The sequence below is a fragment of the Curtobacterium subtropicum genome (assembly GCF_030362975.1).
Lineage (GTDB): Bacteria > Actinomycetota > Actinomycetes > Actinomycetales > Microbacteriaceae > Curtobacterium > Curtobacterium subtropicum.
Genome location: NZ_JAUCMM010000004.1, coordinates 171,498 through 226,992, shown reverse-complemented (window position 1 = coordinate 226,992; position 55,495 = coordinate 171,498). Strand labels below are relative to the sequence as shown.

Here is a 55,495-nt window from a genome sequence, read left to right as displayed (position 1 = left end):
CGTGTCGCGCCATGTCGGCGGCAGGCACGATGATGCCCATCCAGAGCGAGAGGGGAGCGAGCAGCACGGCGACGGTCGCCAGGACTGCGGGCGGTTCGTGGTCGCGAGCGCCTGCTGCCATGAGTCCGAACCTACCGACGTGGCGTGGGTCGTGCGCGCCGACGCGCACCGCCGGGTTGCGCGCTGCCCTGCGACGCGCCGGACGGCTGGCGGACGAGCGAGCACGATGGAGGCATGCGTTCCTTCGTCCGTGTCCTCCTCGGTGCCGCGCTCGTCTTCGCGGGCACCAGCCACCTCACCTTCGCCCGTCGTGACTTCCGTGCCCAGGTCCCGGACTTCGTGCCGCTCGACACGGACACGACGGTGCTGGCCTCGGGCGTGGCGGAGATCGGGCTCGGGAGCGCGCTCCTGTTCACGCCGCGTCGCCGCCGGAAGACCGTCGGCACGATCGCGGCGCTGTTCTTCACGGTGATCTTCCCGGGGAACCTGTCGCAGTGGGTGAACCGCCGTGACGCGTTCGGGCTCGACACGGACGAGAAGCGCGTCGCCCGCCTGTTCGGGCAGCCGCTGCTCATCTGGGCGGCGCTCTGGTCGACGCGCGGGTCCGGGTCCCGCTGATGTCCGGCCCGGCTGCGTCGCAGGACCCGGACGTGACGTCCGGGTCCGTCGGCGTGGCCGGGCCGTCTGCTGCGGCGGCTGTGTCTGCTGGTTCGTCTGGTTCGTCTGGTTCTGCGCCGTCTGCTTGTGCTGCTCCGTCTGCGTCGGCTGCTCCGTCTGCGTCGCCGTCATCGTCCGGCCGGGAGGCGCGGCTCGCCGCTCGCGCACCCCGTCACGTCGTCGACGTGGTCGCCACGGTGCTGCTGCTCGTCCTGCTCGCGGTCGAGTCGGTGGCCGCCGGTGGCGGCATCGTGTTCCTGTCGCTGGCGTTCCACTCGTGCGCGGCCCCGGGCAACACCTGTGACGCCGGCCTCGGCACCGGGGTCGTGACCGTCGGGCCGGTCCTCGTCGCCCTGGTGCTCGTCGGCACGGTCGTCGGGTGCGTGCTGCGGCTCGTCCGTCGACGCCTCGCGTGGCCCCTGGCACTCGTCGGGGTCGCGGCGCAGGTCGTCGTGTTCTTCGCCGCGTTGCTGCTCGTCGACGCTGCGGTCCAGCACGGGTTCTGACCGTCCTCCTGCACAGGGAGTCGTCGCCGCGAGCGCGTCCACAGATCATCCATCGGCGCTGCTGCCGAGCGGGGTGGTCCCGCAGGCTCGGAGCATGTCAGGAACCGATGTGCTCGACCAGCTGTTCACCACGTCCGCCCGGACCGACGCCGACGTCGTCGCGCTCGTCTCCGGGGTCGTCGGACGCCCGATCCGGAGGCAGTGCTGGGTGCTCTTCCTCGACGAACGGGCCGTCCCGGTGCCGTTCCTGCTCCCCGTGTCCGACCTGCCGCTGCAGCCGGACGAGCACGTCGAGGACTTCGCCACGCTCGTCGCCGAGGTCTGCGTCGACAACGCCGCGGCCGAGGTCGTGCTGGCGTGGGAACGGCCGGGCGAGACGCAGCTGTTCCCGGTCGACTGGGAGTGGATCGACGCCTGCGCGTGCGCCTTCGCGGAGCGGGCGGTGCGCCTGCGGGGACAGGTCGTGGTGAACGCCACGGGAGCGTCGATGGTCGAGCTCCACGACGCCGAGGAACTCGGGCCGGTGCTGCGGTGACCTCAGCCCTGCGGAGCGGTGTCGGGCACGGTCTGCCCGGTCAGTCCCTCGACGACGGCCTTCGCCTCCGGCCAGTACTTCGCGTAGTGGTCGGGGTCCGCGTTGATCTGCACCGCGTGCGCCATCTGCGTCGGGGTCATGGTCTTCCACCCCGGCGTCTTCACGAGCTTCGTGTAGAACATCGTCGCAGCGGTGTACGGATCCATCCGCTGCTCGTACGTGCCCCACGCGCCGTTGTCGCGCTGCTGGAACAGTCCGCGGCTGTCCGGTCCGACGGCGTCCCCGTGGTCGAGGTTCACCAGGCTCGACTCACCGATCGCGGTCATCACGCCGACGGCCTGCGTGTGCGGGCCGATGCCGAGCGCCTGTGCGGCCTCGATGACGTAGGCGGCGTTCACCAGGCGGTCCTGGCAGAAGCCGGCGACGGGGCCCGCGGGCACCACGATCCCGCCGATCGTTCGCGAGGCGACCTCGGGGCACGCCGGTTCGGCGGAGACGGACTTCGCGGCGCCGGTCAGCGAGTGCACCGCGATGACGACGACCACGACGACCCCGATGACGGCTGCGACCACGCCTGCCCCGAACACCGAGGCGATGGTGATGCCGGCGCGGCGCATGTCGGGGTCCTTCCGGGCGGGTGGTCCGTCCGGAGTGCCGGACGGGCGGGTGCAGGGCACGACGAGCGTACGGTCACCGGCTGGGAACCGCAGCCGCCCGATCGGGGGTGTCGCCGCCGGCGGCCGCTGCCCGCCTGCATCCGGCTGCCCGCACGTCGGCCAGCACGTCAGCCGGTCAGTCGCGCTTCCGCCCGTCGCGGAAGGCCATCGACAGCGAGATCAGGACGATCGTCCCGATGGAGATCGCGAAGATGATCTCGCTCGCGTCTATCAGCCGTCCCGCCGGTCGTGCTGGCCGTCGATGCGCTCGGCGCCGTCCACGCCGTCGACGCGCTCGGTGTGGTCCCCGTCCTCGTGGTGCCGGTGTCCGGTCCCCGGTCGGATGACCGCGGTCGGCTCGGTGACGAGTCCGGTCGGCGCCTTCTCGGTCTGCTTGCGCCCGTGCGTGAACCAGGTGAGGAGCCAGAGCAGGACGCCGAGGCCGAGCAGCGCGCCGGCGATCTGGTACTGCTGCGGGTCACGACCGGACGAGAACGGCAGCACCAGCCACAGACAGGTCACGACACCGATCACCGGGATCACGACGCCGGCCCGGAAGTGCTCGTGCCCGACGTGATCGCGACGGAGCACGAGCACCGACAGGTTCACGACCGCGAAGACCGAGAGCAGGAGCAGCGACGTCGTCCCGCCGAGGACCACGACGATGGGGGAGTCCGGGTCGAGCGAGACCCACCCGATGAGCAGGAGCGAGATGAGCGTGGTGAAGACGATCGCGGTCGAGGGGGTGCGACGGGCCGGCGAGACCCGCGACAGGAACCCGGGCAGCACGCCCTGCTTGCTCATGCCGTACAGCAGTCGGGACGCCATCATCATGTTGATCAGCGCGGTGTTGGCGACCGCGAACATCGAGATGAACGGCAGCAGGTCGGCGATGGGGAAGTCCGGTGCCGCGGTCTGCACGACCGTGACGAGCGGGGTCTCGTTGCCGGCGAGCTCGCCGATCGGCACGACGGCGACGGCGCAGATCGACACGAGCACGTAGATGACGGCCGTGATGCCGAGGCCGGTGAGCATCACCTTCGGGAAGATCCTCGACGGGTCCTTGGTCTCCTCGGCCATGTTCACCGAGTCCTCGAAGCCGACCATCGCGAAGAACGCCAGCGAGGTCGCGGTGGACACCGACAGCAGCAGGGTCTTGTCCTCGGGGGTGTCGAACATCACCACGCGCGAGAAGTCCGCGTTGCCGCCGGCGATCGCCCAGAACCCGATGAGGATCACCATCACGAGACCGGACAGCTCCACCAGGGTGAGCACGACGTTCGTCTTGACGCTCTCGCTGACACCGCGGAAGTTGACCGCCATCACCGCGAGCATGAAGCCCATCGCGATGAGCATCACGACGCCGTTCGGCAGCTCGAGACCGAAGCCCGCGCCGAGGTTCGCCGCGAAGGCCCGCGACGCCGTGCTCGCCGACGTGATGCCCGAGCACATCACGATGAACGTGACGATGAAGGTGACGAAGTGGATGCCGAACGCCTTGTGGACGTAGAGGGCGGCGCCCGCGGTCTGCGGGTACTTCGTCACGAGCTCCAGGTACGAGAACGCGGTGAGCAGGGCGACCGCGAACGCGATGAGGAAGGGGAGCCACGCGGCACCGCCGACCTCTGCGGCGACCTGACCGGTCAACGCGTAGACACCCGTGCCGAGGATGTCGCCGACGATGAAGAGCAGCAGCAGCTTGGGGCCGATGACGCGCTTGAGCGTGGGTTGCTCCTGCTGCGTCACGTCCGACTTGGTGGTGGTCATACGTCAGCCTTTCCCGAGGGATGGCACTCTGTCTACTCTCACAGGAAGATCGCCGCTGCCTGCAACACGCCCGTTGCCTGGATCACGCGGCCGCTCTCGGGTGCCGATCGCTACGCTCCGGGACATGTACGACGATGCCGACACCACCGAAGAACCCGTCGAGTTCGCCGACTTCAACGCCAAGCTGCTCGTGCTGGACGTCCTGTGCTACGACCTCGACGTGCTCGAGCCCTACGACGGTGACGCGGACGAGGACGCCGGCGAGGACCTCGACGTCGAGGGGCAGGACGACCGTGCCCGCGAGTACTACGACGACCTCGACCTGCTGCCGTCCCACCTGGCGCTGGTGACGGAACTCACCGTCGACTCCGACCTCGAGGTTCTGCAGGACGTCCACCCCGGCTGGGACGGTTCCGACGACCGGTACGACCCGCAGAACTGGGACGACGTGCTCGACCTCCCGGCGCTGACGACCGTGTACGCCGCCGCGCCGCTGCCCGCGCACGTGACCGAGCGCCTCGCTGCGAAGGGTGTCGAGGTCCGCTCCGCCTGACGCCGGCGCGCCCGGACGGGGGCGACTGCGGTGCCCGCCGCGTGGGCTCGGACGACATCGCCGACGTCGTACGACAGCGAGATCGTCGCCTGAGCCGTGTGCTGCCCGCCGCGTGGGCTCGGACGACATCGCCGACGTCGTACGACAGCGAGATCGTCGCCTGATTCGCACGATGCCTGCAGCGCCCGCACCGTCGACCCGGCCGCCCCGCACTATCGCTGCAGCGCCCGCACCTGCTCCGTGAACTGCGCGGCGCCGCCCTGCGCCGGGTGCCGCACCGCCACGGCGTCGATCCCCGCCAGCGCGAGCGCACCCTGCGCCTTGCGCCCGACGGCGACGACCCGCACCGGGTGTCCGGTACCGCGAGCCGTACGCAGCGCCTCGAGCAGCGCGAGCGCGACCGGGGCACCCGAGCGCACCTCGGCCGGCCGCGGCGTCCGGTTCGTCAGCCGGTCCCCGGCGACGAACGGGTGGTGCGGGAAGATCGCCCACGCCAGGGGGAGCGGCCCGGACCAGTCCTCCAGCGCCGCGTGCACGACCCGCGACGAGGCCTCCCACGGCGCGGTCGGCTCCGGCGGCACGAGCACGTCGAACCCGAGCGTGCCGAGCTCCCGCATGCTCGTGAACGGGATGCCCGTGTTCGTCATGCCGCGCCAGCCCGGGGCCTCGGCGACGAGCACGGTGTCGGCCGAGGCGCCGACGTGGGAGAGGTAGGCGGACAGGTTCGCCCGGCGGAGTCGTCCCTCGGCGGTGTCGGTCGCGTAGAGCGCCTCGGCGTCGTCGGCCACCGGGACGGCGTCGAGCGCGGCCCAGAAGGGGTCGAGGCCGAACGCCGTCACGAGCGTCCGAGCACCCGGCGGTAGACGTCCTCGAGTCCTGCGGCCGAACGCTCCCAGCTCAGTCGCTCGGCGTGCTCACGGCCCGCGGCGGCGAGCCCGGCGGCGTAGGAGTCGTCGGTCAGGATCCGCTCGATCTCGGCGGCCCAGTCGCCCGGGTCCCGCGACTCGAGCACGACCCCGGTCTCCCCGTCGACCACGGCCTCGCGCAGTCCACCGGCAGCCGCGGCCACGACGGGCACCCCGGACGCGGAGCCCTCGAGCGCCACGAGTCCGTACGTCTCCGAGTGCGACGGCACGAGCACCGCCGCTGCGCCACGGAACAGGAAGGCCAGGTCGGCACGCGACTGCGGACCGACGAACGTCACGCGGTCGGCGATGCCGTGCGCGGCGGCGAGCCGACGCAGTTCGTCCACGTAGTCGCCTGCCTCGCTCGAGGCGTCGCCCGCGATGACGAGGGTGGGGCGGGCCTCCCGGCCGATGCCCGCGACCGCCTCGATCGCCAGGTCGAGCCCCTTGAGTGGCTGCACACGTGCTGCCGCGACGACGTAGGGCGTCTCGGCGCGGCGCGCACCCGCGCCGGCGGGGCGGAAGACGGACCCGTCGACGCCCGGCGGCACGATCCAGGTGCGCGACGCGTCCCCGCCCAGGCGGGTGCGGACGGTCGCCGCCTCGGCCGACGACACCACGACCACGGCGTCGGACTCGCGCGCCAGCATGCGCTCACCCGCGGGACGGCCGGCGGACTCGGGGCGCTCGCCCTCGGACAGCGGTGTGTCCGACTCGGCGGCGATGGAGTGGAAGGACTGCACGTGCGGGATGCCCCGCTCGCGGGCCACGGGCAGCGCGGCGACGCCCGAGAACCAGTGGTGCGAGTGCAGCACGTCGTACGGGCCGAGCTCCTCGAGACCCGCCCGGAACGGCTCGATGAACGCGTCGTGCTCGCCCTTCGGCACCGGCTCCGCGGGACCGGCGGACAGGAACCGCAGGCACACGCCCGGCACGAGCGACACGCTGTCGGGCTGGGTCGGCGACGAGCGCCGCGTGATGATCTCGACCTGGTGGCCGCGGTCGGCCAGGGCCTCGGCCTGGTGCCGGACGACGACGTTCATGCCGCCGACCTCGCCGGATCCGGGCTCGTCGCCGGGGGAGGTGTGCAGCGACACCAGCCCGATGCGCAGGGGTTCGGTCGTGGTGCTCACGGCGTCGAGCCTAGCCGCGCGGCCGCCGCTGGGACCCACGGGCGGGCGCCACCACGGCGGGGTGGCGGCCCGCCTCGTCCGGCGGGTCGGACGGGAGGCCCGGATCGCCTCCCAGCACCTGCACCCGTCCGTCGCCGTGCCGCTCCCAGAACGCGGCGGTCCACGCACAGAGGGCGCCGTCGAGCAGGTCCTCCCGGTGCTTGTGCGTCGGTCCGTGCAGCACCGAGGGGTCGGCGAGCCCGGCCGTCAGCGGGTGCGCGTCGAGCAGCAGCGGCGGGTCGAGCGGGGTCGTGCGCAGTCGGTGCACCAGGTCGTCGAAGGCCTCGGCGCGCCGCTGCCGGGCGACCGCGGCGGGGAGCTTCAGGTCGAGGCGCTTGTACCGCGGACGTTCCTCGTCGTAGCCGAGCTCCTCGATGCCCACGAGCGTGGTGTACGGGTAGCACTCGAACGCCGCCGGTCCGGTGCGCTCCCGCATCGCCGCCGTCGAGGACACGTACCCGACGCCGAGCTCGGTCAGCCGGTCGAGCAGCCGGGCGCCGGCGCTCGCCGCGGAGGCCAGGTTCGTCGGGTTCGCCGCGACCTTCCACCGGCCGTAGCGCTGTCCGACCTGCCGTTCGGCCTCGCGGATGCCGGTGGGGTTCGTCACCACGAGGGAGGCGTCGACCGCGATCAGGGTCCGGGGACCGAGGTGTGCGGTGATCCAGTCCGTCACGGCGTCGACCCCGCGGGCCCACCCGGCGTCGGTGATGGTGCCGTCGTCGTCCATCGCGACGAGTCCGGTCTCGTTGGCGGGCTTCCGGTCGCTGCCGAGCCCCCACGCCAGGTCCACACCGAGGTACGCCGTCACCCCTCCATCGTGCCCGGAGTCGCCCGGTCGACGCTCCACCACCTCCGCAACCGCCGCCGAGCGGTCCTCCGCCGACGCCGAACGGCAGCCCGCCGACGCCGAACGGGCAGGAAACGCCGGCCGTGGGACGCCGAGCGGGTGCATTCCGTCGGTCGGGGGCGTCGAGCGTGACAGATCTGGCCCGCTCGGCGGAACGGGGGACGGCGGGACGGCGGGACAGGAGCGCCGTGTCCGAGCAACGCGGCGCCCCGTTGTGGGGGTCGCGACCGATCGTGAGAGGTCGTCATTCTCTTGGTCGGAACGCCGGAAGGGGCAGACGACATGCGGTGGGCAGCGCTCAGGACGAAGACGAAGGCGACGATCGTGGTCGCCGTGGCAGCCGTGGTCTGGCTCGGGGGAGTCGGAACCGCCGGCGCGGTCGTCGGATCGGTTGCTGCGAGCGTCGGGGACACCCGTCCAGCCGCGGTCGTGACCACCGCGGACTCGTCCGCCGCGCCGAAGTCCTCCCGCACGGCGACGCCGACCCCCACCCCGACGCCGGTCGTCGCGGTGACCGAGGTCACGTCCGACGCAGCGATACCGTTCGACCGGAGGACCGTCGACGACCCCGCGCTGCCGAAGGGACAGACGAAGGTCACGACCGCCGGGGTCGACGGTGTCGAGACGACCACCTGGCGCGTGACGACGACCGACGGCATCGAGACCGACCGCAACGAGGTGGGCAAGGAGATCACGAGGCTGCCCGTCACCGAGGTGACCGCGATCGGGTCGTACGTCGCGCCGGCTCCGGCTCCCGTGGCTCCCGTGGCACCGGCACCCGCACAGCAGGCACCTGCCGCGCCGGCACCTGCCGCTGGCGTCATCACGCCGGGTGCGTTCTGCACCGACGCCCAGAACGGCGCTGTTGCGCAGTCCTCGACCGGGAAGTCGTACCGGTGCGGTGGCAAGGGACCCGACGCGAACGGGCACCTGCACTGGAACACGATGTGACCTGTCGGCGGTGGGGCCGTGTACGGTCCGCTGCATGGCGAGCGAGGCGACGACGCTGACGGTCCCGGGTCCGGACGGCGACCGGGAGGTCCGGATCAGCAGCCCGTCGCGCGTGCTCTTCCCGGACCCCGGCATCACGAAGCTCGACCTCGCCGAGTACCTGGTCGCCGTGGGGGAGCCCTTCGTCCGGGCGAACGGCGACCGCCCGGTCTCGCTGCAGCGGTTCGGCTCGGGCATCGACGGCGAGTCGTTCTTCTCGAAGAACCCGCCGAAGGGTGCTCCCGGGTACGTGCGTGACGTCACGGTGACCTACCCGAGCGGCCGGTCGCACCCGCAACTCGTGATCGACGAGCCGGCGGTCGCGGTGTGGGCGGCACAGATGAACACCGTCGTGTTCCATCCGTGGGCGTCCCGCGCCGAGGACAGCGACCACCCGGACCAGCTCCGCATCGACCTCGACCCGCAGCCGGGTACGGACTTCCACGACACCGTGCCGGTCGCACACGAACTCCGGACGGTGCTCGCCGAGGTCGGGCTCACGGCCTGGATCAAGACGAGCGGCAACCGCGGCCTGCACGTGTTCGCCCCGATCCGCCCCGAGCACGAGTTCCTCGACGTCCGCCACGCGGTGATCGCGGCGGCGCGGGAACTCGAGCGGCGGATGCCCGACCGGGTCACGACGGCGTGGTGGAAGGAGGAGCGCGGGCAGCGCGTGTTCGTCGACTTCAACCAGGCGAACCGCGACCGCACGATGGCCGGCGCCTACAGTCCACGGGCCCTCGCCCACGCGAGTGTGTCGACGCCGATCACCTGGGACGAGCTCGACGGCGCGGACCCGACGACGTTCACGGTGCGGACGGTGCCCGAGCGCCTGTCGACGGTCGGCGATCCGTGGGAGACCATGCACGAGGAGCCGGGCGACCTCGCCCCGCTGCTCGCGTGGTGGGACCGTGACCTGGCGGACGGACTGGGTGAGCTGCCGTTCCCGCCGGACTTCCCGAAGATGCCCGGTGAGCCGCCGCGCGTGCAGCCGTCACGAGCGAAGAAGTCGTGACGGCCGGGCCGTTCAGGCCGCGGCGACGTCCTCGGCGCGCTGCTCTGGCTTCGCGACCCGGCTGGTGTGCATCGGCAGCGTGACGCTCGCCGTGTGCAGACGTGTCAGGCGGGACCAGGTGCCGCGGTTGGCGTCGCTGATGCCGTCGATGATCATGTCCCGCTCCCGTCTCCCGCGCCCCCGGATCACTGTCCGGAAGTCACTAGTTAGCCTAACTACTGCGAGCATATTGGCGAGCGGCAGCTGGTGCAAGCGCTAGGACAAGACGTCGCGGAGGTCGTACGCAGAAGGGACATCGAGCTGTTCGAACCCGCACGACCGGGCGTCCCTGTCCGGCCGCAACCGCTCGAACTGCACCGTGTGCCGGAACCGGTCGCCCTCCATCTGGTCGTACCGCACCTCGAGCACGCGCGACGGTTCGAGCTGGACGAACGAGGTGTCGCGACCCGACGAGAACCGCGACCGTTCCCCGTCACCGGTGACGGGCCTCCCGTCCGCATCGCGGAGCACGACGGGCTCGAGTTCCTCGACCAACTGCTGGCGACGACGGTCGGTGAAGGCGGAGACGCCGCCGACCTGCCGGATCTCGCCGTCCGCGTCGTACAGCCCGACGAGCAGTGAGCCGACCCCGCTGCCGCTCTTGTGCACGCGGTACCCGATCGCGACGACGTCGGCGGTCCGGTGGTGCTTCACCTTGAGCATGGTGCGCTTGTTCGGTTCGTACGCCTTCGCCCGCGGCTTCGCGACGACCCCGTCGAGCCCGGCGCCCTCGAACGTGGTGAGCCACTCGCGGGCGAGGTCGACGTCGAGCGTGGTCCGGGTGACGTACAGCGGGTCGGTCATGCCGTCCGCGAGGGCCTCGAGCCGCTCACGCCGCTCGTCGAACGGCAGGTCGAGGAGCTCCGCGCCGTCGGCGACCAGCAGGTCGAACGCGACGAACTGCGCCGGGGTCTCGACGCTGAGCTTCCGGATCCGCGACTCGGCCGGGTGGATGCGCTGCGACAGGGCCTCCCAGTCGAGGTGCTCGGCGCCCGGCTCGCCGCTCCGCAGGACCACCTCGCCGTCGAGCACGACCGGGTGGTCGCGCCCGCCGAACTGCGCGCGGAACGCTTCGACGAGCTCCGGGAAGTACCGGGTCAGTGGCTTCGACCCGCGGCTGCCGATGGTGACGTCGTCGCCGTCGACCGTGACGATCCCGCGGAAGCCGTCCCACTTCGGTTCGTACCGCAGGCCGCCGCGGACGCTGTCGGGGTCGGGCACGGTGGCGACGGCCTTGGCGAGCATCGGTGCGATCTCCATGCGGCCTGTCTACTCGCGGGTGCTCCGGTGGACGGCCGGGAGGCTCGGCTCGGCTCCGGCGGTCCCGCAGCGCACACGGATCCCGGCCTGGAGGCTCGGCTCACCCTGGTCGCGCGGCGTCGTCACTAGGGTGGTCGCGTGACGACCGTGCCCCCGCCGGCAGCGCCGGCACCGGAACCGATCAGCCCCGTGCAGGCCGCCGCGCTCCGCGCCGGCGTGCTGCCGCCCGTCGAGCAGGTCCGGCCCGGTGTGTGGACCATCGCGGTGCCGTTCCGCGGGGGCGTTCCGGACGCGACCCTGTCCTACGTGCTCGAGGGGACGGACGGCTCGCTCACGGTGGTCGACCCCGGCTGGGCCGACGACGACGACCTCGGGGTGCTCCGGGCAGGGCTCGCGGCGATCGGGCGGTCCGTCGACCAGGTCGGGCTCGTCGTCGTGACGCACCTGCACGCCGACCACCTCGGCGCTGCCGCCGCACTCCGGCGTGCCAGTGGAGCCCGGGTCGCGATGCACCGGCTGGAGGTCGACGCCCTGCGTCGGGAGCGCGAGGACGCCGCGGCGAACGACGCCGACATCGCCCGGTGGGGGCTGCCCGACGCGCTGGTCGCCGGCGTCGTCGCGGCCTGGGGGAGCGGACGCCGGATCGGGCTCGGGCAGACGGCGGAGCCGTTCGCGGACCTGCTCGTGGAGGACGGCGACGTGCTGCCGGTCGCGGGGCGCGCGGTCCGGGCGCTCTGGACGCCGGGCCACACCGCCGGGCACCTGTGCCTCGTCGACGAGGGCGACGGGTTGCTCTTCACCGGCGACCACGTCCTGCCGCGGATCAACCCGGGGATCGGCCTGGGCGGGCGGACGGCGACGAACCCGCTGGGCGACCACCTGGCCTCCCTCGCGCGGCTCGACGGGTTCGGGGACCTCGAGGTCTGCCCGGGGCACGAGTACCGCTTCCGGGACGTCGTGACGCGTGCGTGGACGCTGGCACAGCACCGCGAGGAGCGCTCCCGGCACGTCGCCGAAGCGCTCGACGCGCTGACGTCGCCGACGCTGTTCGAGGTCGCGTCGCGCGTGCCGTTCAGCGGTGGGATCGACGCGATGACGGGGTTCCTGCTCGCGAGCGCGCTGACGCAGACCGCCTTCCACGCCGACCTGCTCGGCCGATCGGACGAGATCCGTCCCGCCTGAGTGTCGGCGACGACCGGCGGTGCCGGACGCCCGGCGGCGCCAGACGACCGGCAGCGTCAGACCACCGTCGCTGCCAGCCGTTCGAGCGTCGTGCGGGCGTCGGCGAACTCGGCCGCCGCGTGCTCGGCGAGCGGCGCGAGGTCCGGGATCCGGTCGGCGAGCGTGGCGCTGACGGTCACCGGGTACAGCTTCATGCCGAGCGCGGTCCCGAGGATGAGGTGCAGCACCGGCGAGCCGTGGTCCCAGGTCTCGGTCGGCGAGCCCGCGTCGTAGGTCGCCCCACGGCTGACCACGGTCACCACGGGGCGACCCGCGAGCGGCTGCACGTCGCCCGCCAGGACACCGGGCACGTGGACGCGGTCGATCCACGCCTTGAGGGTCGACGGCACCGTGTAGTTGTACAGCGGCGCGCCCACCACGACGGCGTCGGCGGCGAGGAGCTCGTCGATGACCTCCTGCCGGAGCGCCTCGGCCTCGGGTGCGACGGTCTCCTCGGCGGTGCGGTCGGCCGCTGCCCAGTGCAGCGCTGACGACTCCAGGTGCGGTAGCTGGTCGATGTGCAGGTCCCGCCGCACCACCGTGTACTCGGGACCGCGGGCGCGCCAGGCGTCCGCGAACGCGGCGGTCAGGGCGCGCGAACGCGAGTGGGCGAGGTCGGCCGACGAGTCGATGTGCAGCAGGGAGGGCATGCGGCCCACGCTACCGATGCCGGGCCACCGCGGACGGGCAGCCGACCGGCCGTGTCCGCACGGACGCCGACGGCCCCGTCGTGTCCGGGTGGGACACGGCGGGGCCGCGGGAGGTGCCTCCCGTCCGGACCGTTCCGACGCCCCGACGAACGGGACCGGCGGTCGTGCCGGACGGCGGTGTCAGCGCTGGGCTCGACGGCGACCGATGGTGCGGGAGCCTGCCAGACCGGCACCGGCGGCGATCAGGCCGAGGGCCCAGGCGATCGGCGCGGTCTCGTCGGCACCGGTGAAGGCGAGCTGGCCCTTCGTGGCCGTCGGCACCGTCGGCGTGGTGCCGACGGTCGCGGCGGTCGGGACGACGGTCACCGGGAAGGACACCGAGAGGCCGTCCTGCGCCACCGTCAGGCGGTGGGTCGAAGCGTGCGGGAACGTGACCTTCGTCGCGTACTCGTCCTCGTCGAAGGCGATCTGGTCGCTCGCGACGTCGCTCGTCACGGTCGGCTCGGGGCGGTTGCCGTCCGCGTCGTACTGCGTCGTCGAGTTCCCGAACTCGTCGACCAGCTCCCCGCTGATCCAGAGCGAGCCGCCCTGGGCCACGATCGGGTTGCCGCCCTCCACGATCGACGGTTCCTGCGAGTCGTCCGTGGGCTGGGTGAAGCTGGTGATGCTGCCGTCCGGGTGGATGATCCAGGTCCTGACCGGGTGCGTCAGGTGGGCGTCACCGTTCTCGTCGATGGAGTCGTAGTACTCAGCCGACGAGGTGTCCGTGGCGTAGGCGAGCACACCGACGGCCGCGGCTGGGTCGACCGTGATCTCGACGTACTGGGTCGTGGTCGACGTCCCGTCCGTGGCGACGATCGTGAACTCGTACTCGCCGGCGACGATCGGCGTGCCGCTCAGGACACCGGTCGTCGCGTCGAGCTCCAGGTCGTAGGGCAGGCGGAACGCCGGGTCGTCCTCGGGGTCCGTGGGGTCGGCGGACGACGGGTCGGCGTAGCCGACGGAGTACCGCACGGCACCGCCCGGCGCCGGAACGGCGAACGAGCGCGAGAACGCCTGGCCGGCGGTGGTCGTCAGTGTCAGGGCCTGGGCGACGACGACGGTGTCCTTCGCGAACTGCTCCTGGGTGCTGCCCAGCAGCGTCAGGGTGATCGTCTTGCCGACCAGCTCCTTCGGCACGACGAAGGTGTCACTGCGCCCCACCCATTCGTCGTCGACGCTCCAGACGGCGTCGATCGGGTCGGTGAACCCGGTGGAGACGTACCCCAGCGTGCTGCCGACGGTGGGCGTGCCGACGATGGTCACCGTCGGTGCGGCCACTGCGGCGGCGGTCGAGCTGCCCGTCGGCGCGGGGGCGGTGGCGGCCGGGGACGGCGTCGATGCTGCGTGCGTCGACGCTGCGTCCGTCGACGCTGCGTCCGTCGTCGCTGGGTCTGACGACGACGGCGCTGGGGTCTCGGTGGCCGACGGCGTCTCGGCGTCGGCCGGGGACGACGGGTCTGCGGTCGGGGTCGTCCCGGCATCGGACGACTCGCTGGCCGGGGCGCTGGTCGCGGTGTCGGTCGGCGCGGCCGTCGTGGTGTCGGTCGGTGCGGCGGTCGACTGCGACGGGTCGGTCGACGAGACGGCAGCCGTCGTGTCAGCGAACGCGGCGGTCGAGGTGAAGACACCCAGACCGGTGGTCAGACCGATGAGTGCGACGGTGGTCCCCAGCGCGCAGGCGCGTCGGGTCGTGGAGGTGCTGCGGTGCACTGTTCCCCCAGGGATCAGGTCCGGTCGGGTGCCGGATCGTGAGAGTCTGCCGTGACTGTCCGGCGTTCTCGGATCGTAGGGGTTCAGCCGCGCAACGCGGACGCGTGTGGCCGGATCGTGACCTGCACCGGGGGTGTGTGCGGCTCTCCGTACGGAGGGCGCCCGCAGGAGTGCGGCGACGGCAGACGCGATCGTCGCGCCCGGTCGGAGCGCCGTGGTGTGCCGGAGGGCCGGCCGGTCGACGTGCTGCATGACTTCTCCCTGATGTGCGGTGGGGCCGTGGTGGCTCCTCACCTGGAGGTGTGCAGCACGGCGACCGATCTCACCGACGTCAGGTCACGATCCGGCAACGACGGGGGAGCACGGCGTCACGCGTGGTCGCGCTGCGCGGCGGCCGCGTCCTCGAGGGCCGCCCGGAGGGCCGTCACGGCGGGCGAGTCCGCACTCGACATCCGCTGGGCCGTGAAGATCGTGCGGCGTGCCGGGTCGGGCAGGTCGAGGAGCCGACAGGACGTCGAGCGACCCGCCCACACGAGGTCGGGCATCAGGCCGACCGCGTTCCCCGACTCGATCAGGCGGATCTGCGCCTGCAGGTCGGCGGTCTCGTAGCGGACGTCCGGTTCGAAGCCGGCGCGGCGGCAGGTCTGCTCGGCGAAGTGCCGGGACGCGGCCCCACGGGGCTCCATCACCCACGGCATGTCCGCGGCGTCGAGCAGGGCAACTCCGGGGTCGTCGTCCGTGAGCGGCACCAGGCAGACGTCGACGGGTGGGAGCGCGAGGCGGACCGAGTCGGTGGTGAGGTCGCGACGGTCGAGCCCGGGGAAGCGCGGTGCCGCGTGCGCCGGGTACTGCTCGGCGATCACCATGTCGAAGTCCCGCGCCCAGGTCTCGTTGAGCGCCGTCTCCGGCTCGCGCTGCACCATCTCGACCCGGACGTCGGGGTGCTCCAGCGCCATCGTGCGGAGTGCCGTCGGCATCAGGGCGAGGGCGGCGGACTGGAAGACGGCGACGCGCACGCGGCCCTGCACGGACGTCAGGGTCGACTCCACGCTGGCCTGCGCGCGTTCGAGCACGTCGAGCACCTCGCCCGCCGCAGCCACGAGGACCTCGGCCTGCGGGGTGAGCTGCAGCCGCCGACCGGAGCGTCGCAGGAGCTGCACGCCGGCCTCGCGCTCGAGCACCGCGAGCTGTTGCGACACCGCGGAGGGGGTGAAGTTCATCGCCGCGGCCACGGCGGCGACGGTGCCCCGGATCGAGAGTTCCCGGAGGAGCACGAGACGGCGGACGTCGAGCATGACGGAACAGTAGCTGAACTGAACGGTACGCGTCAGCAGGAGTTGCTTCCGCTTACGCTTCGGGAACTCCACACTGATCCCATGACCGACCTCCAGGCACGCGACACCGACGCCGCTCCGACCCCGCACGACGACCTGGCGGACCAGTCCGTCGCCCTCGTCCGCCAGTGGCTGGCCGAGGCCGAGACCTACCCGGTCGATGGCTCGGCGAAGCAGCTCGCCGGGGTCCTCGCCGACCCGGCGGGACTCGACTTCGCGGTCGGGTTCGTCGACGGCGTCGTCCGGCCCGAGGACCTGGGGGTCGCCGCCCGGAAGCTCCGGCAGATCGCGCCCGGCGCGCCCGGCTTCCTGCCCGCGGCGCTCCGCGGCCTCGTCCGGCTCGGCGGCGGCATGGCTCCGGTGCTGCCGGGGGTCGTCGTCCCGATCGCGCGCCGGGTGCTCCGCGAGATGGTCGGCCACCTCATCGTCGATGCGACCGACGCCAAGCTCGGCCCGGCCATCGCGAAGATCAAGCGCGACGGCGTCCGGTTGAACGTCAACCTGCTCGGGGAGGCCGTGCTCGGCGAGAAGGAGGCCTCGCGCCGGCTCGAGGGCACGCAGCGGCTCCTCGCCCGCGACGACGTCGACTACGTCTCGATCAAGGTCTCGTCGACCGTGCACCCGCACTCCCCGTGGGCCTTCGACCACGCGGTCGAGGACATCATCGCCAAGCTCCGCCCGCTCTTCCGCCTCGCTGTGCAGAGCTCGCCGCGGAAGTTCATCAACCTCGACATGGAGGAGTACAAGGACCTCGACCTGACGATCGCGGTCTTCACGAAGCTCCTCGACGAGCCGGAGTTCACCGACCTCGAAGCGGGCATCGTGCTCCAGGCGTACCTGCCCGACGCGCTCGCCGCGATGCAGCACCTGCAGGAGTGGTCGGCCGCGCGTCGTGCCCGCGGCGGTGCCGACATCAAGGTCCGGCTCGTCAAGGGCGCGAACCTGCCGATGGAGCAGGTCGAGGCCTCGGTGCACGGTTGGCCGCTCGCCACCTGGCACACGAAGCAGGACTCTGACACCAACTACAAGCGCGTGCTCGACTGGGCGCTGACGCCCGAGCGCATCGCGAACGTCCGCGTCGGCGTCGCCGGGCACAACCTGTTCGACGTCGCGCACGCCTGGCTGCTCGCCGGGGAGCGCGGCGTCCGTGACGGCATCGAGTTCGAGATGCTGCTCGGCATGGCCCAGGGGCAGGCCGAGGCGGTCCGCCGCACGGTCGGTTCGCTGCTCCTGTACACGCCGGTCGTCCACCCGGGCGAGTTCGACGTCGCGATCGCCTACCTGATCCGACGGCTCGAAGAAGGCGCGTCGCAGGAGAACTTCATGTCGGCGGTGTTCTCGCTGGCCTCGTCGCCCGAGCTCTTCGCACGCGAGGAGTCCCGCTTCCGCGACTCCCTCGCCCCGCTCACACAGCCCGGCGGTCTCGACGCCCCGGCTCCGCACCGCATCGCCGACCGGTACGCGGCGGTCGAGCGGCCCCGGCCCGGGCACTTCGAGAACACGCCGGACAGCGACCCGTCGGTCGCGGCGGTCCGCGAGTGGGGTGCCGCGATCACGTCCCGCATCGCCACGTCGACACTCGGTGAACGCGCCGTCCAGGAGGCCCGGCTCACCTCCGCCGAGCAGCTCGAGTCCGTCCTGGGTCGCGTCCGCACCGCCGGTACCGAGTGGGGCGAGTGGTCCGGCGCTGCCCGCGGCGCGGTCCTGCACGCCGTCGGCGACGCGCTCGAGGCGAACCGCGCCGCGCTCGTCGAGGTCATGGCGGCCGAGGCCGGCAAGACGATCGACCAGGCCGACGTCGAGGTCTCCGAGGCGATCGACTTCGCCCACTTCTACGGCGAGCTCGCCGCGCAGCTCGACGACGTCGACGGCGCGTCCTTCACGCCCGCCGCGCTGACCCTGGTCACGCCGCCGTGGAACTTCCCGGTCGCGATCCCGGCCGGCTCGACCCTCGCCGCGCTCGCCGCCGGGTCGGCCGTCGTGCTCAAGCCCGCGCCGCCCGCCGAGCGCTGCGGCGCCGTGCTGGCGTCGATCATCGAGACCGCGCTCGACGCCCACGGGGTCCCCGCCGACGTGCTCGCCTTCGTGCAGGTGGCCGAGGACGACCTCGGCAAGCAGCTCATCGCCGCGCCCCAGGTCGACCGGGTCATCCTCACCGGTGCGTACGAGACCGCCGAGCTGTTCCGGTCGTTCCGCCCCGACCTGCCGCTGCTCGCGGAGACCTCGGGCAAGAACGCCATCATCGTCACGCCGTCGGCCGACCTGGACCTCGCCGTGAAGGACGTCGTCGCCTCGGCGTTCGGGCACGCCGGCCAGAAGTGCTCCGCCGCCTCGCTCGTCGTGCTCGTCGGTTCCGTGGCGACCTCGCGCCGGTTCCGCTCGCAGCTCCTCGACGCCGTGTCGTCGCTCACCGTCGGGTACCCGACCGACCCGACGACGCAGATGGGCCCGGTCATCGAGCCCGCTGCGGGCAAGCTGCTCGAGGGCCTCACCACGCTCGGCGCGGGGGAGTCCTGGGCGGTCACTCCGAAGCGCCTCGACGACACCGGCAAGCTCTGGAGCCCCGGCGTCCGCGACGGCGTCCGACGTGGGTCGGCGTTCCACCGGACGGAGTACTTCGGCCCGATTGTCGGGATCATGACCGCGAAGACCCTCGACGAGGCGATCGCCATCGTGAACGAGGTCGACTACGGCCTGACCTCGGGCCTGCACTCCCTCGACGCGTCCGAGATCGGCACCTGGCTCGACCGGATCGAGGCGGGGAACCTCTACGTCAACCGTGGGATCACCGGAGCGATCGTCCGGCGGCAGCCGTTCGGCGGGTGGAAGAAGTCCGCGGTCGGGGCCGGCACCAAGGCCGGCGGGCTGAACTACCTGCTCGGACTCGGCTCGTGGTCGCCCTCGGTGGCGTCGGCCGGTGCGCCCGCGTCGGCACCGGTGCGCTCGTTCCTCCGCGCCACCGGGATCGCGTCCGAGTCGCTCGACCGGGCCACCGCGTCCGACGAGCAGGCCTGGTCGTCCCTCTTCGGCGCAGCGATCGACGTCTCGGCGCTCTCGGCCGAGCGGAACATCGCGCGCTACCTGCCGTACCCGGGTGTGCACGTCCGTCTTGCCTCGGCGGAGGAGTCCGCGGTCGCCGACCTCGTGCGCGTCGTCGCCGCAGCCGTCCGGGCCGGCACGACGATCGACGTCTCGACGGTGGGCGCGCTGCCGTCGGCGCTCGCGTCCGCGATCCGTGCGCTGCCGAACGTGCGCTCCGTCGCCGAGGGGCAGTCCGACGAGGCGTTCGCGAAGCGCGTCGAGCGTGGAGAGTCCACCCGCGTCCGGCTGATCGGCGGCGACACTGCGGCGCTGACGACCGCGATCGGTGGACGGCCGGACGTCGCCGTGTACGGAGAGCTCGTTACCGAGGCCGGCCGCATCGAGTTGCTCCCGTTCCTGCGCGAGCAGGCGGTGTCGATCACGGCACACCGCTTCGGCACGCCGAACCACCTCACCGACGCGTTGATCTGACCGGCGCAGGGCCACTCGGAGCACGCGACTGCGGCGTGCGGAGTGCGTGTTCCGGACCGTCGAGCGTGCGGGAGACACTGCCCCGTGCCCTCCGGCGGATCCGGTGCGTACCGTCGGGCTCATGTGCGAGTCCGTCCAGTGCCCGGTGTGCGGCAAGACCTCGTGGACCGGCTGCGGGGAACACGTCCGCGAGGTCTTCCGCGGTGTCCGTCGCCGGGACCGCTGCACGGGCCACGGACTCCCTCGGCACGTCTTCGACGCCGCTGGCTTCCGGTGAGCAGCGCCGGCGGCGGGATCGTCGACCCGCAGGGGTTCGCGCACGTCCGACTCACGGTGACGGACATCCGTCGGAGCAAGGCCTTCTACCAGCAGCTGTTCGGCATGCCGCCGGGAAGCGACTTCAGCGAACAGATCGACGACCCGACGATCCACGACGACCCGTGGCGGACGTACGGCGGGTGCTCGTTCACGTTCCACGGGCAGACGCTCGGGCTCCGTCCGGTGGCGCCCCCCGGTGACCGCTTCGACCCCGACCGGGTCGGTCTCGACCACCTGAGTCTGCGGGTCCGGTCCGTCGACGACCTGCACGGCGCAGTCGATCGTCTCGACGCGGCGGGCATCGTGCACGGAGCGGTCACGGACCTCGAACCGTTCGGCCTCGTCATCCTGTCGTTGCAGGACCCGGACGACATCAACCTCGAGCTCGCGGCACCGCGACCGGCAGACGCCTGATCGGACGCTCCTCGTCGGTGGTGGCCGGTAGCCGCACGCTGCCCGGGGTCGCCCAGTCTGACGGCGTTGGCTCTGGTGCATGAGCGAACAGATCGTCAAGCCCCTCGGCCTCGCCCACGTCCGGGTCACCGTCACCGACATCCACCGCAGCAAGGCCTTCTACGAGCAGCTGCTCGGCGTGGCACCGGCGATGGACTTCAGCGACCACATCGACGAGCCCGGCATCAGTGAGGACCGCGAGCGGCTGTACGGCGGCGCGATCTTCCCGGTCGGCGACCAGCTCTTCGGGCTGCGTCCGGTCGCGCCGAGCGGACAGCGCTTCGACCCGGACACCGTCGGCCTCGACCACGTGAGCTTCGTCGTGGGCTCCGTCGACGAGCTGCACGCCGCTGCCGGACGCCTCGACGCCGCCGGCATCGAGCACGGCGAGGTCACCGACCTCGGTGACGCCGGCATGGTGATCCTGTCCGTGCAGGACCCGGACGACATCAACCTGGAGCTCGCCGCGAAGAAGTGAGCTCGCGGGCTCGGATCCCGGGCGTCACGGCCGGAGGATGTACTCGAACGTCGTCCGGGCGCGCTCGGGGTCCGGCGTCTCGCCGGAGATCAGGTCCGCGTAGGTGAACGACTCCGACACCCGGACGAGCAATCGCGCGAGCTCCTCCGCGGACAGGGGCGCCGGATCGAACGCCCCCGCTTCCTGTTCGGTTGCGATCACGGCGGTCATGACCGCCACGAACCGGCGCTGCACGTCGCTGTCGGTCGTGGTGAGCAGGCGGAGTGCTCGGGTCGGTTCCCGGGTCAGGAACGCGCGGAAGTACGGCGCCCGGATGAGGTCCGCCGTGAAGTGGTCGAGCACATCGACGACCCGCCCGGCGCCGGAGGGTGCGGCCGCCCGCCCCGCGGCGTCGAGCGTCGGGACGGCGAGCGACCACAGGATCTCCGAGAGCAGCTGGTCGCGGTTGCCGACCCAGCGGAACAGCGACGTCCGGTCGACACCGAGCGACGCGGCGAGCGAGCCCATGTCGATGCGTGCCCCGTCGATGAACGCTCGCCGTGCGGAACGGAACGCGCGCTGGGAGTCGCCGTGGGCCTCCAGTCTGGCGGCCAGCGCGCTCGGGACGAGCGTCGACCCGAGCGTGCCGAGTGGTTCGTTCCTCACCGTTCCCCCTGAGTGCCGACGCCGGTCTTGCAACGTTTTCGAGAATGATGCATCGTTGGTGCCATGTCAACGTCGATCACCGACACGCCCCTGCTCGAATCCGACTTCTACCGGTTCCAGGAGGGGCTCACGCCCAGGGAGCGGGAGTCGCTCGGGCAGCTGCGCGCGTACCTCGAGGCCGAGGTGCGCCCGATCGCCGACCAGTACTGGGCGCGGGCGGAGTTCCCGGAGCAGACGATCGCGCCGCTCGCGGAGCTCGGCATGTACGGCCCGAGCATCCCGCTCGTCCGGCACTTCGAGAACTCGGCGGTCTACCGCGGCTGGGCGGCGCTCGAGCTCGGTCGGATCGACGCCGGCGTCTCGACGTTCATCGGGGTGCAGTCCGGCCTGGCGATGAACTCGATCGCGGTCGGTGGCAGCGACGAGCAGCAGCAGGAGTGGCTGCCGCGGATGGCGCGTGGCGAGGTCGTCGGGGCCTTCGGGCTGACCGAGCCGCTGTCCGGCAGCGACTCCGCGCGCGGGCTCCGGACCACCGCCCGGCGCGAGGGTGACACGTGGGTGCTCGACGGTGAGAAGCGGTGGATCGGCAACGCGACCTTCGCGGACGTCGTCGTCATCTGGGCGAAGGACGTCGCCGACGAGCAGGTCAAGGGGTTCCTCGTGACGGCCGACACCCCCGGCTTCACCGCGACGAAGATCGAGGACAAGATCGCCCTGCGCACCGTGCAGAACGCCGACATCGTGCTCGACGGCGTCCGGGTGCCCGAGTCGCGCCGACTGCAGCGGGCGGACTCGTTCCGCACGACGGCCGCGGTGCTCCGGCTCACCCGCACCGAGGTGGCATGGCAGGCCGTCGGCATCGCGATCGGGGCCTACGAGGCCGCGCTCGCCTACGCCCGCGAGCGCATCCAGTTCGGCAAGCCGATCGCGGCGCACCAGATGGTCCAGGACCTGCTCGTGCGGTCGCTCATGAACATCACCGCGTCGATCGCCCTGTGCACCCAGGCCTCGGCGATGCAGGACCAGGGGATCGGCGGCGACGAGCACTCCGCGATGGCGAAGGCGTTCGCGACGGCGAAGATGCGCGAGACCGTCGGCTGGTGCCGCGAGGTCCAGGGTGGCAACGGCATCGTGCTCGACAAGGGCGTCGCGCGGTTCTTCTCCGACGCCGAGGCGATCTACTCCTACGAGGGCACGCGCGAGGTGAACACGCTCATCGTCGGGCGGGCGATCACGGGGCAGGCCGCGTTCGTCTGAGCCGTGACCGGCGGTGCGCTGGGCCGGGCGGGACCCCGGCGGAGCGCGCTCGTCCGACGTTGCACGTGTCGATCGACACGCGGGATGTCGATCCGTGCGCACGCATTCGGTGCGTGTGCATCGTGCGACATCGCACTCGTCGATCGACGCGCGTGATGTCGCGAGCGGAGCGGGCACCGGTCGGCACCGCGGCACGCACGGCACCGCGGCGCGCACGGCACTGCGGCGCGCACGGCACTGCGGCGCGCACGGCACTGCGGCGCGCACGGCACTGCGGCGCGCACGGCACTGCGGCGCGCACGGCACTGCGGCGCGCACGGCACTGCGGCGCGCACGGCACCCGCCGCCTACGCCCAGAACGCGGCGATCGCCTCCGCTGCCGCCTCGCCCTGCCGTCGGCCCTCGGTCGCCGAGGGCGCCTGCGTCGACAGGGACAACGAGTTGTCGCCGAACGCGTGCTGCGCCCCGCTGTCCGCCACGATCGTCTCGACCGAGCTCCCGCCGGCCCGGAGTGACTCCACCGCGAGGTCGAGCCAGGGTCCGAGCGGGGACGGCCCCTCCGGTCCGCACGCCACGACGAGCACGCGCTCGTACCCGGCGGCGACGTCCGCGTTCGTGGCCGAGCGGAGCCCGCCGTCGTAGTGCGGCACGCCGTCGATGTGCACCGGCGACCACACGAACGGCACCGAGCAGCTCGAGGCCACGGCACGGGGGAGCGGGACGCCCGACTCGGCCGTCAGCACCCGGAACGACCCGTCGAGGGCGTCGATCGCCGTCAGCGCGAGCGGCTTCGCCGGCCACTCGATCGACGGCAGCGTCTCGCTGAACGTCGCGACCCGCTCCTCGTCGGACTGTCCGGTGACGACCTGCTGCGCCACGGCGCCGAGCCGCGCGCGGGCGTCCTGCTCCGAGGTCGCCCCCGCGAGGACCTGCAGCAGTCGGTCCTGGTAGTCCTCACCGGCGATCCGCTCCGGTTCGACGTACGTGCTCGGCAGCGGCGCGTGCTGCTGCTCGTACGCCTGGGCCACGGCGCCGGCGCGCACGAACGAGCCGACGACGCTGCCGGCGCTCGTCCCGACCACGAGGTCCGCGACGTCGAGGTCGACCCCGGCCTCCTGCAGGGCGGAGAGCACCCCGACCTCCCACGCGATGCCGGCGACGCCGCCTCCGCCGAGGACGAGTGCTCTGGTTCCGGGCGTGGGCGTCGAGACGTCGGTCATGGGTCCTGTGTACCAGGTGGGCGCGGGACGGCCGGGAGGCGCGGGGCGGACCCGCCACGCGCCTCCCGGCCGTCAGCTGGTCGCGACGGCGACCCGTGGTCGGGTCGCGGGCGGCGCCTCGCGGCCGTCAGTCGGTCGCGTCGGTGACCGGTCCTTACTCGCCCGCGACGTCGATCAGGACCTTGCCGACCACGTCGCCCTCGACGGCGTCGTGCGCGGCGGCGGTGTCCTCGAGCGCGAAGCGCGTCAGGGGCAGGCCGGCGTCCTCGCCGACGGGGAGCACGCCGTCGCGCAGCGCGGCGGTCACGTCCTCGGCGGCGGCGGACAGGGCGCGGTCGCCGATCGTGTAGAGCAGCAGGAACTGGTAGCGGGCGTTCACCGACATGTTGGGACGGATCGGGAGCGTCGCCTCGTCGCCGCCGTTGTTCGCGTAGATCGACACGACGCCGTGGTTCGCCAGGACGTCCGCGACGAGCTGAGCGTTCTGGGGGATCGAGACCTCGACGACGATGTCCACGCCGTCGGGAGCGATCTCGCGGATGCGCGCGGCAGCGTCCTCGTCGCGGTAGTTCACGGTGTGGTGGGCGCCGGCGGCGGTCGCCAGGGCCGCCTTCTCGTCCGAGCTGATCGTGCTGATGACGGTCGCGCCGGCCCAACGGGCGAGCTGGATCGCGGCGTGGCCGACGGCCCCGGCGCCACCGGCGACCAGCACGGTGCGGCCCACGAGCGCTCCGGGTGCGAGCCGCGACGGGCCGTCCTCGTGGGTGGTGAGGGCGCGGTGGGCGGTCATCGCGGGGACGCCGAGCGAGGCGCCGACGTCGAAGCTCGTGCCCTCGGGCAGGGCCACCGCGCGCGACGCCGGGACGACCGTGTACTCCTGCGCGGTGCCGGTGGGGCGGCTGGCGGCGGCCATGTACAGCCAGACGCGGTCGCCCTCGTGCAGGATGTCGACGCCCTCGCCGACGGCGTCGACCACACCGGCGCCGTCCTGGTTCGGGGTGATCTCGGGGAACGGCAGGCCGTCGCCGTAGGTGCCGCCGGCGCGGGCCTTCCAGTCGGTGGGGTTCACGCCGGAGACGACGACGCGGACGCGGACCTCGCCGGGGCCGGGCTGCGGGACCTCCCGCTCGACCAGGTCGAGGACGCTGCTGTCACCGGGCTTCGTGTAGACGATCGATCGCATGTGTCCAGGCAACCACCGCGGGTCCTCGGGTCTTCCTGGGGACGGTCAGCGGCGGCAGCCGCGCGTGTCCGGGGCGCGCCGCGTCTGCGGGGCGCCACGCCTGCGGGCGCCGCGTCCGCGGGGCGCCGCCGCTCCGCGCGGTTGCGGCCCGAGCGCGCCGCGCCTGCTCGCGACGCTCGGCTCCTGCCGGCGGCGCGCGTCGCCCAGCGCGCGTCGCGTCCGGGGCGCTGCTCAGCGCGCGTCGTACGCGTCCCGCGAGTCCTGCACGTCGGCCATGTGCGACGTCGCCCAGTCCTCGAGCGGCGCCAGCACCGCCCGCAGCGATCGACCCCGCTCGGTGAGCTCGTACTCGACCCGCGGTGGGATCTCGGGGAAGACCGTGCGCGTCACGAGCCCGTCCCGCTCGAGGGCTCGGAGCGTCTGCGTGAGCATCTTCTGCGACACGCCCTGCACCCGGTCGGCAACGGCGGAGTACCGCCGCGGTCCGTCCACGAGCGACCCGATGACCAGGACGCTCCACCGGTCACCGATCCGGTCGAGCAGCTGCCGCGAGGGGCAGTCCGCCGCGTAGGGGCTGTACTCGAGCGCCGACATCCTGTCCTCCGTTACGCACTGTGAGGTGCCTACTTCCCAGAAGAGAGTAACGCGAGTACGGTCGGCTGCACCAGTCACGGAAGGACACTCATGACCACCATCGTCGTCTTCGGCGGCACCGGGTACGCCGGCTCCGCCATCGTCCGCGAGGCCCTGTCCCGCGGCATCGCCGTCACCGCCGTCGCCCGCGACACCTCGAAGCTCGACGCCGCCGAGGGACTCACCCTCGCGCAGGGCGACGCCTTCGACGCCGACTTCGTCACGGACGTCACGAAGGACGCGGACGTCGTCGTGGTCTCGCTGCACGCGGTCCAGGCGGACGGCAGCGAGCTCAAGGAGAAGTTCCAGCACTTCGTCGACGCCGCGGCTGCTGCCGGCGCCCGGCTCGGCATCGTCGGAGGTGCGGGTTCGCTGCTCGTCGCCGAGGGCGGCCCGGCGCTGTACGACACCGCGGAGTTCCCCGACGCCTTCAAGGGCGAGGCGAAGAGCCACGGCGAGATCCTCGACCGGCTGCGTTCCGGCGGGTACACCGGCGACGTCGACTGGTTCTACGTGAGCCCGGCCGCGGCCTTCGGCGGGTACAACCCCGGCGAGCGTCGGGGCACGTACCGCACCACGGACGACCTGCTCCTGACGGACGGCGAGGGCAGCTCGGACATCTCCGGCGCGGACTACGCGATCGCCGTCGTCGACGAGATCGAGCACCCGGCGCACCACCGCGCGCGCTTCGGCGTCGCGTACTGACGCGAGCGGCCGGCGCGACCGGCAGACGGACGGGAGGCACGGTGCGGGCTCGCACCGTGCCTCCCGTCCGTCGCGTGGTGCCGCGCACGTCGGGTGCCCGCCGCGCGAAACCAGGTTCCGGACACAGCACCGCGAAGAAGCCCGGTTCGGTGTCCGAAACCTGGTTCCGGGGACGCCGCCGCCGACGTCGTCCGCCGTTCGCCCCCGCCGAGCGCGGCGCTACCGTGCCTCGATCGCCGGCAGCGGCACGTGGTGGCGCATCCGCACCGCCAGGTGCAGCCCACCGCGCCGCGCGAGCACGACCCCGGCGACGACCGCGGCCAGCGCGGGGACGCCCCCGGCGACGACCATGCCGACGTGGGCACCGAAGTGGTCGACGACCTGCCCCATGACCGGCCCGCCGACCGCCTGTCCGCCGAGCAGCACGAGCACGTACAGCGACATGACGCGCCCGCGGATCGCGACGTTCGACGACAGCTGCACGAGCGAGTTCGATGCCGTCATGAACAGCAGCTGCGACATCCCGACCGCGACGAGTGCCACCGTGAACGGTGCGATCACCGGGATCGAGCCGCTCACGACGAGCAGCACGCCCGTCCAGAACACCCCGCCGACGATCGTCCGGAGCCGCACCGTCGCCCGCCGCGTCGACAGCAGTGCCCCGGTCAGGGCCCCGACCGCGACGGCGGAGTTGAACACGCCGTAGCCGCCGGCGCCGACGTCGTAGACCTCGGACGCGAAGGCCGAGAGCAGCACCGGCATCGTCAGGGCGAACACCGAGAAGAACGCCATGAGCACCACCGGCACGAGGATGGTCGGCTTCCGGACGGCGTAGCGGAGGCCCTCGACGAGCTGCCCCTTCGCACGGGGCATCGGCGGCGTCCGGTGGAGCTCCGAGGTCCGGAGGAACCCGAGCGTCACGACCACGGCGACGCAGGCGACGGCGTTCACGCCGAACGACCACCCTGCCCCGACGGCCACGAGCAGCGCTCCGGACAGCGCGGGACCGATCATCCCGCCGAGCTGGAACACGCTCGAGTTGACGCTGATCGCGTTCCGCAGGTGTTGGTGGCCGACGATCTCGGTGACGAACACCTGGCGCGCCGGGTTGTCGATGACGGTGACCATCCCGACCAGGAACGCGATCACCCAGATGTGCCACGCCTCGACCACGCCGGTGAGCGTGAGGACGGCGAGCAGGGCGGAGAGCACCGCGAAGGCGCCCTGGGTGAGCATCATCAGCGCGCGCTTCGAGAACCGGTCGACGAGCACCCCACCCCAGAGTCCGAACAGCAGCATCGGCGCGAACTGGCACGCCACGGTGATGCCGACCTGCGCCACGGAGCCGGTGAGCTGCAGCACGAGCCAGTCCTGCGCGATCCGCTGCATCCACCCGGCGGTCATCGCGACCAGGTTCGTCGCGGTGAAGAGCCGGAAGTTCGGCACCGACAGGGCGATGAGCGTGTGTCGCCACGGCGGGCGCTCGGCCTGGATCGGCAGGGGTTCGGTGGGCGGAGGGAGGGTCGTCGATGACGCACTCACGGTCGAGGGGCTCCGGATCGTCGGGGGTGGATTCGGTACCCGTTCGAAACTACGTGGCAGCGACCCATTCGACACCCCTATGGTGGCTATCACTCCATTGCGATGTCGAATGGCGGCGGTCCGTCCGCCGGAGGAGGTCACGTGCTCGACCCGGTGCTGCTCCGCACGTTCCTCGCCGTCGCCGAGACCGGCAGCTTCACGCTCGCCGGGCAGCGGCTCGGCATCAGTCAGCCGACCGTCTCGCAGCACGTGCGGCGGCTCGAGACAGCCGTGTCCCGGACCCTCGTCGCCCGGGACACCCGCGGGGTCGCGCTCACCGACAACGGGGACGCGATGGCCGGGTTCGCCCGCTCGATCCTCGCGGCGCACGCGACCGCCGACGCCTACTTCTCCGGCGCGGCGACGCGCGGGCGGCTCCGGTTCGGCGCCGCCGACGACCTCGCGATCACGCAGCTGCCCCGGATCCTGCGGGACTTCCGCCGGCTGCACCCACAGGTGAACCTCGAGCTGACGGTGAACCAGTCGGCGCCGCTGCTCCGTCGGGTGCACGCCGGGCAGCTCGACCTCGTCTTCATCAAGCAGACCGCGGGGGAGTCCGCCGAGGGCACCCGCGTCGCGACCGACCAGATGGTGTGGATGGCGCAGGACGGCATCGCGCTCGAGGCCGACGAACCCGTCCCGCTGATCGCCTACCAGGCGCCGAGCATCAGCCGGCAGATGGCGATCGACGCGCTCGAGGCCGCCGGCCGCACCTGGCGGATCACCTGCAACACCCGCGACGTGAACGGGGTGCTCGCCGCGGTGCGCGCAGGGATCGGGGTCGCGGTGTTCCCGCACTCGCTCATCCCGGCGGACCTCGTGAAGGTGTCGCAGCGGCTCTCGCTGCCGGACCTCCCGGCGGTCGACTACGTCCTCATCGCGAACCCGACGGTGCAGCGCGAGCCGATCGACGCCCTGACGAGCGCGATCCTGTCCCGCGGGGTCGTCCGCGCCGTCTGAGCGCTCCGGCCGCCCTGCCGCCGGGCACTCCTGCCGCCGGGGACTCCCGCTGCCGGGGACTCCCGCCGCGGACACTCCTGCCGCCGGACACTTCCCCGAGAGCGACAGGCTGCCGCCGATGTTCCGCGCCGCACTGTCGCCTTCGCGGAACTGACCGGAACCAGGCCGGAACCAGGCCGGAACCGGGTCGGGGCCTGGCCGGAACCGCGCCGCGCCGCGCCTGACCGGCAGGGGGCCGCTACGGCGCGACGGTCGGCGTGACTCCCGTGCCGGTCAGGTCGGGCAGCGCCACGCCCCCCGGCGCCAGCAGCGCCGCGGCGACCGCCCAGAGCAGCACGAGCGTCCCGACCCCGCCGAGCACCGCGCCGAGGAGCCCCACCGGCCGCTGCCACGTCGCCGCGGGACTCCGCAACGCCGTCCCCGACAGCGCGAGGGCGAGCACCCCGAGCACCAGTCCCGTCGCGTGCACCGTCGCCGGCGCCGTGAACCACCAGGCGGCGAGAGCGATCGCGGCGACACCGGTCACGGCCCCGAGCACGGCCGCCGGCGTCACACCGATCGCCGTGCGGCTCCGGTCACGGGCGGTTCCGCGTCCGGGCTGGAGGCCCCGCTCACCCCCGTCGACCGCGCCCACCTCGGCGTCGACACCGGGCTGCTGCGTGGCCGACTCCGACCGCGGGTCTCGTCCGCGCGTTCCAGACCCCCGGCGCCGCGCCGGAGCGCCGGCCGCGCTCGGCTCGGCGGGGACGACCGGCGCAGCCGACGGGCCCGGTGCGCCGGTGACGGCTCGGGCAGCGGCGGCGAGCGTGCCGGGGAAGACCGACGGCGTCGGGGCCGACGCCGACGCCGATGCCGTTGCGGGTGCGGCGATCACGGCGTCGAAGTCGTTCGGCGCGGGCGCGACGACGACCGGTCGCGGTGCCTGCTGTCGGGCGAAGCGCGCCGGCGTCCGGTACCCGATCGGACCGGAGGGCTCGGGTTCCGTGCCCTCGACCAGGACGTGCTCGAGGCCGGGCACCGAGAAGCGGGGCTGTCCGACCGCCGGCGCGGCCGGCGCGGCCGGCGCGGGGGGCTGCACCGGCGCCGGCGCGTGGGTGCTGTGGGTCGGGTCGACGGGCGGCGTGAGGGGACCGTTCGCCTCAGCGGCGTCGACGGGCGACACCGGCAGTGGGGCGGTGTCGAACGGCGGCACCTGCACGGCGGGCGAGGTGGGAGCGGGTGGGAGCAGGTGTTCCTGCGGTGGGTAGTCCGGGACGACGACCTCGCCGACGGGCAGCGGACCGGCCGAGCCCGACGACGATGCCGAGCTCGACGACGACACCGAGCCCGACGACGCCACCGAGCCCGACGACGGCACCGAGCCCGCGGCGGCTGCTCCAGCGCCCGTGGCAGCTCCGAGCGCGGTCGCGGTGGGCGACCCGGCGACGGCGGTGCCGTGCGGGCCGGGGGTGACCGCGGGGACCGACGCACCCGTGTCGACGACGCGAGGGTTCGCGGCGGGGGTGCGTGGTGCCTCCCGGCCGGTCACGGTGTCCTCCGGGGGTGCGACGACCCACGCAGGGACCGCTCGACGCGGCCGGTCTCGGTCCGGCATGCGGTGCGACGCCACTCGTGCTCCCTCGCTCTTCTGATCCATCGTCATTTCTATCCACGTGCATGGATCGGAGAGCAGCCCCAGTTCCGGGGTCGCACGGTCCACTTCCCGCAGGACGCCGCTGCAGGACGCCCCCCGCAGAACGCCACGGAGGCCGCTCCGCGCAGGGCTGCAGCGCTGCGGGGAACCGCCTCCGTGGCGTGTTGCGGGAGGGGTGACTACATGTCGCGGTAGCGCTTCGCCTCGGCGAGCTTCGTGCGGAGCTCGTCGGCCGTGAACCGCGTGACGTACCCGGGGGTGTCCCGCTGGATCCGCCAGCCCTCGGCCAGCGGACCGGCGTCGACGACGTCGAACCCGAACTGGTCGATGAGCTCGGACACGACCCGCTTGGCCTCGGCGTCGTCACCCGCGACCACCAGCGCGCGGCGGTCCGGGGTGCCGGCGGGGGTGGCCTCGTCGGTGAGTGCCGCGGCGGCGATGTGGTTGAACGCCTTGACCACCCGGGCGCCGCGCAGGTGGTCCTGCAGGAGCTCCGCGGTGGTGGTGGTCTCGTCGTCGAGGGACGCGATGTGGCCGTCCCGTTGCGGGTAGTAGTTGTTCGTGTCGATGACGACCTTGCCCACCAGGGGCTCGACCGGGATCGTCTCGATCGCCGCGAGCGGGGTGGTCACGACGACGATGTCGCCCGCTGCCGCCGCCTCGTCGCGGGTGGCCGCACGGGCGTGCTCGCCGAGCTCCGAGACGAGGTCCTGGAGGGTCTCGGGGCCGCGCGAGTTGGCGATCACGACCTCGTGACCGTGCTGCACGGCGAGGCGCGCGAGCTGAGAACCGATGTTGCCTGCTCCGATGATGCCGATCGTTGTCATGCGGTCGTGCAACGCGGCCCGGTACGGAGCATTCCCACCCGAGCGCGGCCCGGCACGGAGCATTCCCACCCGAGCGCGTGCCGCGGTGCTCGGTGCGTCCCGGCCGGTGCGGACCTCCGTGCGGCCGCTGTCCGTCGGGTGCATGATGGCGCCATGGCCCACGAGTTCCGCGACGAAGCCGACCGCGACCGCTACGCGATGTACGTCGACGGCGAGCTCGTGAGCGTCCTCGACTACCGGGCCGGGGACGACGCCGTGTCGTTCCCGCACACCTTCACGGTCCCGTCGCACCGCGGGCACGGCTACGCGGCGGAGCTCGTCGCGCACGCCGTCGGCGACGTCGAGGCCAGGACCACGAAGCGCATCGTGCCGATGTGCTGGTTCGTCGGCAAGTGGTTCGACGAGCACCCGGAGAAGGCCGACCTGCTCAGCCGCGGCGCCGCGGACTGACGAACCACCCGGTCCGGTCGCAGCATCGCCGCCGGACCCGAGCACCCGGAGACACCGTGCCGAGAATCACCCCGTTCCTCTGGTTCGACGACCAGGCCGAGCAGGCGGCCTCGTACTACGCGTCGCTCTTCCCGGACAGCCGGGTCGACAGCGTCGCGCGCACCCCGGACGGCACCGCCCTCGTCGTCGAGTTCACCCTGCTCGGGCAGCCGTACCGGGCGATGAACGGCGGACCGGGGCACCCGCACACCGACGCCGTGTCCTTCCAGGTCGACGTCGACACCCAGGAGGAGCTCGACCGGGTCTGGGACGCGCTCCTCGCCGACGGCGGCCGGCCGCTCGCGTGCGGGTGGCTGCACGACCGCTGGGGGCTGACCTGGCAGGTCACGCCGTCGATGATGGGGGACCTGATGACCGGCAGCGGCGACCCCGAGGCCAACGCCCGGGTGTTCCGCGCGATGCAGGACATGGTGAAGCTCGACATCCCGGCGCTGCGGGCCGCAGCGGCCGGCGGGTGACGAGGAGCCGGGGTGTCCGCCGGTAGGGTGGCGGGACCCACCAGTGCCGGGCGACCGGCGCACCCGGTCACAGGCTGGAGGACCCGATGAGCAGCCCGAGTGCAGACGTCCGCGGCGGCCGCACGACCGACGACGTCCGCAACACGGACATCGGCCGCGCCTACACCGAGCTCTCCCGGATCACCCGACGTGCGAGCATCCGGGCGCGCGGCGACGACCTGGTGCTCAGCGTCGTCGACCAGTCCCTCGTCGACTTCGTCGTGCAGCACCCCGGCTGCATGGCGATCGACATCGCCCGCTACCTGCGGCTGAACCGGTCGACGATCTCGCGACAGCTCTCCGGCCTGCTCGCCGCGGGGCTCGTCCGCACCACCGACGGCGGCTCCGGCAACGCGAAGCCGCTCGAGGCGACCGACGCCGGCCGTGCTGCGCTCGAGCGCTCGGTGCGCCTGCACCGCGACGCGCTCGAGGAGCGGCTCGCCGACTGGTCCGACGACGACGTCGCGCTCCTCGCCGGCCTGCTCGAACGGCTCGGCGCCGCCGACGAGGCCGGTCTGCCGATGCCCGCGCGCGCGACCGACGGCAGCGAGGGCGCCGGCGCTGACACCGGTGACGGCGGCGGCGACCCCGGGCGCGACGGTCTCACCGCCTCGTGACCACCTCGTTCGTCCTGCTCTCGGACACCCACCTGCCGAAGCGCGCGAAGGACCTGCCCGCCGCGCTCTGGGCGGACATCGACGCCGCGGACCTGGTCGTGCACGCGGGGGACTGGGTCGACCTCGCGACCCTCGACGCCGTGCAGGGACGGTCCCGCCGATCCGAGGGCGTCCGCGGCAACAACGACGGGCCCGAGTTCGACGACCGGCTGCCGCTCGTCGCGCGGTTCACCGTCGAGGACCTGCGGTTCGCCCTGGTGCACGAGACCGGGGCCGCGACGGGCCGCGAGCGTCGGGCCGACGCCGCGTACCCGGACACCGACGTGCTCGTGTTCGGGCACTCCCACATCCCGTGGGACTCGGTCGCGCCGTCGGGCATGCGCCTGCTCAACCCCGGGTCGCCGACGGACCGCCGTCGACAGCCCGACTTCACCTGGATGCGGGGCACGGTGGACGAGCGCGCACTGACGGTCGAGACGGTCCGCCTGCCCCCGGCAGCCCGCTGACGCGACGCAGCGGTCGGGACGGCGGGCACGGACCGCGCGGACCCACCGGACGGGAGGCGCGGCTGGTGTCCGCCCCGTGCCTCCTGTCCGTCCCGCGGCGGGTGCTACCGCCGTGGTCCGGTCAGCCGCGCCAGCCGAGCGGCTCCGTGGGCATCCGGAAGAACGCGAGCTCCCACTCGGTGGACCGCCGGTGCGCCCGCGCCATCCGCCCCCGCTCCGCCGGGTCCGCAGCCGCGGCGAGTGCCTCGACCCGTGCGGTCGCCGCGGCGCTCGCCGCCGCGAATGTCGGGTCCCCGTACGCACCGAGCCAGTCCGCGAAGGGGTGTCCCTCCGGGGCGTGCCCGAGCTGCGTCCCGACCCAGGCGTAGACCCGGAAGCACGGCAGCACGGCGGCGGCGAGCACCCCGAGCGACCCGCTGTCGGCCGCGTCCTGCAGGTGGGCGAGGTACCCCGCGCAGGTCGGGTGGACCGGGTCGGCGGCGTGGGTGCCGGCCAGACGGCGGTGGTGCAGGTCGCGTGCCTCGTCCGCGCAGCCCTGTGCGGCTGCGGCCCAACCCGCCGCGGCGTCGCCGTCCGCGGCCGTCGCCAGGAGCCGGAGGTGCTGCTCGTAGGCCCGCAGGTAGTGGACGTCCTGCGCGAGGTACCCGGCGAACACGTCCGGGTCGAGCGTGCCGTCGGCGAGGCCCTCCAGGAAGGCGCACGAGAGCGTCGCGTCGAGGGTCTCCGCGACGTCCGTCCACCACCGGTCCGTCCAGGTCACCGCGGGCAGGGCGGCACGGGTGCGGGCGCCGTGGTCGACCGGGCCGTTGCCCGTCCCGACGTGCAGGGCGTCGGCACCCCGGAGCGCGTCGGTGAGCCAGGACTTCGCCTCGCCGACCGCGAGCTCCCAGTCGCCGTCCCGTGCCGTCAGCGTCGCGATCGCGCTCGACAGCGCGCACCCCGTGCCGTGCGTGCTGGTCGTGGCGACACGCGGCCCCCGGAAGGTCCGGGCGGAGCCGTCCGGGCGGACGAGCACGTCGTCGGAGGTCGGGCCGGTGTCGTGACCGCCCTTCGCGAGCACCAGGACGTCCCAGCGGCGGGCGACCAGGCGCGCGGCCTCCAGGGGTGTGGCGGCGGTGCCCCCGGCGAGCGCGACGAGGTCGGTCAGCTCCGCGCGGTTCGGGGTCACCAGGTCGGCGAGGGCGAGCAGGTCGCCCACCGCGGCGGCGGCCTGCGGGTCGAGGAGCCGGTCGCCGCTCGTCGCGACCATCACCGGGTCGACGACGACCACGGGCGGGCGGTGCTCGCGGAGCCAGTCGGTGACGGTGCGGACGACCTCGACGGTGCCGAGCATCCCGACCTTGACCGCGTCGACCACCACGTCGTCCGACACGGCGTCGAGCTGCTCCCGGAGGAACCCGACGTCGGGCACGTGCACCGACCGGACGCCGTGGGTGTTCTGCGCGACGAGGGCCGTGACGACGCCCATGCCGTAGCCGTCGTGTGCCGTGATCGCCTTGAGGTCCGCCTGCAGCCCCGCGCCGCCGGTCGGGTCGGTGCCCGCGATGCTGAGGACCCGTGGGACGAGCAGCCCGCCCGGTCCGGCCCCCGTGCTCGGCCCCGTGAGCACGGTCGCTCCTGAGCCGGAGCCGGTGCCGCTCGCGGTGACGGTGCCGGCGCCGGGGGCGGTCATGCCCCGCTCCACGCCCGGACGTACGCCGCTGCCGCCGCGTGCGGGTCGGAGGCAGCGCAGATCCCGGACACCACGGCGACGCCCGCGGCACCGGCCGCCCGCAGCGGTGCGACGTCGTCGAGGGTGACCCCGCCGATCGCGACGCAGGGGACACCGAGCGGTCGAGCGGCGCGCGCGATCCGGGCGACACCGTCGGTGCCGAGCGCCGGCGGGTGGTCCGGTTTCGTCGCGGTGGGGTGGACGACACCGACCCCGAGCAGGTCCACCGTGCCGCTGGGCAGCTCCGCGAGGGCGGCGAGGTGCTCCGGGGTGTTCGCGGTGAGCCCCACGTGGGCGTCCGGCCCGAGGAGCGCCCGGGCGGCGGCGACCGGCAGGTCCGACTGGCCGAGGTGGACGCCCGCGACCCGGTGTCCGGCACGTCGGGCGGCGAGCGCGACGTCGGTCCGGTCGTCCACCACGACGGTCGCGCGGTCCCCGACGGCGTCGGCCACCGCGGCGGTCAGGGCGAGGAGGTCGCGGACCGGCGCCTGCTTGTCGCGCACCTGCACGAGCCGCACACCGGCCTCGACGGCGGCTCGGACGACGCCGAGCACGCCCCTGCCGTGCCGGTCGACGAGCACCGGGTCGGTGACCAGGTAGACGCCGAGGTCCGCCGGGGCGCTCACCGTCGGACCGCCGCGGGCGCCGCAGGACGTGCCGTGCTCGGTGGCTCGGACCCCGTGCTCGACGGCTCGGACCCCGCGCCCGGCGGCACAGGGTCCGTCGTGACGCGTGCCACCCGGAGGACGTCCTCGGGGGTCAGCGCGGCCAACCGGTCGAGGAACAGCGGCTGGAACGTGCCGGGCCCGCCGGCGTCCCGCGCGGCCAGCTCGGCCGCGACCGTGTGCACGACGGTCCCGGCGACGGCTGCCGCGCCGGGGTCCTCCGGGACCACCGCGGCGAAGGCGGCGACCACGGCGCCGAGCGCGCAACCGCCCCCGGTGATGCGCGTCAGCAGCGGCGTCCCGTTCGCGACCCGCACCACGCCCGTGCCCGGCGCGACCAGCAGGTCGACGGGACCGGACACGGCCACGGCGCCCACGAGCCTCCCGTCCGACGCCCGGAGCGCGGCCTCCCGTGCCTCGTCCGTCCGGGCGGTGCTGTCGACCCCGCGGCCGCCGTCGGCGGCGCCGAGCAGGGCGAGGACCTCCGAGGCGTTGCCGCGCAGCACGGACGGGCGGAGCGCGAGCAGCTCGTGGGCGAGTGCCGTGCGGACCGGCAGCGAGCCCACGGCGACGGGGTCCAGGACCCACGGGGTGCCGGCGTCGACCGCCGCGCTGGCCGCCTCGACCGACGCCGCGCGCGGCTCGGGGTGCGGTGTGCCGGTGTTGACGAGCAGGGCGTCGGCCACCCGGGCGAACGGGCCGGCCTCGCTCGTGACGTCGACCATCGCGGCGGAGGCGCCGAGGGCGAGCAGGACGTTCGCCGTCACGTTCTGCACCACCGTGTTCGTGATGCACTGCACCAGGGGGCTGCGGGCGCGCACCTCCTCCAGCAGCGTGGCGGTGCGGGCAGCCCAGTCCGGGGACGGGGTGCCGGCGGATCCGGGTACGGGCGCAGCGGTGTGCATGGACGATCCCTTCGCGAGTACGAGCTCGAGCAGGTTCGACGGGTGTGATCTCAGCCGCTCGGTGCGGCACCCCGTGTCTCGGACGACACCGTACACGACGTCCGACGACGTCCTCCGGGCACACCGGGGGTGCGGTGTGCCAGTGTTGACGGGTGCCTGACGTGACCCCTCCCGGACCGCCGCCCGGACCCCGAGACCCCGGCGACGCGTGGGCCGTCGGGCCGGACGGCACGAAGGCCTGGGGACGCTTCGGCGCGGCCGGCCTGCTCGTCGACGACGGCGCCGGACGCGTGCTCCTGCAGCACCGCGTGGAGTGGAGCCACCACGGCGGGACGTGGGGCATCCCCGGCGGCGCGCGGCACCAGGACGAGGACGCCGTCACCGCGGCGCTCCGCGAGTCGGCCGAGGAAGCGGGGGTGCCCGAGGACGGCATCGACCTCCGGCACGTCGCCGTGCTCGACCTCGGGTTCTGGACCTACACGACCGTCGTCGGCCGGGCCCGGGACCCGTTCGAGCCGGTGATCGCCGACCGCGAGAGCCTCGCTCTGTCGTGGGTCCCGGTCGCCGAGGTCGACGCGCTGCCGCTGCACCCGGGCTTCGGAGCCTCGTGGCCGGCGCTCCGAGCCGCGATCGAGACCGTCCCGCACGTGGTGGTCGACGCGGCGAACGTGGTCGGCAGCGTGCCGGACGGCTGGTGGCGGGACCGCGCGGGTGCGGCGGAGCGACTGCTGTCGTCGGTGGCGGCGCTCGCCGCACGGGGGCTGGACGCGCGGGAGCTCGGACTGCCGTTCGCGCGGTGGTGGCCTCGGTGGACGGTGGTGCTCGAGGGCGAGGCGCGCGGCGCGGCCACGGCGACGGCCGGGGGCGGGGCAGGGTCCGGGTCTGCGGCCGACAGCGCCTCGGTCGGGGTCGTCCGGGCCGAGGGCTCCGGCGACGACGCGATCGTCGACGCCGTCCGCTCGGCGCTCGACGACGGCCACGCACCGGTCGTCGTCGTCACGGCGGACCGCGAGCTCCGGACCCGCGTCGAGGCCCTGGGGGCCGAGGTGCGCGGCCCGGGCTGGTTCCGCGAGCAGTAGCCCGACCCCGGGACCACCGGCGCGCCCCGGGTCGGGCGTGCCGCTGCCGCCACTGCGAGCACTGACGCCCCGGTGTCGGGCGAGCCGCTGCGTCAGGCCTCGGGCACGTACCGCTTCGACGACACCAGCAGCGCCACCCACGACGCCACGCCGAGCCCGACCACGACGGCCAGGACCACCGACACCGGCACCCCGGCGCCGCCCACGACCGCCGCGATGACCGCCGGCGCGAGGAACCCGCTGTACGCCACCGCGTAGAACGCCCCCGTCAGCCCGGCCAGGTCCCGCGACCCGGCGATGCGCTGCACCTCGAGCAACGAGGACACCAGCGCGGTCCCCATCCCGACACCGATCACCACGTTCGCGGCGAGCCCGACCCACACCGACTGCAGCTCGATCGCCACGAGCACGATCCCGATCCCGACGGTCACCACCGCCACCGCGGTCACGAGCCCGCGCGCCGAGGACACCGAGTGCACCCGCTTCGCGAACGGCTGCACGGCGCTCGACACCCCGAGCGCCACGACGGTCGCGGCCGTGGCGAACACGAGCCCCCACGCGCCGGTCGCACCGGCCAGCCGGGTCGGCAGGTACCCGTAGCCGATCGCGGCCGACCCGAAGATCCACGGCGCGGCGACGACGACGACGCGCGTGAACCGGCGGTGCCCGGCGCTCGGGATCGCGAGCTGCCGCCACCACGGCCCGGCCAGACCGCCGTCCACCGCGGTCTCCGGTGCCCGCCACACCACGAGGGCGAACGGCGCCGCGACGCAGACGTGCACGAGGAACGGCAGGACCTCGGGCACGGGACCCCACTGCGCGATCCCGCCGGCGACGAGCGCGCCGATCCCGGACCCCAGCGTGAACGCCAGCGATGCCCGCCGTGCACCCGAGCCGGCGTCGGCCGTCGGGTCGTACCGGCCCTGCGAGAGCTCCTTCACCCAGCTGTTCCCGACCGCCATCGCGATGCCGACGGTCACCCCGGAGAACAGTCTTCCGGCCGCCAGGAACCCCGGCCCGAGCGGCCCGAGTGCCAGGAGTCCGCTGCCGACGACCGCGGCGCCGATGCCGACGAGCATGAGCGGTCTCCGTCCGTGCCGGTCGGAGAGCGACCCGGCGACGAGCAGCGCGGGTGCGAGCCCGAGCACGTAGACGCCGAGGAAGGCGTTGACGAGCAGTGACGAGTAGTGCGCCCGCTCCTCGTACATGAGCAGCAGCGGCGAGAACTGGTTGCCGCCCCACGAGCACACGAAGACCGCACCCCAGACCATCGCCCACGGCGCCACCCGGCTCGCCGGCGCCGCGACGGACCCGGTGGTCGGGACGCTCCCGGTCGCGCCGCTCACAGCGCACCCCGGTGCGAGGCGACGTGGGCGCGGAGGACCGCGGCGTACCGCTCGGCGTCGCCGTCGTCGAGGGCGGCGGCGAGTGCGCGGTGGTCGTCGAGCGACGCCTGCAGCTGCTCCGGCCGGACCCGCATCAGCTGGTGCCGGAGCCGCTGCTGCCGGTCGGCGAGCGTCCGTGCGAACAGGACCGCGATCGCGTTCCGCGACGCCGCGATCACGGCTGCGTGGAACGCCGCGTCACGCTCGACGAACCGGTCGACGTCGCCGTCCGCGACCGCCGCCTCCTGCTCCGCCAGCTCGGCCCGGAGGCGCGGTGCCAGTTCCGGCGCGCGGCCGTCGGTGACGACGCGGGTCGCGGCCGTCGACTCGATCGCCTCGCGCATCTCGAGCACGTCCGCCGCCTCGTTCGGCGACATCGGGCGCACGACGGCGCCCCGGCGGGCCCCGAGCAGGATGAGCTCCTCGGCCGCCAGGCGCAGGAACGCCTCGTGCACGGGTGTCCGCGAGACGCCGATCTCCTGGCACAAGGCGTTCTCGCTGATCGCCGTGCCGCCGGGCAGGTCGCCGCGGATGATCGCCCGCTTGACGTGCTCGTAGGCCCGTTCGGCCGCGGGTACCTCCGTGCTGGTGTCACTCACGACCACCGATCCTACGTCTTGCATGCAAGCTTGCATCCCGAATGCAGCGAGAACGTCACACGGTGTTCGTGACCGGATCGAGACATCCACCGGCCGCCGTCGCTACGCTGACCCTCACGTCAACGGAGACGTACCGATCAGGAGGTCACGATGGAGCGTGTCACCAGAGCCGACGACCGCGTCCACCGCCCTGCGGGGCCCTGGACGCCGACGGTCCACCGGCTGCTCGCGCACCTGCACGAGCAGGGGTTCGTCGCGGCCCCCGAACCGATCGCCGTCGGTGGGGCGGTCGAGACGGTGAGCTTCGTGCCCGGCACGGCGGGGAACTACCCGTGGAGCACCGAGATCGCGAGCGAGGCCGCCCTCGTCACCTCCGCGCGGCTGCTCCGCCAGTACCACGACGTCGCGGCGACGTACCCGCGCGACGCGACCGTCGACGTGTGGTCGCAGGCGGAACGACTGCCGGTCGAGACGATCGTGCACGGCGACTTCGCGCCGTACAACTGCGTCTACGACGGCATCGCTGCCGTCGGGCTCATCGACTTCGACACCGCGCACCCCGGACCGCGCGTGTGGGACGTGGCGAGCGCCGTCTACCGGTTCGCGCCGTTCACCACCGGACTGGTCGAGGGCAGCACCGCCCCGGGGCTCGACGAACGCCTCGACCGAGCGGCGGAGTTCTGCCGCGCCTACGGGCTCGACGACCGTTCCCGCGGGGTGCTCGTCGAGACGATGACGGCGTCGCTCGTCGCCCTCGTCACGACCATGGAGACCGAGGCCGCGGCGGGGAACCCGAAGTTCCTCAGCGACCTGGAGCACGGGCACGCGGACCTGTACCGTGCGGACGTCACGTGGATCGAGTCGCACGCCGACGCGATCCACGAGGCGGTCACCGCGGGCTGACCCCGGCGCCCAGGCGCCCCGACGGCCTGATCGCGAGACGCCGGCGTCGCCGCAGGACTCCGTCGAGTCATCGAGACGCCGCCGGATCCCGCGGCGTCTCGACCGGCGCGAGGCGTCTCGCGCAGACGCCGGCGTCTCGGCGTCTCGGCGACGAGACGCACGCGCCGGACGTGCACCGGGCCTCCCGGCAGCTCCCAGCGCGCACGCGGCGGACTCCGATGCTCCAGCGGGTAGGGTCGCAGGGCCATGACCGACAGCCCGGCCGACGCCACCCCGTACGAGGTCCTCGGCGTCCCCGCGACCGCCGACGACGACGAGCTCCGTCGCGCCTACCGCCGGGCCGCCCGCGAGACCCACCCGGACCTCGGCGGCGACGCCCGGCGCTTCCGCCAGGTGCAGATCGCGTGGGAGCGCATCGGGACCCCGGCCGCCCGGCGAGCCTACGACGCAGGCTCGCGTGCATCGGCACCGCGGACGGCGTCCGGTCCGTCCGGCTCGTCCGTCTGGTCGCACGACGACGGCGGCGGCTTCGCGCCCCCGACCGCCCGCCGCGACTCCCGGCCGCGTGCGCGCTCGCACGGCCACCCGGGCGGTCGCTCCCGAGAGGTCTTCCTGCAGGCCCAACGCGAGTGGGTCGGCCTCGGCGACCCGATCGAGGACCCGTACGACCCCGCGCTCGTCCGGTCGGCGCCTCGGCACATCCGGCGCCTGCTCGCCGAGGCACTGGCCGAGGAGGCGACGGCCGCGATCGTGTCGGAGATGGGCATCGGTGTGAGCGTCTGGCACGACCTCGACGCCGGCGCCGAGGGCAAGCTCGACCACGCCGTCCTCACCCCGACCGGACTCTGGGCCGTCGAGTCGATCGACTGGGGAGCACCCGTGCGGATCGAGCACGGGGAGATCGCCGGTGAGACCCTCGCGCCGGGGGAGCGCCCGGTCAAGGAGCTCGTCCGCGCCGCCCGGGCCGTCCAGAAGCAGACGCGCGTGAAGTTCACCGGGCGACTGATGGTCGTGCCGGACGCCGCCGTCGACGAGGACGTCCAGGTCGTCGGCCCGGCGCGGAAGCCCACCGCGCTCGTGGTCCGGCGGAGCGCCCTCGGGCAGGTCCTGAACGGGGTGTTCTCGCCGGAGGGCTCCGTCGACGTGTTCGAGATCCGCGACCGCCTGCAGCAGACCGTCCGCTTCGTCTGAGGCGCAGGACCCGGGGCGTCAGCGGCCGCGGAGCTTCTCGAGGTCGCGGCGCTCCCGCTTGCTCGGACGGCCGGCGCCGCGGTCGCGCGTCGGGACGGAACCGGCCTCCTCGCGGGGGAGCCGCGGCGGGGTGCGGTCCTCGAAGTGCTTCGCGGCCTCGGTCGCACTCGTGCGCTTGAGGATGATGCCCCGCACGACGACCACGCGGTCGAAGCCGTGCTGGCGGACCCGGACCTCGTCCCCGGGGGCGATCGGCTGCGCCGGCTTCGCGCGCTCGCCGTTCACCCGAACGTGGCCGGCCTTGCACGCGCTGGTCGCCGCGGAGCGGGTCTTCGTGATCCGCACCGCCCAGATCCAGCTGTCGACGCGTGCCTTCTCCATCCGCCCAGCCTAGGCGGACCGGTCCTGCGAGCAGGCCCTACGCTCGACCCGTGCAGGAACCGCGGCAGCAGGACGCCCTCGCCCGGGCACTGGCGCTCGGAGTGCTGTCCGACGCGGCGCTCGGCGACCGGCTCGTGGTGCGGGCGCGGCACGGGGACGGCGCGCAGGACGCCCTCGGCACGCTGACCGCACGCACCACCGACACGGTGACGATCGAGACGCGCCGGGGATCCCGCGAGGTCCGGCTCGCCGACGTCGTCGCGGCGAAGCCCGTGCCCCCGCCACCCCCGCCCCGACCTCGCCGGCCCTGACGCCGACCGCCGACGCCGCCGGTCACCGGCGAGCCGTCGGCGTCCCCGCAGCGGCCGCCACGTAGCCTCGACGCATGGCCGTCCCCGTCCCGCTCGGCACCGAGGACCGAACCTCCCGCCTCACCCTCCGCCGTCCCGACCGCTGGCGCCGCGAGGACGCCCCGCAGGCCGACCTCCGGCTGACCGGTGACGACGTGGTGCTGACCGTCCGCTCCCGTCCTTCGGAGCGCACGATCGCCGAGGAGCACACCAGCCTGCTCGAACGCCTGCCCGGCTCCGTCGAGGGGCTCCGGCTCCTCGGCTGCGACCCGTGGCCCGCCGCCGGAGCACCGGCCCGCCTGGTCGAGTACGTCCGCCCCCACGAGGAGGGCGACGTCACCGGCACGCACCTGCTCTTCGTCACCGGACGCCACCGTGTCGACCTCACCGTCGAGCGGCCGCTCACCCGGATGCTCGCCACCGACGACCTGGTGTCGAGCGTGCTCGAGTCCGTCCGCGCCACCGAGCCCGTGCCGTCCCGACCGCAGCGCGAGCTCGAGGCACTGCCGGTCGCCGCGCCGGAACCGCAGCTCGACGGGACGCACCTGGGGCCCGACGCGCTGACCACCCTGCGCAGCCTGGCCGGCCGCCGCTGGGACCCGATGCTCCTGCGCTCGCCCGCCGGTCGCAAACTCGTGCAGACCGGGCTCGTCGGACGCCTCGGGACGCTCCCGGAGGCCACCCAGGAGCTCCTGGCGCCCTGGACCGACGACACCCCGCCGATCACCCTGGAACAGCGGCTGCCCGATGGGCGGACCACGCGCCTCCAGGCCTGGTCGGAGACCGTCGTCGACGGGACGGACGAGACGGGCGGCACCGTCGCCCGGCTGCCGGTCGAGCGCGTGGTCGCGTTCGCGGCCGGGAGGCTCGGCATCCGCCCGTCGTGGACCTTCCCGTTCCGCACGGGGTCGGTCCGCGCGGACCTGCTGTCCCGCAGGACGGGTACCGCCGCGACCGCGCCGGACCTGCCGGCGGCCGTCGCCGATGCCGACCCGCGCCTGGCGCGCTTCTGGGCGGCACCGTGGACGGTCTCGTCGATCCGTCGGCCGGGGCGGCCGGTGCCGGTCGTCGTCGTGCACGCCCAGGGGATCGGGTTCGCGCGGGTCGGACGCACGGAGGCCGGGGAGACGGCCTTCCGGTCCGACTCCCCGGCCAACGTCTACCGGTCCCTCGTGCGGGCGTTGCTGGGCTGAGCCTGCTGCTGCTGCTGCTGCCCGTCAGGCGGCGGGGCCCGCGGTCAGCGTCACCGTCACGGTGTGCGCCGTGCCCGACGCGTCGGTGTACCCGACCTGCACGCGGTCGCCCACGGCGTGCGCGCGGATCGCCGCCGTCAGCGCATCGTTGCTCGAGACCGCCGTGCCGTCGAGGCTCGTGATCGTGTCACCGGCGACCAGACCCGCTGCCGCCGCACCCGAGCCGTCGACGGTCCCGGCGACCGGGACCCCCGCAGCGGTCTGCGACGTCGCCGTCGAGGCCACCTCGACCCCGAGGAACGCCGGCAGGCCGATCGTGATGGTGTCCGAGGACTCCCCGGCGAGGATCTTGTCCGCGATCGCCTTCGCCGTCGTGATCGGGATGGCGTACCCGGTGACCTCGGCCGAGCCGGACGACGCCGCGGTCGCCATGCCGACGACCTCGCCCTCGCTGTCCAGGACCGGCCCGCCCGAGTCGCCCGGCACGATCTGCGCGGCGACCTGGATGAGGCCCTGCAGCGACTCGGTGCCGGTGCCGGACTCGCTCTGCACCTGGATGTCCTGGTCGAGCGCGGTGACGGTGCCCGCGGCGGCGACGAGGTTGCCCGTGCCCTCCGCGTTGCCGACGTCGGTCACGGCGTCACCGGTGGACGGTTCGCCGTCGTCGTCGAGCGCCACCGTGGACAGGCCGGAGGCGTCCTGCAGCTTGAGCACGGCGACGTCGTGCGTGGCGTCGGTGCCGACGACCTCGGCCTGGTACTGCTTGCCGGTCGTCTCGTCGGTCACCGTGATGCTCGTGGCGCCCTGCACCACGTGGTTGTTCGTCAGGACGAAGCCGTCCGAGGTGAGGATCATGCCGGTGCCCGCGGCCTGCGACGAGGTGTCGTAGTTCAGCACGGTGTCGATCGTCACGACGCCCTTCTTCTGGGCGGTCGTCGCCGGGGTCGCGGCGGTCTGCGTCCCCGTGCCGCTGCCGCTGCCGCTGCTCCCGCTCCCGCTGCTGCCGTCGCGGCCCGAGCCGCTGCCGTACCCGGGGACGGTGAAGCCGTTCGTGCCGCCGGTCCCGCCGCTCGTGCCGGAGCCACCGCCGGGCAGCGTCGTCGTGCCCTGCGACTGGCTCGACGTGGTCGTCGTGCCGTGGGAGGACAGCCCGAGAGCGGTGCCGCCGGCCGCGCCGATGATCGCGAGTGCGGCGACACCCGAGCCGATGACGAGTCCGAGCCGCCGCGGGCGCTTCGCACCGGGGTGGTCCGCCGCCGCCGCGCCCGCGGTCCAGCCCCAGGGCGTGGAGCCGCCGGTGGTGGCTGCGTTCGTCGCGCCGTGGGCGGTCGTGCCGTGCGCGGTCGCGCCCTGGTGGGAGAGGCCGCCGAGGGCTGCGCTGCCGACCAGGTAGGGGCCGCGTCCGTCGGGCGTGTAGGCGTAGGGCCCCGAGCCGTCGGTGCCGTACAGCCACGGGCCGCTGCCGTCGAAGGCGTAGGCGGGGCGGAGGGTGTCGCGGTCGGCGTGCGGGGCCTCCCAGCCGGGGCGGTCGGTCGCGCGCTGGTCGTCGGCGGGGTTCTCGTTCATGGGTGCTCTCCGGTCGTCCCTCGACCACCCCGGGGGTGGCGGTGTGTTCCTCGACGACCCGGTCGGGCGTCGACGGAGACCAGTACAGGAGCCGAACCCATGACGACCCTATGAACGGACCCTGTGGCTGCTCCGGGCTTCCTCGGGGGCCGCCGTACGAGGTGCGGGATTAGGCTTGCCGCACCTCCCATGCGCGCGTCCTCACCCGTCACCCCCGCCGTCCGGCCCCGCCCGGCACCCGCCTCGCGGTCCCGTCTCGTCGGGGCGGCGCTGCTCGCGGTCGCCGTGCTCGTGGTCGCCGTCGCGCTCTCCGTGGCCTTCGGCTCGCGCCCGATCCCGCTCGGCACCGTGGTCGACGTCGTCCTGCACCCCGACCGGAACGACGACGTCGGGCTGATCGTCCTCGGCAACCGGGTGCCGCGCACGATCGTCGGCCTGCTCGCCGGTGCTGCGCTCGGGGTGGCCGGCGCCGTCATGCAGGGCGTGACCCGGAACCCGCTCGCCGACCCGAGCATCCTCGGCATCAACGCCGGAGCGGCCCTCGCCGTCGTCGTCGGCATCGCGGTGTTCGGCATCAGCGGGACGGCGGCCTACCTGCCCTTCGCCTTCGTCGGCGCCGGACTCGCGGCGCTGCTCGTCTACGGCATCGCGGCCGTCGCCCGCCGCGGCCTGTCACCGGTCGGGCTCGCCCTCGCCGGGGCGGTGGTCGCCGCCGCGCTGTCGTCGATCACGACCGCCGTGCTCGTGTCGAGCCAGAGCCTGCTCGACCAGCTCCGCTTCTGGCAGGTCGGCGCGCTCGCGGGGAAGGACCTCGGCACGGCCGGGGTCGTCGCGGTCCCGGTGCTCGTCGGGCTCGTCGTGGCCGCCGGACTCGGCCGCTCCCTGAACACCCTCGCCCTCGGGGACGAGCTGGCGGCCTCGCTCGGCCAGCGGGTCGTCCTCGTCCGCGTCGTGGGCGGGGTCGTGACGGTCCTGCTCGCGGGCTCCGCGGTGGCCGCCGCCGGACCGATCGCGTTCGTCGGCCTCGCCGTCCCGCACGCCGTCCGCCGACTGAGCGGACCCGACCAGCGCTGGACGATCCTCCTGTCCGCCCTCGTCGCACCCGCGCTCCTGCTCGTCGCCGACGTGATCGGACGTGTCGTCGCGTACCCGGGGGAGCTGCAGGTCGGCATCGTCACCGCCCTCATCGGTGCACCGGTCTTCATCTGGCTCGTCCGGTCGCGGGTGGTGACCGGACCGTGACCGCCCTCCGCCGCGAGCTCGTCGTCCTCGGCGCGGTGCTCGTGCTCCTGGTCGCCCTCGTGCTCGTCGGCCTCGGCGTGGGGGAGATCCCGCTCTCGCCGCTGCAGGTCGCCGGTGCACTGGTGGGCCACGGCGACACCGTCTCGGACTTCGTGATCGGGCAGCTCCGCGGGCCCCGGGTCGCCGGGGCGCTGCTCGTCGGGGCCGCGCTCGGTGCGGCCGGCGGCATCGTGCAGAGCGTCGTGCGCAACCCGATCGCGAGCCCGGACGTCATCGGCATCACCTCGGGCGCGAGCGCCTCGGGCCTGACCGCGATCGTGCTCTTCGGCGCGAGCGGCGGCGCGCTCTTCGGGTCCGTCGTGGTCGGAGCCGTGCTCGTGTCCGTCGTGGTCGCGGCGCTCTCGTGGCGCCGCGGGATCAACGGCAACCGCGTCGTCCTGGTCGGCATCGGGGTCGCCGCGATCTGCCTGAGCACCACCGGGTGGATGCTGACCGCCGGCACCGTGCAGCAGGCCGGCACCGCGCTCCTCTGGCTCTCCGGCAGCCTGAACGCCGTCGACCGGACGCTCGTCGGCATCCTCGCCGTCGCCGTCGTCGTGCTCCTGGCCGCCGCGCTCGCGCAGTCCCGGCGGCTGACGGTCCTCGCGCTCGGCGACGAGGTCGCGGCCGCCCTGGGCCTCCGGCCCGACCGGGCGAAGGTGCTCCTGCTGCTCACCGCCGTGGGGCTGACCGCGGGGGCGGTGGCGACCGCCGGGCCGGTCGCCTTCGTCGCGCTGATGGCCGCCCCGATCGCACGCCGTCTCGTCGGCAACGGTCGCGTCGCGCTCGGGGTGGTCGCGGCCGTCGGCGCGGTCGTCACGCTCGCGAGCGACCTGGTGGCGCAGTTCGCGATCCCCGGCAACGCACTGCCGGTCGGGGTGGTCACGGGCGTCGTGGGGGCGCCGTACCTGCTCTGGCTGCTCGCACGCGGGCGGTAGCGGCGCCGCGCGAGCCCGGGCGGAGCCCTCGGGAAGGAACGGGCGTCCGTGGCGGACGGGAGGCACGGGGCGGGCCGGTGCCGCGCCTCCCGTCCGTCGGGTGCTGCCGTCGCTCCGTGCCGCCCGGCAGCGCTCGGCCGGGTACCGGCCCGGCCGCGCCCTGCGGCCCGTGCGGGGAGCCGCGTGCGGCCCACGCGATGCCGCACCCCGCTGCGTGATCCCGCACACAACCGCCCCGACCCCCCGTTCGGGTGTCGGCGCCCGCGCCGATCCCTCGTACCGTCGTCCCGACCGACCGGACACCCGACAGCGCCCGACCCGACGGAGCGCTGGTCCGTGAGGAACGAAGGACTGCCATGCCTGATCTGCCCGCCGGCGCACCGACGCGCCGTCGTCAGTGGGGTGCCGAGCGCCGGACCCGTCCGCTCGACACCCTGCACGCCCGCCCCTCCGACCGGAAGCTCGTCTCCGGGCGGGTGGCGATCATCCTGACCATCGCCTTCTGGCTGGCGTACGTCGTCTACACCGTGATCCGCCAGTTCCTCGACTACGGCACCGAGAGCTTCCGCTTCACCACCGAGGCGATCTCGTACCTCGTGGTGGTGACCTTCCTCACGTTCTCGGCGCTCATGCACCTGGTCGCCCGCCAGGGTGCGATGGAGCGCTTCGCGGCCCACGTGCGGGTCCCGCGCGCCGAGCTCGACCGGCACTTCGCGACCGGCCATGACGCACCGATGACCGTCCTCGTGCCGAGCTACGCCGAGGAGCCGGACGTCGTCGCGACCACCCTCTGGTCGGCGGCGCTGCAGGAGTACCCGTCGCTGCGGGTCGTCCTGCTGGTCGACGACGCGCCCTTCCCGACCGACCCGGAGACGCTCGACAGGCTCGACCGCACCCGCGCGGTGGCCGGTCGCATCCAGGCGCAGCTCGAGGCGCCCTCGCGCCGCTTCCAGGAGGCGTTGTTCTCCGCCGAGGTCGAGGCGGACGCGGCACCGTTCGCCAGCACGCACGCGCTCCGGACCCTCGTCGAGCACCACCGGTGGGCCGACGCGTGGCTCCGCCGGAACGCCCGCGAGCACGAGGTCGCCGACCACGTCGACCGGTTCTTCCACGACCAGGTGCTCGTCGGGCTCGCGGACGAGTTCCGCCTGACCGCCGAGGCGCTCGAGGCCGCGATCGCCGACGCCGTCGCCCTCGGTCAGGACTTCAGCGAGGTGACCTCCGCCCGGGCGCTCGAGCTGCAGCGCCGGCTCGCCTGGACCTTCACGGCCGAGCTCACGACCTTCGAGCGCAAGCGGTACGTGAACCTGTCCGACGAGGCCAACAAGGCGATGAACCTCAACGCGTACATCGGCCTGATGGGCGGGGCGTACGCGTTCGACGAGACCGCGTCCGGCACCGTCCTGCGCACCGTCGCCGACCCGGCCGCCGCCGACCTCGTGGTGCCGGCCTCCGACTACCTCCTGACGCTCGACGCCGACTCCGTGCTGCTGCGCGACTACTGCCTGCGCCTGGTCTACTTCCTCGAGCAGCCGGAGAACGCCCGGGTCGCGGTGACGCAGACCCCGTACTCGTCCTTCCGCGGAGCCGCCACGCGCATCGAACGGCTCGCGGGTGCCACCACCGACATCCAGCACATCCTGCACCAGGGGATGTCCCGGTACGACGCCACCTTCTGGGTCGGGGCGAACGCCGTGATCCGCACGCAGGCGCTCCGCGACATCGAGGAGGTCGAGACCGTCGGCGGCTTCGAGGTGAAGCGCTACGTGCAGGACCGCACCGTGATCGAGGACACCGAGTCGAGCGTCGACCTGGGCATGCACGGCTGGACGCTCGTCAACTACCCGGAGCGCCTGTCCTACAGCGCAACGCCGCCGGACTTCGGGTCGCTCGTCGTCCAGCGCCGACGCTGGGCGAACGGCGGTCTCCTCATCCTGCCGAAGTACGTGCGGCAGGTCCGCGAACGCCGGGCCCGTGGCGAGCGGGTGGGTCTCGTCGAGATGGCGCTGCGCGTCAACTACATGGCGTCGATCACCTGGGCGTCGTTCGGGCTCGTCTTCCTGCTCGCGTACCCGTACGACTCGCGCCTGCTCAGCCCGATGGTGCTCCTCGCCGCGCTGCCGTACTTCTGGCTGCTGTCGAGCGACCTGCGGTACTGCGGGTACAAGCGCACCGACGTCCTCCGCATCTACGGCTTCAACCTGATCCTGACCCCGGTGAACGTCGCGGGCGTGCTCAAGAGCATCCAGCAGGCGCTGACGGCCAAGAAGATCCCGTTCGCCCGGACGCCCAAGGTGCGGGACCGCACCGCATCGCCGGCGCTCTACGTGCTCGCGCCGTACGCGATCGTGGCGTTCTCGGTCTTCACCTTCGTCCGCGACTACGGCGCGCAGAACTGGGGGAACGCGGTCTTCGCCGCCTTCAACGCCCTGCTCGCCACCTACGCGATCGTCGCCTACATCGGCGTGTGGAACTCCGTGGTCGACGTCTGGCTGTGGGCCACCCGGTGGATGTACTACGACCCCTCGGCGCGCGCGGCCCGTCGTGCGGCCCGTCGCGCCACCCGCGCGGAGCGTCGTCACGGACGTCGTCGTCACGGGGTCGGTCCGGTCCCGGAGCCGGTCAGCGAGGACTGGCACGCGGTCCTCTACTTCGGCCACGGCGGCGGCAACCTGCCCGTGCGCCACGACGCCGACGTCGTCGGTGCGACCGGCGCCCGCCCGGTCGCGTCCACCGGGGCCGGCGCGACCGGCCCCCAGCAGGAACGGAGCGCAGCCTGATGTCGACGACGAGACGACTCTCCCCGGTCCGGGTCACCATCGCGGTCGTGGTCGCCGCCGCCGTCGCCGTCGCCGGGTACGCCGGCTTCGACCGCTGGCACGCCGCGCAGGCGACCGAGCGGCAGCCGGCGTGGTTCGGCGCCTACACGGACGTCACCGCGACGCCGGCCTTCGCGTTCGAGGACGTCAAGTCGGCGAAGGGACGCAACGTCGTGCTGTCCTTCGTCGTCGCGGACCACGACGACGCCTGCTCGCCGACGTGGGGGTCCTACTACTCGCTGCAGGGCGCGGCGGACCAGCTCGACCTCGACCGCCGTGTCGCCCGCCTGCAGCAGCAGCACGGCGAGGTCGGGGTGTCGTTCGGCGGCCTGGCGAACGACGAGCTCGCCACCACCTGCACGAACGGGTCCGACCTGCTCGGCGCCTACCGCCAGGTCGTGGAGCGCTACGACCTGTCGACCGTCGACTTCGACGTCGAGGGTGACGACCTGACGAACCACGCCGCGGGGGAGCGCCGGGCGAAGGCGGTCGCGGCGCTGCAGGAGCAGCGTCGGGCGGCCGGACACCCGCTCGCGGTGTGGCTCACCCTGCCGGCCGCGCCCTCCGGGCTGACGTCCGACGGGACGACCGCGGTGTCGCAGTTCCTCGCCGCCGGCGTGGACCTCGCCGGCGTGAACGCCATGACGATGGACTACGGCGAGGCGAAGGGCTCCAGCCAGAGCATGTACTCCGCGTCGGTCCAGGCGCTGCAGGAGGTCCAGCGCCAGCTCGGCGTCCTGTACCAGCGCGCGGGCACGCCCCTCGGCGACGGCACGCTCTGGCACAAGGTCGGCGCGACCCCGATGATCGGGCAGAACGACGTCCGCGACGAGGTCTTCTCGCTGAGCGACGCCCGGAAGCTCAACACCTGGGCGCGTGACCGCGGGCTGGGGCGGATGTCGATGTGGTCACTGAACCGGGACACCACCTGCGGCTCGAACTACGTCAACCTGTCGACCGTCTCGAACTCGTGCTCCGGCATCGACCAGCACGGACTGCTGTTCGCCGACGTGCTCGGCAAGGGCTTCACCGGCGGGATCGTCGCGGCGGCGTCCGACGTCACCGAGGCCGAGCCGTCGGCGACCGAGCAGCCCACCGACGACCCGAAGACCAGTCCGTACCCGGTCTGGGACCAGGACGCCTCGTACCTCGAGGGCACGAAGGTCGTGTGGCACCACAACGTCTACGAGGCGAAGTGGTGGACCTCGGGCGACCTGCCCGACGACCCGGTGCTCAGCGCCTACGAGACCCCGTGGCAGATCATCGGACCGGTCCTGCCGGGGGAGAAGCCCGTGCAACCGCTCACCCTGCCCGCCGGCTCCTACGCCGCGTGGTCCGGCACGGCGCAGTACGACACGGGTGCGCGCGTGCTCTTCCACGGGATCCCGTACCAGTCGAAGTGGTGGAACACCGGCGACAGCCCCGAGGCGTCGACGAGCGACCCGGACGGGTCGCCCTGGGTGCGGCTGAAGGACGCCGAGGTGCGCCGGATCCTCGACGCACTCGCGTCCGGCCAGCCGGCCCCGACCGCGACGGCGACGCCGACTCCGGCACCCTGATCGCACACCACGCGACCCGTCTTCGGTCTGGAGGCGCGGTGCGGGTCCGCCCCGCGCCTCCCGTCCGTCGGCTGGGTCGCCTCGGTGCGTTCGCTGTGCGCGTGCTGTCGAGTTCTCCCCAGCCCCGTTCGGGGCTCCCGCGAGGTCACCCGTTTCCGATACGCTGGTGCGCCAAGAGGAGGAGGTCCACGATGCCAGAGCCAGTGGCCCCGCAGCCGGGCGGTCAGAAGACTCCGGAACAGCGGCTGGTCGACACCACCCTGACCTTCAGCATGGACATGGGAGCGGCCCTCACGGCCGAGTCCGGTGTCTCGACCGAGGAGCGCGAGGCGATCAACGCCCTGCCCTCCGGTTCGGCGTTGCTGGTGGTCCGTCGTGGCCCGAACGTCGGCGCGCGGTTCCTCCTCGACTCGGACGTCACGACGGCCGGGCGGCACCCCGCCGCGGACATCTTCCTCGACGACGTCACGGTCTCCCGGAAGCACGCCCAGTTCCTGCGCCACGGCACCGCCTTCAGCGTCAAGGACAACGGCTCCCTGAACGGCACCTACTTCGACGGCGTCCGCATCGACGAGGCGCTGCTCACCGACGGTGCCGAGGTGCAGGTCGGCAAGTTCCGCCTGACGTTCTACGCATCCCGGGTCGACCTGGCGCGCCTGGCGACCGCGTAGTGGCTGCGCGGTCCGCCGCAGTACGGGCCGGCGCTGCGGTACCGGACCTGCTCACCATCGGGCAGGTCATCGCCCGGTTGAAGCCCGAGTTCCCCGACCTGTCGAGCTCGAAGCTCCGCTTCCTCGAGGAACGCGAACTCGTGACGCCGATCCGGACCGCCAGCGGCTACCGGAAGTTCTCGGCCGCCGACGTCGAGCGGCTGCGGATCGTGCTCGGGCTGCAGCGCGACCACTACCTGCCGCTCAAGGTCATCAAGGACTACCTCGCGGACCTCGATGCCGGTCGCGAGCCGTTCCTGCCCGGTGGTGGGGACGCGCCGAAGCCGTCGATCCTCGGTCGCGAGCGCCGGTACACCCGCGACGAGACGGTCCGAGCGGCGGGCGCCTCGCCGATGCTCCTGACCGATGCGGTCTCGGCGTCGCTGCTCCCCGCCGCGGACACGTACGGCGACGACGCCGTGGCCGTGCTGAAGGCCCTGGTCGAACTGCAGCGCACCGGGATCGAGCCGCGGCACCTGCGCACGATGCGCGGTGTCGTCGAGCGCGAGGTCGGGTTGATCGAGTCCGCACTCATGCCGGTGTCCCGGCGAGGCGACGCCACGTCGCGTGCCAAGGCGACGGAGCTCGCGCGTGAGATCGCCGGTCAGCTCGAGGTCGTCCGGTCCAATCTGGTCCGCGCCGCGATCGGCCGCCTCGACGCATGACCCGTCGTCGGTCGGTGGTCGGGGCAGGGGTGACCCCTGTCGGCCGTCGGTGGTCGGGGCGTATCCTCGACACGCCGGACGCGCCGGTGCGGATGTGCCGGGTAGACCGTGCCCGAGTCGCTACCGTGGACCTCGGAACAACTCTCAACCCGTCGTTGAACCTTCTGGTGGGAGCTCGAACGTCGTGGAAGGCATGCACATGAGTGGGACTGACACCCCCGGTACCGAGTCCGAGATGACTCGGTACGACCTCGGCCTGCTCTTCACCGACGGCCTCCCCGAGCACGACGAGCAGAACGGCTACCGCGGCACCGTCGCCGCCCGTGCAGCCGGCATCTCCTACCGCCAGCTCGACTACTGGGCCCGGACCGAACTCGTGCAGCCGACCATCCGTGGCGCTGCCGGCTCGGGCTCGCAGCGGCTCTACGGCTTCCGCGACATCCTCGTCCTCAAGCTCGTCAAGCGCCTCCTCGACACCGGCATCTCGCTCCAGCAGATCCGCACCGCCGTGAACCAGCTCCGCGAGTCCGGGGTGTCCGACCTGGCCCAGACGACGCTGATGTCCGATGGGGCGTCGGTCTACCTGTGCACCTCCGACGACGAGGTCATCGACCTGGTGTCCCGCGGCCAGGGCGTGTTCGGCATCGCCGTCGGCAAGGTCCTGCGCGAGGTCGAGAGCTCCCTGGTCGAGCTCGACGCCACCCCGGCGGCCGACCCTGACGACGAGCTCGCCGCGCGCCGGGCCTCCCGCGCGTCGTAGTCGCCCCGCGCGCTCCCGCGCGCTCCCGCTCGCTCCCGCTCAGCACGCTTCCTCGGGCGCCCGGCAACTGCGCGCTGCTCGGCACCGCCGACAGGGCGCGCACGAGTGTGCACGATCGGTGACGCTCACGCCGTCTGACGACGGGTCACACCCGCTCGGTGTCCGACGCGTGGCATGTCCTGTCCACTCGCCGATGCCGCCCGATCGTCGACCGTCAACCGTCGACCGCCAGTTCCGGTTGCACGACCTGCCGCCCGCGTCCGGACGACCGCCAGTTCCGGTTGCACGACATGCCGCCTGCGTCCGCTGAGGTCGCACGACCTGCCGCTCAGCTTCCGATGCGACGGCATGTCGTGCGACCAGGACGCGAGTGCGGGAGCGCTGGTCGACGATCACCGACCGTCGATCGACCGGCGCGGACCGCCAGCCGACGTCCACTGTTCGCCAGACGTCGAGCGCCGACGCCCGGATCGTCGCCAGCTCCGGTCGCACGACCTGCCGCCTGCGTCCGCTGAGGTCGCACGACCTACCGCTCAGCTTCCAATGCGACGGCATGTCGTGCGACGAGAACGGGCCGGGCCCTGCGCCAGGCCGGGCCCTGCGCCAGGCAGGGCAGACCTAGGCGGCGCCACCCTCGGCGTAGGGGCCGATCTTGCCCGTGCGCATGATGCGCTCGAGCAGCTGGTCGAAGTTCTTCGCCATCTCCTGCGCGGACTCGCCCGGCCACACGTGCAGGGGCTTCGCCGCACCCTGCGCCTGCTGGAGCGACGTGCGCTCGGGCAGCTGCGGCGAGAGCACGAGCGGCCCGAACATGTCCCGGAGCTCCTTGATGCGGAACTGGTGCTCGAGCGACTGCACGCGCGCCCGGTTCACGATGATGCCGAGCGGCTGCAGCCGGGGGGAGAGGCCTCGGCGGATCTCCTCGATCGCGCGGAGGGCACGGTCGGCGGCGGCCACGGAGAACAGACCCGGCTCGGTGACGACGGTCACGCGGTCCGACGCTGCCCAGGCGGTGCGGGTGAGGGCGTTCAGCGACGGCGCGCAGTCGATGAGCACGAGCTCGTAGTCCTGCTCGACGTTGGCCAGCGCCTCCTCGAGCTTCCAGATGTCCCGGATGGAGGGGTGCGGCCCGTCGAAGTTGATCGCCGAGGGGGAGCCGACGAGCACGTCGACCTTGCCCTGCGACCCCTTCGTCCACCCGGACGGCGCGATCGCCTGACGGACGATCTTCTCCTTCGGGTTCTCGAGGACGTCGGCGACGTTGAGGTGGCCGGAGATGTCGATGTCGAGGCCCGTGGAGACGTCGGACTGCGGGTCGAGGTCCACCACCAGCGTGCGCAGTCCCTTGGCGAACGCGGCCGAAGTCAGGCCGAGCGTCACCGTCGTCTTGCCGACACCACCCTTGAGGGAGCTCACGCTGAGTACATGCACGGTGAGCCA

General features: G+C 73.4%; 56 protein-coding genes and 1 riboswitch (1 of these 57 running past the window's edge). Of the genes, 30 read left to right on the top strand and 26 right to left on the bottom strand.

Features of this window, described 5'->3' with window-relative positions:
- On the bottom strand, positions 1-121 hold the start of the coding sequence (locus tag QUG98_RS08500) for a hypothetical protein (protein ID WP_289470114.1). It extends 212 nt beyond the left edge of the window; 121 of the gene's 333 nt are visible here — the first part of the coding sequence; it begins with the start codon at positions 119-121; its stop codon lies beyond the left edge, outside the window.
- Between the two features lie 113 nt (positions 122-234).
- Between QUG98_RS08500 and QUG98_RS08495 the strand changes: the two genes are divergently transcribed.
- From QUG98_RS08495 to QUG98_RS08485, 3 genes are all read left to right on the top strand, one after another.
- On the top strand, positions 235-618 hold the full coding sequence (locus tag QUG98_RS08495) for a DoxX family protein (protein ID WP_058727385.1): 384 nt from the start codon (positions 235-237) through the stop codon (positions 616-618).
- Entirely contained in the window at positions 618-1,163 is a 546-nt protein-coding gene (locus QUG98_RS08490; protein WP_289470113.1) for a DUF6264 family protein, read from the top strand. Before QUG98_RS08495 ends, QUG98_RS08490 begins: the two co-directional genes overlap by 1 nt.
- A 94-nt stretch (positions 1,164-1,257) precedes the next feature.
- Positions 1,258-1,698, top strand: coding sequence for a hypothetical protein (locus tag QUG98_RS08485; protein ID WP_289470112.1), 441 nt, complete (start codon positions 1,258-1,260; stop codon positions 1,696-1,698).
- Between the two features lie 2 nt (positions 1,699-1,700).
- Here the strand turns inward: QUG98_RS08485 and QUG98_RS08480 are convergent, their stop codons facing one another.
- Both QUG98_RS08480 and QUG98_RS08475 read right to left on the bottom strand, forming a co-directional pair.
- Positions 1,701-2,315, bottom strand: a complete 615-nt coding sequence (locus tag QUG98_RS08480) for a hypothetical protein (protein ID WP_289470111.1) — start codon at positions 2,313-2,315, stop codon at positions 1,701-1,703.
- A 270-nt stretch (positions 2,316-2,585) separates the two neighbouring features.
- A complete protein-coding gene (locus tag QUG98_RS08475) occupies positions 2,586-4,121 on the bottom strand; it encodes an APC family permease (protein ID WP_289470110.1) in 1,536 nt (511 codons plus the stop codon).
- Positions 4,122-4,245: 124 nt separating this feature from the next.
- Between QUG98_RS08475 and QUG98_RS08470 the strand changes: the two genes are divergently transcribed.
- Positions 4,246-4,674, top strand: coding sequence for a DUF6892 domain-containing protein (locus tag QUG98_RS08470; protein WP_289470109.1), 429 nt, complete (start codon positions 4,246-4,248; stop codon positions 4,672-4,674).
- A gap of 212 nt (positions 4,675-4,886) precedes the next feature.
- Here the strand turns inward: QUG98_RS08470 and QUG98_RS08465 are convergent, their stop codons facing one another.
- From QUG98_RS08465 to QUG98_RS08455, 3 genes are read right to left on the bottom strand one after another with little or no spacing between them, the layout of a single operon-like run.
- Complete coding sequence (locus tag QUG98_RS08465; RefSeq protein WP_289470108.1) at positions 4,887-5,513, bottom strand: uracil-DNA glycosylase; 627 nt, start codon at positions 5,511-5,513, stop codon at positions 4,887-4,889.
- Entirely contained in the window at positions 5,510-6,712 is a 1,203-nt protein-coding gene (locus QUG98_RS08460; protein ID WP_289470107.1) for a glycosyltransferase, read from the bottom strand. The genes QUG98_RS08465 and QUG98_RS08460 overlap by 4 nt, the downstream gene beginning before the upstream one ends.
- A gap of 10 nt (positions 6,713-6,722) precedes the next feature.
- Positions 6,723-7,559, bottom strand: a complete 837-nt coding sequence (locus QUG98_RS08455) for a DUF429 domain-containing protein (RefSeq protein ID WP_289470106.1) — start codon at positions 7,557-7,559, stop codon at positions 6,723-6,725.
- Between the two features lie 321 nt (positions 7,560-7,880).
- On the opposite strand from QUG98_RS08455, the gene QUG98_RS08450 reads away from it, so the two are divergent.
- Complete coding sequence (locus tag QUG98_RS08450; protein ID WP_289470105.1) at positions 7,881-8,549, top strand: G5 domain-containing protein; 669 nt, start codon at positions 7,881-7,883, stop codon at positions 8,547-8,549.
- Between the two features lie 34 nt (positions 8,550-8,583).
- Positions 8,584-9,603 (top strand): non-homologous end-joining DNA ligase, encoded by a 1,020-nt coding sequence (gene ligD, locus QUG98_RS08445; protein ID WP_289470104.1) that lies wholly within the window; start codon positions 8,584-8,586, stop codon positions 9,601-9,603.
- Positions 9,604-9,615: 12 nt separating this feature from the next.
- Here the strand turns inward: ligD and QUG98_RS08440 are convergent, their stop codons facing one another.
- Complete coding sequence (locus QUG98_RS08440) at positions 9,616-9,759, bottom strand: hypothetical protein (protein ID WP_161968408.1); 144 nt, start codon at positions 9,757-9,759, stop codon at positions 9,616-9,618.
- A 99-nt stretch (positions 9,760-9,858) separates the two neighbouring features.
- On the bottom strand, positions 9,859-10,902 hold the full coding sequence (locus QUG98_RS08435) for an ATP-dependent DNA ligase (protein ID WP_289470103.1): 1,044 nt from the start codon (positions 10,900-10,902) through the stop codon (positions 9,859-9,861).
- A gap of 138 nt (positions 10,903-11,040) precedes the next feature.
- Here QUG98_RS08435 and QUG98_RS08430 point away from each other — a divergent pair, with 138 nt between their 5' ends.
- Entirely contained in the window at positions 11,041-12,084 is a 1,044-nt protein-coding gene (locus QUG98_RS08430; protein ID WP_289470102.1) for an MBL fold metallo-hydrolase, read from the top strand.
- 56 nt (positions 12,085-12,140) lie between these two features.
- On the opposite strand, the gene QUG98_RS08425 is transcribed toward QUG98_RS08430, so the two are convergent.
- The 3 genes from QUG98_RS08425 to QUG98_RS08415 form a co-directional block, all read right to left on the bottom strand.
- Complete coding sequence (locus tag QUG98_RS08425; RefSeq protein ID WP_289470101.1) at positions 12,141-12,773, bottom strand: FMN-dependent NADH-azoreductase; 633 nt, start codon at positions 12,771-12,773, stop codon at positions 12,141-12,143.
- A 180-nt stretch (positions 12,774-12,953) separates the two neighbouring features.
- Positions 12,954-14,525: an Ig domain-containing protein gene (locus QUG98_RS08420; protein WP_289470100.1), complete on the bottom strand. Its 1,572-nt coding sequence runs from the start codon at positions 14,523-14,525 to the stop codon at positions 12,954-12,956.
- A 368-nt stretch (positions 14,526-14,893) separates the two neighbouring features.
- Entirely contained in the window at positions 14,894-15,820 is a 927-nt protein-coding gene (locus QUG98_RS08415; protein WP_289470099.1) for a LysR family transcriptional regulator, read from the bottom strand.
- An 81-nt stretch (positions 15,821-15,901) separates the two neighbouring features.
- On the opposite strand from QUG98_RS08415, the gene QUG98_RS08410 reads away from it, so the two are divergent.
- The 4 genes from QUG98_RS08410 (at position 15,902) to QUG98_RS08400 (ending at position 20,621) form a co-directional block, all read left to right on the top strand.
- A complete protein-coding gene (locus tag QUG98_RS08410; protein WP_289470098.1) occupies positions 15,902-19,372 on the top strand; it encodes a bifunctional proline dehydrogenase/L-glutamate gamma-semialdehyde dehydrogenase in 3,471 nt (1,156 codons plus the stop codon).
- 121 nt (positions 19,373-19,493) lie between these two features.
- Positions 19,494-19,649, top strand: a complete 156-nt coding sequence (locus tag QUG98_RS16620; protein WP_491700644.1) for a DUF8730 family Cys-rich protein — start codon at positions 19,494-19,496, stop codon at positions 19,647-19,649.
- Complete coding sequence (locus QUG98_RS08405) at positions 19,646-20,104, top strand: VOC family protein (RefSeq protein ID WP_289470097.1); 459 nt, start codon at positions 19,646-19,648, stop codon at positions 20,102-20,104. Before QUG98_RS16620 ends, QUG98_RS08405 begins: the two co-directional genes overlap by 4 nt.
- Before the next feature lie 79 nt (positions 20,105-20,183).
- Positions 20,184-20,621, top strand: coding sequence for a VOC family protein (locus QUG98_RS08400; protein ID WP_289470096.1), 438 nt, complete (start codon positions 20,184-20,186; stop codon positions 20,619-20,621).
- Between the two features lie 24 nt (positions 20,622-20,645).
- Here QUG98_RS08400 and QUG98_RS08395 read toward each other — a convergent pair whose 3' ends face one another.
- On the bottom strand, positions 20,646-21,266 hold the full coding sequence (locus QUG98_RS08395; protein WP_289470095.1) for a QsdR family transcriptional regulator: 621 nt from the start codon (positions 21,264-21,266) through the stop codon (positions 20,646-20,648).
- A 63-nt stretch (positions 21,267-21,329) separates the two neighbouring features.
- On the opposite strand from QUG98_RS08395, the gene QUG98_RS08390 reads away from it, so the two are divergent.
- A complete protein-coding gene (locus QUG98_RS08390) occupies positions 21,330-22,523 on the top strand; it encodes an acyl-CoA dehydrogenase family protein (protein WP_289470094.1) in 1,194 nt (397 codons plus the stop codon).
- A gap of 347 nt (positions 22,524-22,870) precedes the next feature.
- Here QUG98_RS08390 and QUG98_RS08385 read toward each other — a convergent pair whose 3' ends face one another.
- From QUG98_RS08385 to QUG98_RS08375, 3 genes are all read right to left on the bottom strand, one after another.
- On the bottom strand, positions 22,871-23,743 hold the full coding sequence (locus QUG98_RS08385; protein ID WP_289470093.1) for a patatin-like phospholipase family protein: 873 nt from the start codon (positions 23,741-23,743) through the stop codon (positions 22,871-22,873).
- Positions 23,744-23,897: 154 nt separating this feature from the next.
- Entirely contained in the window at positions 23,898-24,926 is a 1,029-nt protein-coding gene (locus QUG98_RS08380) for an NADPH:quinone reductase (protein WP_289470092.1), read from the bottom strand.
- Between the two features lie 231 nt (positions 24,927-25,157).
- Positions 25,158-25,520, bottom strand: a complete 363-nt coding sequence (locus QUG98_RS08375) for a winged helix-turn-helix transcriptional regulator (protein ID WP_289470091.1) — start codon at positions 25,518-25,520, stop codon at positions 25,158-25,160.
- A gap of 90 nt (positions 25,521-25,610) precedes the next feature.
- Here QUG98_RS08375 and QUG98_RS08370 point away from each other — a divergent pair, with 90 nt between their 5' ends.
- On the top strand, positions 25,611-26,264 hold the full coding sequence (locus QUG98_RS08370) for an NAD(P)-dependent oxidoreductase (protein WP_289470090.1): 654 nt from the start codon (positions 25,611-25,613) through the stop codon (positions 26,262-26,264).
- Positions 26,265-26,483: 219 nt separating this feature from the next.
- Here the strand turns inward: QUG98_RS08370 and QUG98_RS08365 are convergent, their stop codons facing one another.
- Positions 26,484-27,806 carry an MFS transporter gene (locus QUG98_RS08365; protein ID WP_289470089.1) on the bottom strand — a complete coding sequence of 441 codons (1,323 nt, stop codon included), beginning with the start codon at positions 27,804-27,806 and terminating at the stop codon, positions 26,484-26,486.
- Positions 27,807-27,947: 141 nt separating this feature from the next.
- Here QUG98_RS08365 and QUG98_RS08360 point away from each other — a divergent pair, with 141 nt between their 5' ends.
- Positions 27,948-28,805, top strand: a complete 858-nt coding sequence (locus QUG98_RS08360) for a LysR substrate-binding domain-containing protein (RefSeq protein WP_137767017.1) — start codon at positions 27,948-27,950, stop codon at positions 28,803-28,805.
- A gap of 238 nt (positions 28,806-29,043) precedes the next feature.
- On the opposite strand, the gene QUG98_RS08355 is transcribed toward QUG98_RS08360, so the two are convergent.
- Both QUG98_RS08355 and QUG98_RS08350 read right to left on the bottom strand, forming a co-directional pair.
- The gene (locus QUG98_RS08355; RefSeq protein WP_289470088.1) at positions 29,044-30,441 is read right to left on the bottom strand and encodes a hypothetical protein; all 1,398 of its coding nucleotides are present in this window, start codon (positions 30,439-30,441) and stop codon (positions 29,044-29,046) included.
- 176 nt (positions 30,442-30,617) lie between these two features.
- Positions 30,618-31,265, bottom strand: coding sequence for an NADPH-dependent F420 reductase (locus QUG98_RS08350; RefSeq protein WP_289470087.1), 648 nt, complete (start codon positions 31,263-31,265; stop codon positions 30,618-30,620).
- A 153-nt stretch (positions 31,266-31,418) separates the two neighbouring features.
- Between QUG98_RS08350 and QUG98_RS08345 the strand changes: the two genes are divergently transcribed.
- From QUG98_RS08345 to QUG98_RS08330, 4 genes are all read left to right on the top strand, one after another.
- Positions 31,419-31,715, top strand: a complete 297-nt coding sequence (locus QUG98_RS08345; protein ID WP_289470086.1) for a GNAT family N-acetyltransferase — start codon at positions 31,419-31,421, stop codon at positions 31,713-31,715.
- Between the two features lie 56 nt (positions 31,716-31,771).
- On the top strand, positions 31,772-32,233 hold the full coding sequence (locus tag QUG98_RS08340; protein ID WP_289470085.1) for a VOC family protein: 462 nt from the start codon (positions 31,772-31,774) through the stop codon (positions 32,231-32,233).
- Between the two features lie 86 nt (positions 32,234-32,319).
- On the top strand, positions 32,320-32,889 hold the full coding sequence (locus tag QUG98_RS08335; RefSeq protein ID WP_289470083.1) for a MarR family winged helix-turn-helix transcriptional regulator: 570 nt from the start codon (positions 32,320-32,322) through the stop codon (positions 32,887-32,889).
- The gene (locus tag QUG98_RS08330) at positions 32,886-33,395 is read left to right on the top strand and encodes a metallophosphoesterase family protein (protein ID WP_289470082.1); all 510 of its coding nucleotides are present in this window, start codon (positions 32,886-32,888) and stop codon (positions 33,393-33,395) included. Before QUG98_RS08335 ends, QUG98_RS08330 begins: the two co-directional genes overlap by 4 nt.
- Positions 33,396-33,516: 121 nt before the next feature.
- Here QUG98_RS08330 and thiD read toward each other — a convergent pair whose 3' ends face one another.
- The 3 genes from thiD to thiM form a co-directional block, all read right to left on the bottom strand.
- On the bottom strand, positions 33,517-35,067 hold the full coding sequence (thiD, locus tag QUG98_RS08325) for a bifunctional hydroxymethylpyrimidine kinase/phosphomethylpyrimidine kinase (protein WP_289470081.1): 1,551 nt from the start codon (positions 35,065-35,067) through the stop codon (positions 33,517-33,519).
- Positions 35,064-35,732: a thiamine phosphate synthase gene (thiE, locus tag QUG98_RS08320; RefSeq protein WP_289470080.1), complete on the bottom strand. Its 669-nt coding sequence runs from the start codon at positions 35,730-35,732 to the stop codon at positions 35,064-35,066. The genes thiD and thiE overlap by 4 nt, the downstream gene beginning before the upstream one ends.
- Positions 35,729-36,676 carry a hydroxyethylthiazole kinase gene (gene thiM / locus QUG98_RS08315; RefSeq protein ID WP_289470079.1) on the bottom strand — a complete coding sequence of 316 codons (948 nt, stop codon included), beginning with the start codon at positions 36,674-36,676 and terminating at the stop codon, positions 35,729-35,731. Before thiM ends, thiE begins: the two co-directional genes overlap by 4 nt.
- Positions 36,665-36,760, bottom strand: a riboswitch (TPP riboswitch). Its footprint overlaps the gene before it by 12 nt.
- A 68-nt stretch (positions 36,761-36,828) precedes the next feature.
- Between thiM and QUG98_RS08310 the strand changes: the two genes are divergently transcribed.
- Positions 36,829-37,755 carry an NUDIX domain-containing protein gene (locus QUG98_RS08310; protein WP_289470078.1) on the top strand — a complete coding sequence of 309 codons (927 nt, stop codon included), beginning with the start codon at positions 36,829-36,831 and terminating at the stop codon, positions 37,753-37,755.
- Between the two features lie 92 nt (positions 37,756-37,847).
- Here the strand turns inward: QUG98_RS08310 and QUG98_RS08305 are convergent, their stop codons facing one another.
- Both QUG98_RS08305 and QUG98_RS08300 read right to left on the bottom strand, forming a co-directional pair.
- Positions 37,848-39,101, bottom strand: a complete 1,254-nt coding sequence (locus QUG98_RS08305; protein WP_289470076.1) for an MFS transporter — start codon at positions 39,099-39,101, stop codon at positions 37,848-37,850.
- A complete protein-coding gene (locus tag QUG98_RS08300; RefSeq protein WP_289470075.1) occupies positions 39,098-39,739 on the bottom strand; it encodes a GntR family transcriptional regulator in 642 nt (213 codons plus the stop codon). The genes QUG98_RS08305 and QUG98_RS08300 overlap by 4 nt, the downstream gene beginning before the upstream one ends.
- Positions 39,740-39,889: 150 nt before the next feature.
- Here QUG98_RS08300 and QUG98_RS08295 point away from each other — a divergent pair, with 150 nt between their 5' ends.
- Positions 39,890-40,642 carry a phosphotransferase gene (locus QUG98_RS08295; protein ID WP_058729203.1) on the top strand — a complete coding sequence of 251 codons (753 nt, stop codon included), beginning with the start codon at positions 39,890-39,892 and terminating at the stop codon, positions 40,640-40,642.
- Positions 40,643-40,888: 246 nt separating this feature from the next.
- Positions 40,889-41,833 carry a J domain-containing protein gene (locus QUG98_RS08290; protein WP_289470074.1) on the top strand — a complete coding sequence of 315 codons (945 nt, stop codon included), beginning with the start codon at positions 40,889-40,891 and terminating at the stop codon, positions 41,831-41,833.
- Between the two features lie 18 nt (positions 41,834-41,851).
- Here the strand turns inward: QUG98_RS08290 and QUG98_RS08285 are convergent, their stop codons facing one another.
- A complete protein-coding gene (locus QUG98_RS08285) occupies positions 41,852-42,214 on the bottom strand; it encodes an RNA-binding S4 domain-containing protein (RefSeq protein WP_289470073.1) in 363 nt (120 codons plus the stop codon).
- Positions 42,215-42,264: 50 nt separating this feature from the next.
- Between QUG98_RS08285 and QUG98_RS08280 the strand changes: the two genes are divergently transcribed.
- Together QUG98_RS08280 and QUG98_RS08275 are read left to right on the top strand one after the other, a co-directional pair.
- Positions 42,265-42,525: a hypothetical protein gene (locus tag QUG98_RS08280; protein ID WP_289470072.1), complete on the top strand. Its 261-nt coding sequence runs from the start codon at positions 42,265-42,267 to the stop codon at positions 42,523-42,525.
- A 74-nt stretch (positions 42,526-42,599) separates the two neighbouring features.
- The gene (locus QUG98_RS08275) at positions 42,600-43,757 is read left to right on the top strand and encodes a hypothetical protein (RefSeq protein WP_289470071.1); all 1,158 of its coding nucleotides are present in this window, start codon (positions 42,600-42,602) and stop codon (positions 43,755-43,757) included.
- A gap of 24 nt (positions 43,758-43,781) precedes the next feature.
- On the opposite strand, the gene QUG98_RS08270 is transcribed toward QUG98_RS08275, so the two are convergent.
- A complete protein-coding gene (locus QUG98_RS08270) occupies positions 43,782-45,323 on the bottom strand; it encodes a S1C family serine protease (protein ID WP_289470070.1) in 1,542 nt (513 codons plus the stop codon).
- Between the two features lie 189 nt (positions 45,324-45,512).
- Between QUG98_RS08270 and QUG98_RS08265 the strand changes: the two genes are divergently transcribed.
- The 7 genes from QUG98_RS08265 to QUG98_RS08235 all read left to right on the top strand — a co-directional run bounded on the left by QUG98_RS08265 (position 45,513) and on the right by QUG98_RS08235 (position 54,055).
- Positions 45,513-46,565 (top strand): FecCD family ABC transporter permease, encoded by a 1,053-nt coding sequence (locus tag QUG98_RS08265; RefSeq protein ID WP_289470069.1) that lies wholly within the window; start codon positions 45,513-45,515, stop codon positions 46,563-46,565.
- Entirely contained in the window at positions 46,562-47,542 is a 981-nt protein-coding gene (locus tag QUG98_RS08260; RefSeq protein WP_289470068.1) for a FecCD family ABC transporter permease, read from the top strand. Before QUG98_RS08265 ends, QUG98_RS08260 begins: the two co-directional genes overlap by 4 nt.
- A 356-nt stretch (positions 47,543-47,898) precedes the next feature.
- Complete coding sequence (locus QUG98_RS08255; protein ID WP_289470067.1) at positions 47,899-50,322, top strand: glycosyltransferase family 2 protein; 2,424 nt, start codon at positions 47,899-47,901, stop codon at positions 50,320-50,322.
- Positions 50,322-51,920, top strand: coding sequence for a chitinase (locus QUG98_RS08250; RefSeq protein WP_289470066.1), 1,599 nt, complete (start codon positions 50,322-50,324; stop codon positions 51,918-51,920). Before QUG98_RS08255 ends, QUG98_RS08250 begins: the two co-directional genes overlap by 1 nt.
- Positions 51,921-52,111: 191 nt before the next feature.
- A complete protein-coding gene (locus QUG98_RS08245; protein ID WP_137767035.1) occupies positions 52,112-52,591 on the top strand; it encodes an FHA domain-containing protein in 480 nt (159 codons plus the stop codon).
- A complete protein-coding gene (gene ftsR / locus QUG98_RS08240) occupies positions 52,591-53,295 on the top strand; it encodes a transcriptional regulator FtsR (protein ID WP_289470065.1) in 705 nt (234 codons plus the stop codon). Before QUG98_RS08245 ends, ftsR begins: the two co-directional genes overlap by 1 nt.
- A gap of 199 nt (positions 53,296-53,494) precedes the next feature.
- Positions 53,495-54,055, top strand: coding sequence for a MerR family transcriptional regulator (locus QUG98_RS08235; protein WP_058729221.1), 561 nt, complete (start codon positions 53,495-53,497; stop codon positions 54,053-54,055).
- Positions 54,056-54,673: 618 nt separating this feature from the next.
- Here the strand turns inward: QUG98_RS08235 and QUG98_RS08230 are convergent.
- On the bottom strand, positions 54,674-55,486 hold the full coding sequence (locus tag QUG98_RS08230; RefSeq protein ID WP_058729211.1) for a ParA family protein: 813 nt from the start codon (positions 55,484-55,486) through the stop codon (positions 54,674-54,676).
- Between the last annotated feature and the right edge of the window lie 9 nt (positions 55,487-55,495).

What these genes read in the sequence shown, in the direction of transcription:
- QUG98_RS08355 (WP_289470088.1), bottom strand. Translation starts at nt 30,441, where the DNA reads ATGGATCAGAAGAGCGAGGGAGCACGAGTGGCGTCGCACCGCATGCCG.
- QUG98_RS08290 (WP_289470074.1), top strand. Translation starts at nt 40,889, where the DNA reads ATGACCGACAGCCCGGCCGACGCCACCCCGTACGAGGTCCTCGGCGTC.
- QUG98_RS08285 (WP_289470073.1), bottom strand. Translation starts at nt 42,214, where the DNA reads ATGGAGAAGGCACGCGTCGACAGCTGGATCTGGGCGGTGCGGATCACG.
- QUG98_RS08380 (WP_289470092.1), bottom strand. Translation starts at nt 24,926, where the DNA reads ATGCGATCGATCGTCTACACGAAGCCCGGTGACAGCAGCGTCCTCGAC.
- QUG98_RS08255 (WP_289470067.1), top strand. Translation starts at nt 47,899, where the DNA reads ATGCCTGATCTGCCCGCCGGCGCACCGACGCGCCGTCGTCAGTGGGGT.
- QUG98_RS08475 (WP_289470110.1), bottom strand. Translation starts at nt 4,121, where the DNA reads ATGACCACCACCAAGTCGGACGTGACGCAGCAGGAGCAACCCACGCTC.
- QUG98_RS08435 (WP_289470103.1), bottom strand. Translation starts at nt 10,902, where the DNA reads ATGGAGATCGCACCGATGCTCGCCAAGGCCGTCGCCACCGTGCCCGAC.
- QUG98_RS08390 (WP_289470094.1), top strand. Translation starts at nt 21,330, where the DNA reads ATGTCAACGTCGATCACCGACACGCCCCTGCTCGAATCCGACTTCTAC.
- QUG98_RS08385 (WP_289470093.1), bottom strand. Translation starts at nt 23,743, where the DNA reads ATGACCGACGTCTCGACGCCCACGCCCGGAACCAGAGCACTCGTCCTC.
- QUG98_RS08345 (WP_289470086.1), top strand. Translation starts at nt 31,419, where the DNA reads ATGGCCCACGAGTTCCGCGACGAAGCCGACCGCGACCGCTACGCGATG.
- ligD (WP_289470104.1), top strand. Translation starts at nt 8,584, where the DNA reads ATGGCGAGCGAGGCGACGACGCTGACGGTCCCGGGTCCGGACGGCGAC.
- thiD (WP_289470081.1), bottom strand. Translation starts at nt 35,067, where the DNA reads ATGACCGCCCCCGGCGCCGGCACCGTCACCGCGAGCGGCACCGGCTCC.
- QUG98_RS08410 (WP_289470098.1), top strand. Translation starts at nt 15,902, where the DNA reads ATGACCGACCTCCAGGCACGCGACACCGACGCCGCTCCGACCCCGCAC.
- QUG98_RS16620 (WP_491700644.1), top strand. Translation starts at nt 19,494, where the DNA reads ATGTGCGAGTCCGTCCAGTGCCCGGTGTGCGGCAAGACCTCGTGGACC.
- QUG98_RS08415 (WP_289470099.1), bottom strand. Translation starts at nt 15,820, where the DNA reads ATGCTCGACGTCCGCCGTCTCGTGCTCCTCCGGGAACTCTCGATCCGG.
- QUG98_RS08235 (WP_058729221.1), top strand. Translation starts at nt 53,495, where the DNA reads ATGAGTGGGACTGACACCCCCGGTACCGAGTCCGAGATGACTCGGTAC.
- QUG98_RS08480 (WP_289470111.1), bottom strand. Translation starts at nt 2,315, where the DNA reads ATGCGCCGCGCCGGCATCACCATCGCCTCGGTGTTCGGGGCAGGCGTG.
- QUG98_RS08450 (WP_289470105.1), top strand. Translation starts at nt 7,881, where the DNA reads ATGCGGTGGGCAGCGCTCAGGACGAAGACGAAGGCGACGATCGTGGTC.
- QUG98_RS08470 (WP_289470109.1), top strand. Translation starts at nt 4,246, where the DNA reads ATGTACGACGATGCCGACACCACCGAAGAACCCGTCGAGTTCGCCGAC.
- QUG98_RS08400 (WP_289470096.1), top strand. Translation starts at nt 20,184, where the DNA reads ATGAGCGAACAGATCGTCAAGCCCCTCGGCCTCGCCCACGTCCGGGTC.
- QUG98_RS08440 (WP_161968408.1), bottom strand. Translation starts at nt 9,759, where the DNA reads ATGATCATCGACGGCATCAGCGACGCCAACCGCGGCACCTGGTCCCGC.
- QUG98_RS08295 (WP_058729203.1), top strand. Translation starts at nt 39,890, where the DNA reads ATGGAGCGTGTCACCAGAGCCGACGACCGCGTCCACCGCCCTGCGGGG.
- QUG98_RS08335 (WP_289470083.1), top strand. Translation starts at nt 32,320, where the DNA reads ATGAGCAGCCCGAGTGCAGACGTCCGCGGCGGCCGCACGACCGACGAC.
- QUG98_RS08245 (WP_137767035.1), top strand. Translation starts at nt 52,112, where the DNA reads ATGCCAGAGCCAGTGGCCCCGCAGCCGGGCGGTCAGAAGACTCCGGAA.
- QUG98_RS08370 (WP_289470090.1), top strand. Translation starts at nt 25,611, where the DNA reads ATGACCACCATCGTCGTCTTCGGCGGCACCGGGTACGCCGGCTCCGCC.
- QUG98_RS08375 (WP_289470091.1), bottom strand. Translation starts at nt 25,520, where the DNA reads ATGTCGGCGCTCGAGTACAGCCCCTACGCGGCGGACTGCCCCTCGCGG.
- QUG98_RS08485 (WP_289470112.1), top strand. Translation starts at nt 1,258, where the DNA reads ATGTCAGGAACCGATGTGCTCGACCAGCTGTTCACCACGTCCGCCCGG.
- QUG98_RS08250 (WP_289470066.1), top strand. Translation starts at nt 50,322, where the DNA reads ATGTCGACGACGAGACGACTCTCCCCGGTCCGGGTCACCATCGCGGTC.
- QUG98_RS08265 (WP_289470069.1), top strand. Translation starts at nt 45,513, where the DNA reads ATGCGCGCGTCCTCACCCGTCACCCCCGCCGTCCGGCCCCGCCCGGCA.
- QUG98_RS08275 (WP_289470071.1), top strand. Translation starts at nt 42,600, where the DNA reads ATGGCCGTCCCCGTCCCGCTCGGCACCGAGGACCGAACCTCCCGCCTC.
- QUG98_RS08270 (WP_289470070.1), bottom strand. Translation starts at nt 45,323, where the DNA reads ATGAACGAGAACCCCGCCGACGACCAGCGCGCGACCGACCGCCCCGGC.
- QUG98_RS08495 (WP_058727385.1), top strand. Translation starts at nt 235, where the DNA reads ATGCGTTCCTTCGTCCGTGTCCTCCTCGGTGCCGCGCTCGTCTTCGCG.
- thiM (WP_289470079.1), bottom strand. Translation starts at nt 36,676, where the DNA reads ATGCACACCGCTGCGCCCGTACCCGGATCCGCCGGCACCCCGTCCCCG.
- QUG98_RS08425 (WP_289470101.1), bottom strand. Translation starts at nt 12,773, where the DNA reads ATGCCCTCCCTGCTGCACATCGACTCGTCGGCCGACCTCGCCCACTCG.
- QUG98_RS08490 (WP_289470113.1), top strand. Translation starts at nt 618, where the DNA reads ATGTCCGGCCCGGCTGCGTCGCAGGACCCGGACGTGACGTCCGGGTCC.
- QUG98_RS08350 (WP_289470087.1), bottom strand. Translation starts at nt 31,265, where the DNA reads ATGACAACGATCGGCATCATCGGAGCAGGCAACATCGGTTCTCAGCTC.